This is a genomic window from Pediococcus pentosaceus (assembly GCF_001437285.1).
In the GTDB taxonomy this organism is placed as follows: domain Bacteria; phylum Bacillota; class Bacilli; order Lactobacillales; family Lactobacillaceae; genus Pediococcus; species Pediococcus pentosaceus.
This window is the reverse complement of record NZ_JQBF01000009.1, coordinates 1-50530: the sequence shown is the minus strand read 5'-3', so window position 1 is coordinate 50530 and position 50530 is coordinate 1. Positions and strand designations below refer to the sequence as shown.

The 50530-nt window shown below is 39.5% G+C and carries 44 protein-coding genes, 1 pseudogene and 1 riboswitch; of the genes and pseudogenes, 24 read left to right on the top strand and 21 right to left on the bottom strand.

Going from position 1 to position 50530, the window contains the following annotated elements:
- Window positions 1-167 precede the first annotated feature (167 nt).
- The gene (locus IV86_RS07980; protein WP_371862019.1) at window positions 168-1310 is read right to left on the bottom strand and encodes an ArgE/DapE family deacylase; all 1143 of its coding nucleotides are present in this window, start codon (window positions 1308-1310) and stop codon (window positions 168-170) included.
- Window positions 1311-1498: 188 nt separating this feature from the next.
- On the opposite strand from IV86_RS07980, the gene IV86_RS07975 reads away from it, so the two are divergent.
- The 4 genes from IV86_RS07975 (at window position 1499) to IV86_RS07960 (ending at window position 5005) form a co-directional block, all read left to right on the top strand.
- The gene (locus tag IV86_RS07975) at window positions 1499-2515 is read left to right on the top strand and encodes an aldo/keto reductase (protein ID WP_002834329.1); all 1017 of its coding nucleotides are present in this window, start codon (window positions 1499-1501) and stop codon (window positions 2513-2515) included.
- Window positions 2516-2572: 57 nt separating this feature from the next.
- Window positions 2573-3739, top strand: coding sequence for a galactokinase (locus IV86_RS07970; RefSeq protein ID WP_436430816.1), 1167 nt, complete (start codon window positions 2573-2575; stop codon window positions 3737-3739).
- Between the two features lie 231 nt (window positions 3740-3970).
- Window positions 3971-4552 (top strand): sigma-70 family RNA polymerase sigma factor, encoded by a 582-nt coding sequence (locus tag IV86_RS07965; protein WP_011672849.1) that lies wholly within the window; start codon window positions 3971-3973, stop codon window positions 4550-4552.
- A gap of 234 nt (window positions 4553-4786) precedes the next feature.
- Window positions 4787-5005: a KxYKxGKxW signal peptide domain-containing protein gene (locus IV86_RS07960; RefSeq protein WP_002834326.1), complete on the top strand. Its 219-nt coding sequence runs from the start codon at window positions 4787-4789 to the stop codon at window positions 5003-5005.
- A gap of 1015 nt (window positions 5006-6020) precedes the next feature.
- Here the strand turns inward: IV86_RS07960 and IV86_RS07955 are convergent.
- The 5 genes from IV86_RS07955 to IV86_RS07935 form a co-directional block, all read right to left on the bottom strand.
- A complete protein-coding gene (locus IV86_RS07955) occupies window positions 6021-6749 on the bottom strand; it encodes a helix-turn-helix transcriptional regulator (protein ID WP_002834325.1) in 729 nt (242 codons plus the stop codon).
- Window positions 6750-7757: 1008 nt separating this feature from the next.
- Window positions 7758-8003 carry a hypothetical protein gene (locus IV86_RS07950; protein ID WP_002834324.1) on the bottom strand — a complete coding sequence of 82 codons (246 nt, stop codon included), beginning with the start codon at window positions 8001-8003 and terminating at the stop codon, window positions 7758-7760.
- Between the two features lie 100 nt (window positions 8004-8103).
- The gene (locus IV86_RS07945; RefSeq protein ID WP_002834323.1) at window positions 8104-8835 is read right to left on the bottom strand and encodes a LiaF transmembrane domain-containing protein; all 732 of its coding nucleotides are present in this window, start codon (window positions 8833-8835) and stop codon (window positions 8104-8106) included.
- A 6-nt stretch (window positions 8836-8841) separates the two neighbouring features.
- Window positions 8842-9285 (bottom strand): LytTR family DNA-binding domain-containing protein, encoded by a 444-nt coding sequence (locus tag IV86_RS07940; RefSeq protein WP_002834322.1) that lies wholly within the window; start codon window positions 9283-9285, stop codon window positions 8842-8844.
- 166 nt (window positions 9286-9451) lie between these two features.
- Window positions 9452-11128 carry a mucin-binding protein gene (locus tag IV86_RS07935; RefSeq protein WP_050982493.1) on the bottom strand — a complete coding sequence of 559 codons (1677 nt, stop codon included), beginning with the start codon at window positions 11126-11128 and terminating at the stop codon, window positions 9452-9454.
- A gap of 88 nt (window positions 11129-11216) precedes the next feature.
- Here IV86_RS07935 and IV86_RS07930 point away from each other — a divergent pair, with 88 nt between their 5' ends.
- From IV86_RS07930 to IV86_RS07915, 5 genes are all read left to right on the top strand, one after another.
- The gene (locus IV86_RS07930) at window positions 11217-12662 is read left to right on the top strand and encodes a hypothetical protein (RefSeq protein ID WP_029257639.1); all 1446 of its coding nucleotides are present in this window, start codon (window positions 11217-11219) and stop codon (window positions 12660-12662) included.
- Between the two features lie 336 nt (window positions 12663-12998).
- Window positions 12999-14072, top strand: coding sequence for a serine hydrolase domain-containing protein (locus tag IV86_RS07925; protein WP_232625448.1), 1074 nt, complete (start codon window positions 12999-13001; stop codon window positions 14070-14072).
- A 22-nt stretch (window positions 14073-14094) separates the two neighbouring features.
- The gene (locus IV86_RS07920) at window positions 14095-15114 is read left to right on the top strand and encodes a glycosyltransferase family 2 protein (protein ID WP_002834318.1); all 1020 of its coding nucleotides are present in this window, start codon (window positions 14095-14097) and stop codon (window positions 15112-15114) included.
- Window positions 15115-15371: 257 nt separating this feature from the next.
- Entirely contained in the window at window positions 15372-15596 is a 225-nt protein-coding gene (locus IV86_RS08850) for a hypothetical protein (RefSeq protein ID WP_232625447.1), read from the top strand.
- A 5-nt stretch (window positions 15597-15601) separates the two neighbouring features.
- Window positions 15602-16339 (top strand): collagen binding domain-containing protein, encoded by a 738-nt coding sequence (locus tag IV86_RS07915; RefSeq protein WP_236699171.1) that lies wholly within the window; start codon window positions 15602-15604, stop codon window positions 16337-16339.
- A gap of 104 nt (window positions 16340-16443) precedes the next feature.
- Here IV86_RS07915 and IV86_RS07910 read toward each other — a convergent pair whose 3' ends face one another.
- The 8 genes from IV86_RS07910 to lysA form a co-directional block, all read right to left on the bottom strand.
- On the bottom strand, window positions 16444-17880 hold the full coding sequence (locus IV86_RS07910) for an MFS transporter (RefSeq protein WP_029257641.1): 1437 nt from the start codon (window positions 17878-17880) through the stop codon (window positions 16444-16446).
- A gap of 233 nt (window positions 17881-18113) precedes the next feature.
- Entirely contained in the window at window positions 18114-19160 is a 1047-nt protein-coding gene (locus IV86_RS07905) for an aspartate-semialdehyde dehydrogenase (protein WP_002834313.1), read from the bottom strand.
- A gap of 1 nt (window position 19161) precedes the next feature.
- Window positions 19162-20343 (bottom strand): aminotransferase class I/II-fold pyridoxal phosphate-dependent enzyme, encoded by a 1182-nt coding sequence (locus IV86_RS07900; protein ID WP_002834312.1) that lies wholly within the window; start codon window positions 20341-20343, stop codon window positions 19162-19164.
- A 12-nt stretch (window positions 20344-20355) separates the two neighbouring features.
- Complete coding sequence (dapB, locus tag IV86_RS07895; protein WP_002834311.1) at window positions 20356-21120, bottom strand: 4-hydroxy-tetrahydrodipicolinate reductase; 765 nt, start codon at window positions 21118-21120, stop codon at window positions 20356-20358.
- The gene (gene dapA / locus IV86_RS07890) at window positions 21117-22037 is read right to left on the bottom strand and encodes a 4-hydroxy-tetrahydrodipicolinate synthase (protein WP_002834310.1); all 921 of its coding nucleotides are present in this window, start codon (window positions 22035-22037) and stop codon (window positions 21117-21119) included. Before dapA ends, dapB begins: the two co-directional genes overlap by 4 nt.
- A gap of 2 nt (window positions 22038-22039) precedes the next feature.
- Window positions 22040-23194 (bottom strand): N-acetyldiaminopimelate deacetylase, encoded by a 1155-nt coding sequence (locus IV86_RS07885; RefSeq protein WP_029257642.1) that lies wholly within the window; start codon window positions 23192-23194, stop codon window positions 22040-22042.
- A gap of 13 nt (window positions 23195-23207) precedes the next feature.
- The gene (dapD, locus tag IV86_RS07880) at window positions 23208-23918 is read right to left on the bottom strand and encodes a 2,3,4,5-tetrahydropyridine-2,6-dicarboxylate N-acetyltransferase (RefSeq protein ID WP_011672866.1); all 711 of its coding nucleotides are present in this window, start codon (window positions 23916-23918) and stop codon (window positions 23208-23210) included.
- A 20-nt stretch (window positions 23919-23938) separates the two neighbouring features.
- Window positions 23939-25231 (bottom strand): diaminopimelate decarboxylase, encoded by a 1293-nt coding sequence (gene lysA, locus IV86_RS07875; protein ID WP_056979527.1) that lies wholly within the window; start codon window positions 25229-25231, stop codon window positions 23939-23941.
- Window positions 25232-25399: 168 nt separating this feature from the next.
- A riboswitch (Lysine riboswitch) is annotated at window positions 25400-25580 on the top strand.
- A gap of 115 nt (window positions 25581-25695) precedes the next feature.
- Here lysA and IV86_RS07870 point away from each other — a divergent pair.
- The 3 genes from IV86_RS07870 to IV86_RS07860 all read left to right on the top strand — a co-directional run bounded on the left by IV86_RS07870 (window position 25696) and on the right by IV86_RS07860 (window position 29412).
- On the top strand, window positions 25696-27075 hold the full coding sequence (locus IV86_RS07870; protein WP_036676020.1) for an aspartate kinase: 1380 nt from the start codon (window positions 25696-25698) through the stop codon (window positions 27073-27075).
- The gene (dapF, locus tag IV86_RS07865) at window positions 27075-28064 is read left to right on the top strand and encodes a diaminopimelate epimerase (RefSeq protein WP_056979526.1); all 990 of its coding nucleotides are present in this window, start codon (window positions 27075-27077) and stop codon (window positions 28062-28064) included. The genes IV86_RS07870 and dapF overlap by 1 nt, the downstream gene beginning before the upstream one ends.
- Before the next feature lie 145 nt (window positions 28065-28209).
- Complete coding sequence (locus IV86_RS07860) at window positions 28210-29412, top strand: MFS transporter (RefSeq protein WP_056979525.1); 1203 nt, start codon at window positions 28210-28212, stop codon at window positions 29410-29412.
- Between the two features lie 38 nt (window positions 29413-29450).
- Here IV86_RS07860 and IV86_RS07855 read toward each other — a convergent pair whose 3' ends face one another.
- Window positions 29451-30197: a MurR/RpiR family transcriptional regulator gene (locus IV86_RS07855; RefSeq protein ID WP_002834301.1), complete on the bottom strand. Its 747-nt coding sequence runs from the start codon at window positions 30195-30197 to the stop codon at window positions 29451-29453.
- A 116-nt stretch (window positions 30198-30313) separates the two neighbouring features.
- Between IV86_RS07855 and pfkB the strand changes: the two genes are divergently transcribed.
- The 4 genes from pfkB to IV86_RS07835 all read left to right on the top strand — a co-directional run bounded on the left by pfkB (window position 30314) and on the right by IV86_RS07835 (window position 36333).
- Window positions 30314-31249 (top strand): 1-phosphofructokinase, encoded by a 936-nt coding sequence (pfkB, locus tag IV86_RS07850; protein ID WP_056979524.1) that lies wholly within the window; start codon window positions 30314-30316, stop codon window positions 31247-31249.
- Window positions 31246-33138 carry a fructose-specific PTS transporter subunit EIIC gene (locus tag IV86_RS07845; protein WP_029257646.1) on the top strand — a complete coding sequence of 631 codons (1893 nt, stop codon included), beginning with the start codon at window positions 31246-31248 and terminating at the stop codon, window positions 33136-33138. Before pfkB ends, IV86_RS07845 begins: the two co-directional genes overlap by 4 nt.
- A gap of 115 nt (window positions 33139-33253) precedes the next feature.
- Window positions 33254-34246 carry a tagatose-bisphosphate aldolase gene (gene lacD / locus IV86_RS07840; RefSeq protein ID WP_002834297.1) on the top strand — a complete coding sequence of 331 codons (993 nt, stop codon included), beginning with the start codon at window positions 33254-33256 and terminating at the stop codon, window positions 34244-34246.
- 170 nt (window positions 34247-34416) lie between these two features.
- On the top strand, window positions 34417-36333 hold the full coding sequence (locus tag IV86_RS07835) for a fructose-1,6-bisphosphatase (RefSeq protein ID WP_002834296.1): 1917 nt from the start codon (window positions 34417-34419) through the stop codon (window positions 36331-36333).
- On the opposite strand, the gene IV86_RS07830 is transcribed toward IV86_RS07835, so the two are convergent.
- The gene (locus IV86_RS07830; RefSeq protein ID WP_029257647.1) at window positions 36323-37228 is read right to left on the bottom strand and encodes a CorA family divalent cation transporter; all 906 of its coding nucleotides are present in this window, start codon (window positions 37226-37228) and stop codon (window positions 36323-36325) included. The genes IV86_RS07835 and IV86_RS07830 overlap by 11 nt on opposite strands.
- A 109-nt stretch (window positions 37229-37337) precedes the next feature.
- Here IV86_RS07830 and IV86_RS07825 point away from each other — a divergent pair, with 109 nt between their 5' ends.
- Together IV86_RS07825 and IV86_RS08815 are read left to right on the top strand one after the other, a co-directional pair.
- Window positions 37338-38231 (top strand): SDR family oxidoreductase, encoded by an 894-nt coding sequence (locus IV86_RS07825; RefSeq protein ID WP_056979523.1) that lies wholly within the window; start codon window positions 37338-37340, stop codon window positions 38229-38231.
- A 12-nt stretch (window positions 38232-38243) separates the two neighbouring features.
- Window positions 38244-38414, top strand: a pseudogene (locus IV86_RS08815) (DUF2188 domain-containing protein); the annotation flags it as partial.
- A gap of 82 nt (window positions 38415-38496) precedes the next feature.
- Here IV86_RS08815 and IV86_RS07820 read toward each other — a convergent pair.
- Window positions 38497-39627, bottom strand: a complete 1131-nt coding sequence (locus IV86_RS07820; RefSeq protein WP_056979522.1) for a hypothetical protein — start codon at window positions 39625-39627, stop codon at window positions 38497-38499.
- A 101-nt stretch (window positions 39628-39728) separates the two neighbouring features.
- The gene (locus IV86_RS07815) at window positions 39729-40532 is read right to left on the bottom strand and encodes a hypothetical protein (RefSeq protein ID WP_023439845.1); all 804 of its coding nucleotides are present in this window, start codon (window positions 40530-40532) and stop codon (window positions 39729-39731) included.
- A gap of 375 nt (window positions 40533-40907) precedes the next feature.
- Here IV86_RS07815 and IV86_RS07810 point away from each other — a divergent pair, with 375 nt between their 5' ends.
- Window positions 40908-41585, top strand: coding sequence for an MgtC/SapB family protein (locus IV86_RS07810; protein ID WP_004166878.1), 678 nt, complete (start codon window positions 40908-40910; stop codon window positions 41583-41585).
- Window positions 41586-41651: 66 nt separating this feature from the next.
- Here the strand turns inward: IV86_RS07810 and IV86_RS07805 are convergent, their stop codons facing one another.
- Window positions 41652-42464 carry a MurR/RpiR family transcriptional regulator gene (locus IV86_RS07805; protein ID WP_004166877.1) on the bottom strand — a complete coding sequence of 271 codons (813 nt, stop codon included), beginning with the start codon at window positions 42462-42464 and terminating at the stop codon, window positions 41652-41654.
- A 101-nt stretch (window positions 42465-42565) separates the two neighbouring features.
- The gene (locus tag IV86_RS07800) at window positions 42566-43255 is read right to left on the bottom strand and encodes an N-acetylmannosamine-6-phosphate 2-epimerase (RefSeq protein ID WP_023439852.1); all 690 of its coding nucleotides are present in this window, start codon (window positions 43253-43255) and stop codon (window positions 42566-42568) included.
- 308 nt (window positions 43256-43563) lie between these two features.
- Here IV86_RS07800 and IV86_RS07795 point away from each other — a divergent pair, with 308 nt between their 5' ends.
- The 4 genes from IV86_RS07795 to IV86_RS07780 all read left to right on the top strand — a co-directional run bounded on the left by IV86_RS07795 (window position 43564) and on the right by IV86_RS07780 (window position 47859).
- Window positions 43564-44430: an ROK family protein gene (locus IV86_RS07795; RefSeq protein ID WP_036673260.1), complete on the top strand. Its 867-nt coding sequence runs from the start codon at window positions 43564-43566 to the stop codon at window positions 44428-44430.
- A gap of 14 nt (window positions 44431-44444) precedes the next feature.
- Window positions 44445-45173: a sugar phosphate isomerase/epimerase family protein gene (locus tag IV86_RS07790; RefSeq protein ID WP_002834352.1), complete on the top strand. Its 729-nt coding sequence runs from the start codon at window positions 44445-44447 to the stop codon at window positions 45171-45173.
- 198 nt (window positions 45174-45371) lie between these two features.
- Window positions 45372-46886: a sodium:solute symporter family protein gene (locus IV86_RS07785; protein ID WP_002834351.1), complete on the top strand. Its 1515-nt coding sequence runs from the start codon at window positions 45372-45374 to the stop codon at window positions 46884-46886.
- 55 nt (window positions 46887-46941) lie between these two features.
- Window positions 46942-47859, top strand: a complete 918-nt coding sequence (locus IV86_RS07780) for a dihydrodipicolinate synthase family protein (protein ID WP_002834350.1) — start codon at window positions 46942-46944, stop codon at window positions 47857-47859.
- Between the two features lie 44 nt (window positions 47860-47903).
- On the opposite strand, the gene IV86_RS07775 is transcribed toward IV86_RS07780, so the two are convergent.
- Window positions 47904-49238 carry a dihydrolipoyl dehydrogenase family protein gene (locus IV86_RS07775; RefSeq protein WP_055125923.1) on the bottom strand — a complete coding sequence of 445 codons (1335 nt, stop codon included), beginning with the start codon at window positions 49236-49238 and terminating at the stop codon, window positions 47904-47906.
- Window positions 49239-49510: 272 nt separating this feature from the next.
- Here IV86_RS07775 and IV86_RS07770 point away from each other — a divergent pair.
- A partial coding sequence (locus IV86_RS07770; protein WP_056979521.1) for a GntR family transcriptional regulator occupies window positions 49511-50530 on the top strand: 1020 nt, incomplete at its 3' end.

Genomic DNA, 50530 nt, shown 5'->3' with positions numbered 1-50530 from the left:
GGACGTTGCCATGCACATCGAAGAATCTTCCATTGGAAGGTTCTTTTTTTGTGTCTAAAATTAGCTCGGTATGAATTAAGTTCAACTTAGATTACGAATAACCTAATGAGAACATATTAAAAGAATCGTCAGCCATTATCGCTAACGATTCTTTTTAGTAGGTAATATTATTTTTCGAGAAATTCAATAAATAATTTTTGATAGATTTCAATGAAGTCTAAATACATCTGTTTAGGTAAACTTTCGTTAACTTGATGTTGGGAACCATCTCCTGGCCCATATACAGCAAAAGGAAAATCGTGCGGCTTATCCTTAGCTAGATTAGAAGCATCGGTAATTCCGGGGCTTGCAGCCACGACAATATCACGTCCTGCATATTCTTTACCTAGTGACTGAATAATTTTAACTAACTGATTGGAAGGACTCGTAGCAATTGGAAATTCATTCATAATTAAGTCTGTATCAATTTGAGCTCCATTTGCATCGTAAGATTTAACGAATGTTTCAATCTGCTTAGCCACTTGGTTATTATCGTATTCTGGAATCGTGCGAACGTTGACCAAAGCGGTAGCTAAATCAGGTAAGGAATTAATCTGACTACCACCATTCAAAACGTCAATGTTGAAACGTACTGGTCCCATCTCTCCGGCTGGAATCGTTTCGAAGTAGGTATTAGCTTCATTCAATAATTGCATCAATGGTACTAGAGCGTTGTAACCTTTTTCAGGAGTAGAGCTATGAACGGAAGTACCTTTAGAAGTAAATTTAATATCGAAAGAACCTTTTTGCTCAGAAGCAGTACCGTAGACGGTAGAAGGCTCCGCAATTAGCAAGCCCGCTGCGTCTTCCATATAATGATCGCGATAAAAGGCGGCGGAACCTTCTTCACCAACCTCTTCTCCGGCAGTTGCTAGCAAACGAATTGTACCTTTTTTGGGTAAGCCTTGTTTTTTCAATTCGATCATGGCAATTACTAAAGCTGCTAAACCAGCCTTCATATCCGTAATTCCGCGACCAAAGAGCTTGCCATCTTTTTCGGTCATGGTAAATGGATCATTATCCCACGCGGCCAAATTTCCGGGATCAACGACATCCATGTGTCCGGAAACAGCTAAGACAGGAGTGCCTTCCCCAATTTCGGCAACTAGATTAGCCCGCTGACCCTCAAGTGGGAGAATTTTTGCCTCAATGCCATTTTCTTGGAATAAATCCTGCAAATATTCTGCAACTTCTAATTCGTGATCGTTAACAGATTTGATTTTAATTAAATCAGCTAAAATTTTTAGATATGTTTGCGAATTTGAAACCATAGTATCCATTCCTTCCTTCATCCTTTTTCAATAAAATAGCTTACGCTTTTTTTACTAAAACTGCCACTAAAAACATAAGTTACACATTTCTAAAGATTCAGCCGAAATTAGGGTAATGGTCGCAAATACCTTGATAAAACCCTATGAAAGCGGTATCTTTAAATGACTAAACTCGAGGAGATGTGTTTATGTATCAAGCAAATAAACAACGTTATGACCAAATGCTTTATAACCGAATTGGAAATAGTGGATTAAAACTATCCGCAATTGGATTAGGACTTTGGAACAACTTTGGAAGTGTGGATCCGTTAGAAAACCAAAAAGAAATCATCCACCAAGCTTTCGACTTGGGAATTACGTATTTTGACTTGGCTAATAACTATGGTCCCGAACCCGGTAGTGCGGAAGAAAACTTCGGTCGGATTATGAAGTCTGACATGCACGCTTATCGTGACGAGATGATTATTGCTAGCAAAGCAGGTTACGTGATGTGGCCCGGACCTTATGGTAACTGGGGATCACGAAAGAGCATTATTGCTAGTGCCGATCAGAGTTTGAAACGGACGGGCTTGGACTACTTTGATATCTTCTACAGCCATCGTCCCGATCCAGAAACTAACATTGAAGAAACTGCTTTGGCTTTGGATCAATTAGTGCGAGCAGGCAAGACCTTATATGTCGGACTCTCTAACTACAACGGTGAACAAACCGCAGCAATGGCAGCCATCTTTAAAGAATTGCATACACCATTTGTGATTCACCAACCACGTTACAATATGTTTAATCGACAAGCGGAAACCGACCTTTTCCCAGTGCTAGAAAAGGAACAAAAAGCTGCCGTTGGTTTCAGTTCCTTATCACAGGGATTGCTAACAGATAAGTATCTCGGCGGAATTGCTGATGATTCACGGGCCAAGAAAGCTACGATTCCATTTTTGAGCCCAGTTCAAGTTAAAGAAACCTTAGCAACCGTTGAAAAATTAAACCAAGTCGCTCAACAAAGAGGACAAAGCTTAGCTCAAATGGCGTTAGCTTGGAATCTTCGTGAACCAGCCTTGGCCTGCGCCCTTATCGGAGCTAGCCGCCCTCAACAAGTGATTGATAACGTGCGGGCCCTCGATCATCTTGATTTCTCAGATGAAGAGTTAGCCCAAATTGAACAAATTCTTGGAGAACAAACCCCAATCGACTGGAGCGCTCGTTAATCCACCCGTCGTTCAAAATCTTTCATTCGGAAACTAATTATGGAGGCTGAAATGAACATCGATAAAACTACAATTTCAAATAAGTTTAAAGAAGTTTTTCATGCAGATGTGGACGAAGTCTATTTTTCACCCGGACGCATTAATTTAATTGGGGAACACACCGATTACAATGGAGGTCATGTCTTTCCATGCGCCATCAGTTTAGGGACCTACGGCGGATATCGACGCCGAACGGATGGAATAGTAAGAATGTATTCTGGTAATTTTCCAGAGGTAGGAGTGTTGGAGTTTGACGTAAACCACCTCGATTTTGACCCGCAATACCAATGGAGCAATTATCTTCGAGGAATGATGCGCGAAATTCGGGATTTAGCCCATGCGGACTACGATCATGGGTTTGAACTCTACCTAGAAGGCGATTTGCCAGATGGCGCTGGATTATCGTCATCGGCTTCGATTGAAATGTTGATGGGTACCATTCTTAGTAGCGAATTTAATTTTAAAGTCGACCCCGTAGTCATGGCGAAGGCGGGACAAAGGGTGGAGAACAATTATATTGGGGTAAATTCAGGCATCATGGACCAATTTGCGGTCAAAATGGGGAAACGCAACGAAGCAATCTTCCTAGATGCCAATACCATGGAATACGAGTACTCACCGCTGGACTTAGGAAAGCATATCGTATTAATCATGAATACCAATAAGCCGCATACGTTAGCTAATTCGGAGTACAATACGCGGCGCGCGGAATGTGAACAAGCCTTAGATTGTCTGAAGCGAAAACTCAACATCAGCACGCTAGGAGACCTCTCCAACCCTGCCTTTGACCAATACACCTATCTGATTCGAGACGAAACTTTAATAAAACGGGCTCGGCATGCGGTCTTTGAAAATCAACGTACGATGGATGCCAAAAAAGCATTAGATAACGGCGATTTGAAACTATTTGGTCGTTTAATCAATGCTTCTCATATCTCACTTCAATATGACTATGAAGTGAGTGTTCCAGAACTAGACCTGTTAGTCAGTGAAGCTTGGGAACATGATGGGGTACTCGGCGCGCGGATGATTGGTGGCGGATTTGGTGGCTGTGCGATTGCTTTGGTTGAACAGGATCAAGTAGCCGATTTAATCGAAAAAGTGGGTGCTAAGTACCAAGCTCAATTTGGTTATGCCGCTGACTTCTACGAAGCTAAAGTAGTCGACGGACCGCATAAAATTTAAGTAAAAAACCATGAAATGAGAACCGCAATAACTCATTTCGTGGTTTTTTTACTTTCTATCATCAAACTGCCATGTTCTAACTGAAATATAATAAAAAAGACGAATTACACCTTTTTCGGGATGAACTACACGTTTTGGACCAAAAACTACACCTTAAAAACCGTTTTTGACTTCTGTAGTATTAATAATTGACCAAGGGCCCTTGGATCTACACTTTAGGAGATTCAAGAAATGGAAAATAATGAAAGAACAATTAAACTAGGATTAGAACACTTATTAGAAGACGGTCACGAAAAAATCGTGTACGGCGCATTAAAAAAATTACACATTAACACTCGCTCAGTCGAATTTGACGATTTTTTGCAGGAGGCTCGTTTGGCATACGCTAAAGCATACGTACGCTTCCCACAGGACTTGCAGGAAAACGATCGACAGTTTCACGGCTACGCCTATCAGGCGGTTTACTGGCGGGTGCTGGACATCATTCGTTACCGACAAAAGGAGAAAGACGTGCAAGCTGTAGAACTGGAAGATGATGAGAAACAAGAAGCCCGGTGGGGGCATAAACCATCGTGGGTAGAACGCATAATGTCTGATCAACTTTTCCAAGAGGTTTACAAACTTTGCACGCCAGCTGAAAAACGGTTCTTGAAAGCTTGTTATGTGGAACAACTTTCGGGAGCAGAAATTGCGCGTAAAGAAAAAGTGAGTCGTCAGAGCATTTATAAGTGGCGAAAAGCGGTCGGAAAAAAGGCCTTATATGTTATCGGTAAAGGTGAGGATATGGACTATACCAAAGCACTGAAAAAATAGGACAGGCTAGTAAAAATCACGGGGGTAAATTTTACCCGTGTTTTTTTGGTTAGGTAAAATAAATGACCGATAAATTCCTACGGCAAACGCTTGCAAAATATTGTGAAAAATAATACTATAATACCAGAAGTAAGAACGTGTTTTATAGCAACACTAAGTACGTCCGGGGAAGCGGGCTTACTTCGTTTAGGTTTGGTTGCATATAAATTCAATATAAACGGGGGAATATTTTTAATGGGTAAGGAAAATATTGTGGGTGATTTACACGCTGTAAATCAGAAATCTAGTAATTTAAAAATGTTCAAGGTTGGAAAACAGTGGGTTTTAGCATCGAAAGTTATTACGCTGTTTGGGACAGCGGGCAACTCCGATAGCTTCGAAATGGATGATACCGAACTACAACGATCGCAAAAGATAGATGGGGTAACCAGAATGGCTTCGTACCATTATTAATAAAAAAGCATACTGGCTCCTTTTTTGTGGGTTGCTCAGGTAAATTTCTTTCAAAAAAAGTATTGAAAGTATTAGGCATTTGTAGGCAAGTATGATAAAATATAGAGAACGAGTGAAAGCGGTCTCAACTATAACCAATAAATTTAAACTTTAAAAATAAAGGAACAGTTTTAGGTGGACCAATAACAGCAGTTGTTATTGCACCGACACGGTTTCCGAAAAATGAAAGGATGATTCTTAAAATTTAATATTACAAGTCTCTCATGGAGGTAGGGCCAAGATGTCGTGAGGCATTAAGCACCACCACTGATCTGAGCTTCTTGGGAAAATCTCCTTGAAGTGGTGGTGGATAAACGTTCTTTGAGAACAAGGGGAGGGGCTTGTAAGACTAAATAACCACTAGTGTAAGGCTACTGTACGATTATTGTAGGAATTAATCGGTTAATCACGGAATTGTGCGCAAAAAACGATTTTCGCAATGTGCAATTAGGGGATGTAATTGAGTTGTGAAATGACGCATTTTATGGGTAAGCAGTAACAGGGGAAGTCCGACTTCGTTGAAGGCGGCACGCAATATCGCAACAAAGGGTTTTGAATCAAGCTCCGTAAAAAGTGGTAAGAAAAAAATACTTGAGCAAGTACATCTGTCGGGGAAGCGACAGATCTGGGATGATAATGATTCACTTGGGAAGAAGTGAAGAATGGTAAGAATTAGGGCTACTGGGGGCAGTAGTTATGGGTCGGAATCTAATGGATGATTTTCATAGATTTTAGGTAGGCTAACAATTCCAAAATTAAAGCGCAGTTTAAGTTAAACACTAGTAAATAAGAATCTTCCTTACAAGTAAAGTAATAGTCTAGAAGTTTTGATAATAAAATTTCTGGGCTATTTTCTTTTGTATCGAATGAACATACTAATTATCGAAAATGAAAAATCTCCACTGTTAGATAAAAATCTGACGGTGGAGATTTTTTTGGATAATAAGGAAGTAATTAGGAAGGAAGAAGATGAACGCTATACCAAACGATTTAGTTGACGATATTTATGGGGTGATACCGCATATTCTTTAAAAAATTCTCTTGAAAAATTTGCGGTGTCGTAAAATTTAAGAATCTGAGCTATTTTACCAATCGACATTGAGGTGTTTAATAACAGATTCTTTGCTTCGGTCATTTTAACGTGACGGATATACTGGGTCACGGAAAAGCCTAACTCTGCGCGAAAGCGAGTCAGAGTGTATTTTTTGTCCAGGTTTAAGGTTGCGAAAATCTGATCGATTCGTAAGCGTTCATAACGATGCATATTGATATAGTAAGCGGTCAGGGCGACCTGTTTAGACACTTTAGGAAAATCGACGTTGCGGGTGGGTTCGTCGTTATATGAAAAAAATGTCTGAACAATATCAAACAAAATATCGCGAAAATCTTCAATTTTTAGGTTTTGGGAGCTTAAAAATTTGATGAAGGCGAGCCGGAGTTCTAAGAAATGTGCGATATTGAGATGGGTAAAAAAACTGATATTGGTCAGGCCGCCTACCAAACCAATTAGAGACTGTAGCACCACTTCGGAAGATAAATCTTGAAGTGCGCAGTCTCTAAAAAACTGGTCAATATGTTCGTGGGCATGTTCATAATCTTTATTTTCAAAGAAGTGGAGAAGATCATGTTCAAGCAATGAAAATTTTAAAATAAATGATCGATCTTGAGATGTTAATAAAGAAGGATCCAATTTAACAATTCTCATAATTCCTCCTTCCTAAAGATAATTTCTTCCTTACAAAAATGCATTTTGTCGGATTTTTAAACTTAATTCAAGCAATATGTTTGTAAAGTTTAAGATTGTCTATAAAAAGTACAAAAACACCTAGAATACTACAAATAAGGGTTTTTAAGGAGGCGTATTGTTTGCCAAGACATCAGGATAACCAATATAATACACTTATTAAAAGAAAGTAACCCCTTCAAGATTATTGAAAATAATCTTGAAGTTCCAATGTTAGATTTTTCTAATTTTATGGCTGTTTTTCTAATCTCAGGATATCAAAATTGTCCAAACTGGCCAAACGGATTAAGCGAGAAAGATCTAATGTAGATAATTGAAAGGTCGATTAGCTATTACGATTAAGGGACTAGCAAAGTGGCTAAGCAAGTTCTTTAAACTATAACATTTAATCGAATGAAAATTGTCAAAAGATCATCGGTGAAATTCTCGGCTACGATTTTAATCTGGGGGGTCAAGTGGACAAAACAAACGCGGATGCTTTAAGTAGCAATCCGCGGAGTAAATGAATTAAGACGATTTCACCGAAGGGTAGCAAGGTTGACGATGGCAACTCCACTCTTTTTTACGGTCGCAGGAAGACCGTCTCTCCCAGAGCTGGAGTAGCTGGTAGTGAACTTTGCTATAGAAGATATTGGCGATGAAGCCCGTGACATCGACGATATCTAATCATCTGAATCACAACCAACAGGGGATGGTTCAAACATTATACGACAACTCCCAAAACCGTAAAAAAACTTTACCCTGAGTGGCGAGAAGCAAGATGATTCTCAATGGCGGCGAACCATTGGCAGGGCCATATCACAGGCACATCCTAGGGACCTAATGTACTTAACCTTATATTATTTCCCCTTTGGAAGTCTCCAGTGTTAGGTGAAAATCTAGCACTGGGGATTTTTTGATGGATTAACTAATCTGAAGGTAAATAAAAAAGCCATCCTGCTGAAGGGATGGCGTTTTTATGATAGCTATTTATACTAAGACATGCGAATCAAAGACGTTAAAACGTCGGATGACGTATTGATTGCGATTATTTTTGACCGCCCATACTTCAATAGCTGATCCCATCTTGGCTTGTTGAAAAAAGTTTAGAGCATGGGTATGAATCAGCATGTTGTAGTGCTGATCTTGCATATTCGTCAGGGTAAACCGAAATAAAATGGGAGAGTAACTGATACTTTTAATTTCACTAGTAATAATTCCGCTTAATTTTTCCATATAATCGACCTCTTTTTGATAAGTAAATTATACGAACAAACGTTCGTTTTGTCAATTAGCAAGCGGACTATTTTGGAATCAAAGTGGGCGTTAATTTAAATTAGACGTAGTGCAAAGTAACACCACTCAAGTAAAGTTTGCCTTTAATATAAAGGGTTGGGCCTGTACCAGAATTGCGAATTCCCCGTTCATCAATGCCAGACATTACAGAGTTAATATCAGTCACGATATTCCAATCGTGTGGGAGATATAGTGTGATGTTTCCCAGTTGGCAATTGATGTTGGCAGTGGCAGAATCCTCAAGATGTGCTTGATCAAAATACACCTTAGTAGTTCCCATGTAGTTATTTACATTGATGCTTTTCAAATCTTGAGATTGAATATAATGAATACCACTACTCATGCTAGTTTCAATATTGATTACGTCATCATCAGCGGACTGCGTACTTTCAGTATAATCGTAGTCTGGGTGATGATTAAAACCATGCTGAAAATTCTTCCATAGTGCATGCTTTTGCCAATTTCGGCGGTAAGGATGAAAAATTAGTGATAGACCAATTGTTAGAAGAACGGCCGCTAACAGAATGGTCCATGGCACGAGACTACTGATACCAAGGGGTTTACCATATAGCATTAATAAAAATGCAATTGAGAAGATGGTTCCAGCGATGGACAAGTGGACGAGGTTGACGACCAGTGCAGCAATTAAAAATACAGAAGCGACGACGGAGAACGGATTTAAGGTGAACGCCGTCCAACCCATCTGCGTTGCTACTAAAACAGCCGCAGCTAAAACGAATAATGTGCCCCAAAACCATTGTGATTTTTTCATAATTAATTACCTCAACTTTTTTAAATGTTCTTGTAATGATTTATAGTACCGACGAGATGCATAAACTTGTTTATGCGAGTTTTGAAATTGGACTAAGCAGTTCGACAATGATTTAGTTAACGCTAAGATTTTATTAACATTGACAATACAAGATTTAGAGATACGAATGAACTCAATAGGAAGGTTTTCCTCTAGCTCGTATAGTCGCTGATGCGTCGTATAAAGCTGATTTTCAGTGTGGGCACGGACTTGTCGATCCTCGGTCTCAAAGAATAAAATAACGCCAACTTCTAGGTAAAATTCAGTGGAACCGGAATAAAAGGTCATAACTTTTTGCGTAGCATTTTGTCTTTTTATTAATTCCTGAATTTCTGTAATGTTTTTAGTAAACTCGGGCGCTCGAATAATGACTTCGCCCTCTTTAATATTTGGATCAATTTCAACTCGCATTTTCAATGTCGATCATCCTTTCCTACTAAGTACATCATAAAAAAGAGAGCGGGTAAATGGGTAAGGGATAAGTGGTTGGATTGAGCGACTAGGCGGTCAAAAAAACTGTAAGAAAATGATTGCAGCAGAATCTAGCTGAATTGATCTTCTTACAGTTTTTAAGTGCTTATTTAGAATATTTTTGACCGAGCAGCATGCGACCCGACATGGTCCTTAAAATCAAACCTAGATGGGTACGATGAAGGTCATCGCCAGTTTTACGATATAGCGGTTGAAGTTCTGAATTCCAAAGGGCAAAAGTTGTCGTAAATGTTGGAAATTTCCAATAGCGGTGCCGGTAATTTGGAATCTTAATCCAGCGCTTTTGCGCAACACGAGGTTGATCGACGTATTCAAAATCGATGTGAGCCTGAGACTTTGCCGCAGGTTTCACGGTTTTTTGAGGGCGCGCGGCCGGAACCGCAGTTGGCAAGCGGTGCTGCTGGAGCCTTTTTTGAATTACGACCCGTTTTTCTTCCATGGTCAGTGGCGCTGCCGTGGGCGTGGCGCTCGGTAACTTGGTTACTGTTACTGGGTGCGATTGAATCGGCTTAACCACAGGTGCTGGTTGAGGAATCGGATCGGCCTTTTTAGGTGTCTTGGGCGAACTACTAGGTTTTTGGGGTGCAAGAGGTTGCACGACATCCGACTTAGGTTGAGCTGGTTTTTTAGATCGCAGATGAACATAGTAGGTTACCGAATCACCATTGATCTGATCAAAATCGAGGCCATTTTTAGGGAAGTCATTAGTAGTTAACGTATATCCTTGACTTTCATATTCCTTGATCTTACGGGTTGGATCATACGTATTGGCCTGATTATAGTAGACCGAGACTTCTTTTGAAAGCAGCTCTTGATGAGTGCGATCATCAATGAATTTTACCGTAGCTTTTTTATGAGACTGTTCGTATCTAACTGTATAGTGCAAATCGGAACTATTAGCATCGATGGTTTGTTGATCAACCTGTTGATGGCTAGAACGGGGCGCATTATTAGAAGCTACGTGATAACCCTTGATAGCTGGATTAGGGATGGCAGCTAAAGTAGCTTGATTGCCCCTAGTCCAATTCTGCTGGTCTACGGGTCGGCCTTGTTGATCGAGCGTTAAAGTTGTTTTAGTTCTTGAAAAATAAGTAACGGTCGTGTGATGAAGCGCATCTGCTACCGTCGCAAAGGTGACGGGCTGAGCGCGATATGGATTAGTAAGAGCCTTACCATCTTCATCCACATACTCAACGTATTCGTTGATAGTTTTGGTGGTCAAGTGGTATGCTGGAGCGTATACGTAGGTAACTATACCATTGTCTCCATGATGGCTTAAAATACCAGTGGCAGGAAGGCTACCAGCTCCCATGCGAACAAAGTGATAATTATTAATATTTTGAGGATGGGTAGTGTAGGGCCGGCCTACAAAAGGGCCGAATGGATAATCGGCAGTCCCGGTAGCTAAGAGTTTCCCCGTCTGATCCACATACCGTACGGTAACCGTAGCGTGATGGTGGTGATGATGATGGTGATATGGTGCTGTAGATGGCGGATTAGTAGCCGTCGCACTGGAACTTTGAGTAGCGGATGAAGACGCCGTGGTTGTACTGCTAGAACTCGTAGCCACGGTCGTTGAATTAGCGTCCGCCTGATAGGATTCAGCATTAGATGGGGAGGTTGGTTTTGGAGTAGGTGTTTTAGCCGCCCAAGCGGTGGTCGAAACTAAAAATGTATTGGTAACGATAACGATACTTAACACAACGGTAATTAGCCATTTTCTACTCTTGTTGTATAATTTGGTGTAGTGCTTTGTTCCCAAGATGATTTACCCCCAGACATATTTTTAGAGTCTATATTTTGATGCCTTTAAAAATATTGTTAACAAATCACCTTAAGGAGTTAATAATATGATCGAGAAGTTTAACCGATTATTGGACGATGAGCAGCAGTTGGTCCTCCAACTAGCCGAACTGTATATCCATGATTCTGAGAAGAGGCTTTCGATAGGCTATGTTCAAGATGAGCTGGGAGTTAGTAGACATCAGGTGCTGGGCGCGTTTGATTTACTAAAATCAACGATTACTGCACTTCGTATTGAAAACATTGATTTGGAATACGATGGCAAGGGAGTCCTGTCAATCTATGGTCTAACAACAACTTCAATGAAAACCATTCTGGAAAACATGGCGACCAGGTCAATTCGTTTGAATATTTTTATAAATTCTCAATTGGGAATTTACGGCACCCAAGCTCAATTCCTAAAGCAATTCGGAATCAGTCGAGCAACCTATTATCGCAATATTATTTATATTAGGCAAATTCTGTCGGAAGAATTCTTCAACAAGACCCATCGCAATGAAGAAAGTGTGCGACAGACTATTTTTAGCGTGATTCATCATTTTTTCAATGGAATTGATGCGATGCCGATTGAGCTGGGAGAGCCGGTGGACACTTTAATCACCGAGTTGAGTGAGCTAAAATCCATGCATTTAAGCTACACAGAACGGCAACGCTTGACGAATTTTTTGTTTGTCCAAACTAAGCGTATTCGTCAGGGAAATGTGGTTAAAAAGATTGTCGATAAGGATTGCGCTAAGGAAAAGTTGGATTTTCTAGAGCCACTGAGAGATTTATGGGGGTTAGAAGAGCCTGATTTAATCCAAGAAGCTTGGTATCTGAACATTTATTTTATGGTCAACGAACTAGCGCCATTTGAAATCGAAAAGTGTGGGAATCAGCCGCCGTTAAAAGTAATTCAAACTTTGGTAGAAAAACAGCTCGATTTTTTGCACCAAATTTTTGAAGGGTTAGAAGTGGATGATCAACTAGCAGAGATTCGACAGGAACTACTAGAAACCAATCTCAAAGTATTTTCGCCATTTTATTTCAGTGAGACGTTTGTAGATCCAACTAAGGTGCCCTTTTTCAGTGAAACTTATCCCGAAATTGACGAGATGGTGAAACAAATTTTGGCGTATGTAGGCGAGCAACGTAAATTAAGGCTTGATAAAGATACGTTAACCCAGCTATATTATACTTACATGTTAATTTTGCTGGAACATCTACCGGTTCAGTTGGTAAGTAGTGTCGTGAAGATTACGGTCGATTTTTCTAATGGAAAAGTTTTTACCAAGTACATCACGTCTCAGCTACAACAATTTGCGCCCCTTAATATCGAAATTTCTAAACGTCTGGAAGATGATACGGATATATTTCTATCGGATCAACGTTTTTATGATGTCGATTGTGAGCAAATGATCTGGGAGTCACCACCTTTAGCTGAGGATTGGGAACAACTAGGTGATTTAATCGTAAAAATTAAACAAAATGATAAAAAAATAATTAATAGCTAACCAAAGACTTTTTAACGGCGTCCGCTCGGGACTTACTGTTAAAAAGTCTTTTTGAATTTTAAGGTGCATTCTCACGATTTTAAAATTAGATGAAAAACGTGAAACATAGAACCCCTTTACGATAAGAGACACGGATTATATTATAAAAACGTGCTAGTCCTTGATTAGCACACGGGGGGATCATTCTAATATCCTTTTTGTAGGATAAGGAACGACGGGAAGCTGTGAAGAAAGGTCAAACGTACGATTTTTGAGGAATGTTCGTGCGCAGCCCGATGAATCACAGCTTCTTTTTATCACGATGGTAGATGAATGAGTTATTGATGGAAGGCAGAAATGGGCGCAAAGAAAAAGATTTGGTTTTGGGTGATAGTAACCTTGCAGGTAATATTTGTTTTAAAAATGGTACATGATACGTACTTCAATGATCGTTGGGCAACGAGGTACAACGTCCGTTCCAGAGAGACGGTAGTTAAAAATATCAATTACGCCTTAAAAAGCAATGATTTTAGTGGCACCGCCTTGGTGATTCGGAATCATAAAGTTTTGTTGCATAAAGGCTATGGGCAACAAAATGCTTCACGAAAAAATGGTGTGGATACTTTGTATAACATCGCCTCGATTGAAAAAAGTATGACTTCCGTGATGGTAGCGAAGTTAATTCAAGAGGGGAAATTGGATTATGCTACAAAACTGGCTGAATTTTATCCGTCCATTCCTAACGCTAAAAATATCACGATTCGCAATATGTTGACCATGACCTCGGGGTTAGAAGCAGCGAGTGATCCAGAAAAAACACTGAGTGAAAAAGCATTGGCCAACTATTACGCTAAGCATGTGGTGGTCGATCCGCGTAAGGGATGGGATTATGATGCGATTAATTTTCATCTATTGGCGGGAATTATTACGCAACTAACGCATCAAAGTTACAGTGCTAGTTTTAATACGTTAGTCAATCTAAAAAATCAGGTAAATGTGATGGTGATGCCGGATTTTTCGAATCCCCAAGTAGCCGTAAGCTACCACAAAAATGGGCAACCGTTCGCCAATCCTCGCTACGTCTATCGTAATGAGATTGGTACCGGGAGTTTTTTTATGACCGCCGGCGACCTTTACCGTTACTTTTCGGCCTTGGTCAATGGCGAAATTTTACCAATGAAGACCGTCAAGGAGTTGTTTAAAACTGTCCCACATAGTGTTTATGCCGGTGGAGTCTACCACAATAAGCTTTATTACCGCGGGCACGGCATCTTGCAGGGATATGAACCTTCAATCATTTTCAACAAAAAGGCCGGCAATGCCGTCGTTTTGTTGGGAAATCGCAGAGGTAAAACAACGACGATGAAGCTGACCAATAGTATTTATTCATTGGTCAATCAAACTCCATATTTAGGTGGAAACACGTATTAATTAAGGAGAAGGTAAGTTAAACATGGATGTCACGGCAATCGTACCTGCCCATAATGAAGGTGCAAATATTGAAGCAACGATTAAAGCGTTAAAGCAACAAGTTCGAAAAGTGATTGTGGCGTGTGATCACTGTACAGATGATACTTATCAAAAAGCAATTCAGGCAGGAGCGGTGGCTTTTGAAACGGTTGATAATCAGCATCGTAAAGCAGGAGCATTAAATCAAGCCTTAGAAAATTACGTTGATTGGCAATTACCCGACCAATATATTTTCATTTGTGATGCTGACACGGTGATTGCGGATGATTGGATTGAACGGGCCCAGATAGCGATTGATGCTGGTGGTTATGATGCGGTCGGTTCGGTGTTTTTCGGGGATGCGGATCGAAGTTCGATGATTGAATTTTGTCAGCAATTGGAGTGGTACCGCTACACCAATCAGATTAAGCGGAGCAAAAAAGTTTTTGTTTTAACCGGGACCGCTTCGATGGTAAGTGCCGAGATGTTTCAGAAAGTTAAAGCTCGCAAAGGTAGTTTTTACGACGAAGACTCGATTACCGAGGACTTTGCGTTGACGATTGATTTAAAAGAGGCGGGGGCCAGAATAATTTCCCCAATCTCTTGTTACTGCACGACGGAAATTATGCCCAACTGGCGACTACTATTTTTACAACGGCGACGCTGGTATTTAGGAGCGCTCCAACAAATGGTGCGCCGAAAATGGGATCGCGTTTTATTTCCATATGTTTTTCAACAGTTAATGTTACTTATTTCAGTCCTAGCATTTATGGGACTGATTGTTTTCACCGGTTACTTAATGGTGCAAGACTTGATTATTTTTAGTTTCTTTTGGTTTTTAATTGGAGTGATTTTTGCAGTCGAGCGGGTGATTACGATTTGGAACCAAGACCGGCAGGCAAAGATATTTGCATTAATGATTTTTCCAGAATTAATTTATAGTTTATTTTTACAAATTGCGTACCTTGGGGCGCTGGTTCAGCTGTTAAGCGGGTCGGCGGGTACGTGGAATCATCTAGATTAATGATTTAATTCAATAGGGGACGAAAAAGTTATGTATTCAAATATTCAAAGAAGTGGTGTAGCTTTTGTAAGCTTAAGTTGGGGGTTCATGTATCACCTATTAGCAACGCTCTCGATTTTTTTCGCAATTCTTGCTGTGGGGACGATTATTAGATGCATTTGGTCTGAAAAGCACCAAGATCCAAATTGGCAATAAAAGATTCCTTTTAACATTTATAAATCATAAATAGAATGGAAGCGAGATTTGGAGAGGTTTTCATGAATAAAAAAGGGCTTCTGATATTGGTGATGGCTGTGCTATGGTTTTGGGGCATCAATCGTAAACCACTCAGTGTTCGAGCAGCAACCGATTGGGGCGAACAGTTTATTACTAATGTTGAGTTGAGAAATAGCAAAGATCAAGCGCAAACTACTTTTGGACTTTACGATAACATGAAGATTCATTGGAATTTTAATATTCCAGTTTCGTGGAGCATTATGTAGGTGGAGTGAAAGGTGCTCTTAGTGTCCGAACGCAATGGAATTATTCTAAGGTCGATCAAAACCAAGTGCAACTTTTAAATTGGGGAGCTGGGCGTGTAGCTCAAATTAAGATAAAACCCAATGGCGGTCCGAATCCGAATGAGACTTTATACCAGTGGTCTTGGTACGATGTGAAGGACCCCACGTTGATACATTGGCGAGTGCGTGTGAATTATGCTAAGCAAAATCTCAATCAGGTCGATTGTACCGAACTAATCGGAGACCATCAAAAACTTTTAACGGGTTCCATCGAAGTCATGGGAGTAGCCTTTGATGACCAAGGTAAAGATTTTGAGGTAACGGCAACCTGTCCTAAAGTGAAAATCATGACGAATGGGACGAAGGGTTTTACGGTTGGATTAGGAAAGATTAAGCAGACCTACATAATCGACTACCAAACGCGAATTTCCTCCGTAGATCAACATCGGCATTATCACAGTCAAGGGGATTTAACGGCGACCAACCTGACTTCCCAAAGGATTAATACATATGTTCCAGAAAGTAAGGGCGTTGGAACGGGACAGGGGTGGCAAAACAGCACGGAGAAGTTAAGTAACACGCAGTCAATTAAAACGGGATATATCCAAAAGGATCGCCCAGTTTTCTTAGCCGAAGAAAAACAGGCCATCATTAAAAACTTTTTAATGGTCGGAGCGAGCCTATTGGCCCTGATTGGGTGGTTCATTTATCGTCGCCGGAAATGATGTCAGAAAGAACTTCGGAAAAGAGTAACATCTAATACAAAAAAAGACGTCCACTGTGAGACGTCTTTTTTGATATAGCATATAAAATATTTTACATAGAGTAATTAATTTTTATGTTTCTTTTTGGAAACGAACCAGCGTTGAATCACAATCAAATCGGCAATGACAAGTAAAGCTGCGGAAATCATGAAAGCAACATGCATTCCGAAGATAAACAGTTGATCGTTGCCGGTTGGATAAGTAGTAATACTACGACCGAGTTTGGCACCCATTACTAAGAAAAGCGATGATGTAGAGATACTAACGCCTAAAATCATACCTAGGTTTCGAGCTAACGCATTAACACTGCCAGCGATTCCTAGTCGATTACTTGGAACGGCGGACATTACAGATGCGTTATTCGGCGATTGAAACATACCAATCCCAATTCCGGTAACAATTGAAGTAAAAATAAAGTACCAGAACGGAGTATCCAACTGAAAGCCCATAATCAAAAATTGGGCTAACAATACTAGCGTAACACCGATAATGGTAATTTTAGTTGAATTAAATTTGTCAGCTAAGACGCCACCAATCGGTCCAAAAATTACCATAGTAAGTGGAATGATTGAAAGTAGGACTCCTGAAAGTCCAGAGGATAAACCACGAGCATTAACTAGATAGTAAGGCATCAAAACGTTATAAAAGAAACCATTGATGAAAACGAGTAATGCTGCAATCAAACCGAAGGTGAAATCCGAATACTTAAAAATTGAAAAATCGAGTAAAGGATGCTTAAGTTGTTTCTCGGTACGAATAAATAGGATAATTGAAACCACGGCAATCAACAGTGCTCCAAGGATGATTGGATGGGTATACCCAATTGCTTGCCCTCGTAAAATAGCAAAGAAGAAAGTTACAATAAAAACAACAAATTCTAGTGTGCCTAACCAGTCGAGGGGCGCGTTGGCCGAAACAGGAACATCTTTTGGCAAACTTTTAAGTCCCAATAAAATAGCAATTATTCCAATCGGAACATTAATCCAGAAAATATAATTCCAAGGTAAGTAGTTGAGAATTAAACCTCCAACGGCGGGTCCAGCAACTGATCCTAGAGCAACGAAAGTTCCGATGAAGCCCATCGCCCGCCCACGCTGATTGATTGGAAAAGAACTAGTGGTGATTCCAAAGCTATTTGACATAGTCATCGCTGCTCCAACCGCCTGAACACCGCGAGCAAATAGCAAAAATGGTAACCCAAGATTGATTCCAGCGATTAATGAACCAATAATAAAAATTGCCGTGCCAATTTTAAAAATGCGGGTCTTACCGACCACATCTCCTAGGCGACCAAAAAACATGAGTAAAGAACTAATTATAATCAGGTAGATGGATACGACCCATTCAATCTGACTTGCTGTAACAGATAACTCCTTAGACATAATGGGCATCGCAATGTTAACGATTGACCCATCTAATGTTGACATAAACGTGAACATCCCCAGCGCAATTAGGATTAAGGTTTTGTTAACCGTTAATCCTTTGGATACATTATTTTGCATATCCGTCCCCCCAATTCATCTCTTAAAAATTAATACATTTAACATTGTGGTGCTTTAATGCAAAAAGTCAATTATTTTTAATTGGGATGGACCGTAGAAGGACGAGGAAATTTTGTGTGGGTTAAATAAGGACTTTCACTTTTAAGCAAAGTTGGTTTGATCAGTGGCACGACAAAAAGTAGCAACGTCTTGTAAATTAAGTCGGATGCTACTTTTTTGTTACGTAAGGGTATTTACAGTAATTCTCTTTGAACTAAAGTTTCGGCGATTTGGACTGCATTCCAAGCCGCTCCTTTAAGTAAATTATCAGAAACAACCCAGAGATTATAACCTCCTGGATTTTCAGCGTCAGCTCGGATTCGTCCGACGAAAGTGGATTGGTGTCCTTCAGCGGTGATGGGTTGAGGATAAAGCTGAGTGCGGGGATCATCTTGCAAAACGATGCCATCAGCTTGGTCCAAAACGGTCTGAATTTCTGGCACCGATGGATTTTGTTCTAATTCAAAGTATACGGATTCGCCATGCCCGACGGGGACAGGAACCCGAACACAGGTCGCCGTTACTTTTAAATCTGAATTATTCAAGTCGTGGCGTAAAATCTTTTTAGATTCATGAATCATTTTCCACTCTTCATGGGTATAACCGTCATCTTCAAAAACATCGATTTGAGGAAGTAAATTAAATGCTAAAGGATAATGATGAGATGCGCCACTAACTGGCAAAATTTTAGCTATTTCAGCCTGCCCATCAAGATGTTGGCGAGCTTCCTCTAATAGTTCATTCCAAGCCGATTGACCAGCTCCAGAAGCAGCCTGATAGGTTGAAACAATAATTCGATTTAGACCGTATTTTCGATCAAGCGGGGCGAGTGCTACCAACATTTGGATGGTACTACAGTTAGGATTAGCAATTATCCCGTGATGCCAATCAAGATCATCAGAATTGACCTCGGGAATAACCAGAGGGACTTCTGGATCCATACGAAAGGCACTAGTGTTGTCGATACAGACCGCGCCGTTTTTTACAGCGTGGGGAATTAATTTTTTAGAAACTGAGCCACCAGCTGAGGATAAAACTAAGTCCACCCCGATAAATGAATCAGGAGTCGCGACGGATACTTCATATTCTTGACCGCGAAAAGTTTGAACTTTGCCGACGGAACGGGGCGACGCGAGTAGTCTTAAATCACGAACTTCAATATTAGACTGTTCAAGTTGCTCAATCATTCTGGTTCCAACGGCGCCAGTGGCTCCTAGGATGGCAACGGTGATTGCTGACATATTATTTTTCCTCCTGAACAAATTTTGTAAGCCGTCGAACGGCTTCGTGTAAGTTGGACATGGATGCTGCATACGAGAAACGTAAATAACCTTCACCACCAGCTCCGAAAACTTTGCCAGGAATCACGGCTAATTTAGCTTGATGGGCGATTTGCAAGGCCAACTGGTTCGAATTTTGGATCAAATTGATGGGAATTTTAGCAAAAAGATAAAAAGTCCCAGCGGGCGAGCGAACTTGAAAATTTAATTGATTAAGTTCCTTTACAAGGTAGTCACGGCGTAATCGATACTGTTCGCACATCTTGGCTACATCGTCTTGACCATGTAATAGAGCCTCGATCGCCCCCTCCATAATACTAGTGGGAGCGGTGGTAACCATGAATCCATGTAATTTTAAAATATTACTGGTGAGCGTCGCCGGAGCAGCTAAGAAACCAATCCGATAGCCAGTCATAGCGTACGATTTAGAAATTCCATTAATAAGAATAGTTCGAGAAGGTAGTAGTTCGGCTATGGAATAGTGCTTATTATCGTAACTGAGTTCACCGTAAATTTCGTCTGCTAGGACGAATAGCTTCGAATTTTGAATCGCCTGGGCGAGTTCTGTTAGCTTGCTTTTAGAGTAAGTTGCGCCGGTCGGATTAGTTGGGTAATTTAGGACTAGCATTTTGGCGTTCGGGTGCGCTTGTAAAGCTTGTTTCAAAGCATCGGCTGTGAGTACAAAATCAGTATCTGAGGTATCGATTTCAATCACCGTGGCATCAATTGCTTTTGCAATTGCCATGTATAAAGGAAAGGTTGGAGTTGGAATAATCACTTCGTCGCCAACACTTAAAATGGTTTGCATGGTAGCAAAAATTGCTTCGGTAGCGCCGATTGTGATCAAGATTTCACTCGCTGGGTTGTACCGAATATTAGTTGAGTTCAGTAGATATTTACTAACAGCTTGGCGCAAACGCAGTAAGCCGGCCGACGGAGCGTAGTGGGAGGCATTATTAGTGATTGCGTTAATTAAAACTTGTTTAACGTGTTCTGGCGTGTTTAAGTCGGGCTCACCCAACGTTAACTTTAAAATTCCCGGGATATCAGACACTTGTTGATCAAATTGGCGGATGGCAGAGCGACTAATTGCTGAGAGTGCCGGCCGAGTTTGGTTTTGTAGAACGGAATCGAGTTCAGGCATTTATAAAGCCCCCTAATCTAAGATATTTTCTAGACCAACCACTAAGGTATTTAAATCGGTCACTTTTTGACAAGCCAGTCGAACTCCAGACATGAAAGATTGGCGGTCAAATGAATCTTGACGAATGGTTAAAGCCTCACCCGGTCCACCGAAGAGAACTTGTTCGTGGGCAACGTAGCCCGGTAAACGAATTGAATGGATTGGAACACCATCAACTTTACCTCCTCGAGCACCAGGGATAGTTTCAATTTCATCATAGTCGTTAGCATGAGTACGAGATGCGCTGATGGCTTTGGCGGTGGCAATAGCGGTTCCAGATGGAGCATCTTGTTTATCTTGATGATGCATTTCAACCACTTCGGCTTCTGGGAAATATTTAGCAGCCTGCTTAGCAAATTGAATTAAAAGGACAGCTGATAATCCAAAATTAGGAGCAATTAATCCTCCCAACTCTTTGGTAGCTGCCAAAGTTTGGAGCTCATGCATTTCGGACGTTGAAAGACCACTAGTTCCAACGACCGGATGATAGCCATGGGTAATTGCATACTTAATATTTTGAAAAACAATGGAGGGGACGGTGAAATCAATCCAAATGTCAGCTTGCGGAAGTTCAGCTAGCTGATTAGTGACCAAATAATCAGATGTTTGGGGGATGGCATGTGGTGCGTAACCACCAACTAACTCGAAACCCGGTAAGTTTTGGATTAACTGAACGGTTTGTTGACCCATAGATCCTGTACAACCAGCAATCACAACAGTTTTAACCTGATTTATCATATAATGGCTCCTTTCCTAGTAATGCAACTCTGCACGTCGGCAAGATGATTAACCCCCAGCTGATGGGCTAAATTGAGCTTTTCTTTTTGATTTAATGGCAAGATAGGAAGTCGTGGACTACCAACGGACCAATTTTGAGCGTTTAGAACGGCTTTAACTGGTGCTGGTGACGGATATAAGAAGAGGGCTTCCATTTTGGGTGTTAATTCTCGCTGTAATTTTCCGGCTTTTAATAGATCCCCGTGTTTCACAGCATCTAAAAGTGCTCGTATCTGATAGCCATATATGTGGCTTGCAACCGAAGCAACCCCATTTGCGCCTAAAGCGACTGCACCCAGAGTTTCTGGATCATTTCCGGTATATACAGCAAAATCATTGGGGGTATTTTCAACTAAAAAACCAATGTCATTTAAATTTGTACACTGTTTAATTCCAATGATATTTGGTTCTTGAGAAAGCTCAACAATGGTTGCATTTTCCATTTGAACACCGGTTCGTCCGGGAATGTTATACATCATAATCGGAAAGTCAGCTTGGCGCGCGACGGCTTTAAAGTGCGCTACCATCCCGCGTTGATTAGGCTTATTGTAGTAGGGGGTAACGACTAGAGCGGCAATGATCCCGTCAATTTGGCGAACTTCTTTAGTGAAGTCAATGGTAGCTTGGGTATTATTTGATCCGGTTCCAGCAATGATGGGTACTCGTCCAGCAACTATTTCAGCAAAGCGAGTATACAGACCTAATTTTTCAGCGTGAGTTAAGGTAGGTGTTTCACCGGTAGTTCCCCCGATAATAAAACCAGTATTGCCGGTTTCAATGAGATGATTAGTTAAACGTTCTAACGCAGTAAAGTTAATTTTTAACTGATCGTCAAATGGTGTAATAATAGCGGAAATCAAATCAACATTTTCAAGCATATTTAAGCCCCCTTGGACATTCGATTTTGAAGAAATTTAACCACTGCATCGATTCCCAATTGAATGGCACGTTCATCGGGATTAAAGGTGGCAGAGTGAAGTGAACTGGTAGCACCGACGCCCAACCAAAACATGGTGCCTGGAAACTTGCTCAGCAAGAATCCGAAATCTTCGCCGGTCATTGCTGGCGGAGTTTTTTTAAATTTAATGGCCGAATCGCTTTGCATGAATTGAATTAATTCATGAGTTAAGGTTGGATCATTTTCCACTGGTAAATACCCACCTTGATTCATTTTGACCTCGACTTGGCAATTAAAGGCTTGGGCAGTTCCTTCACAAATTTGTTGAACGCGTTGTTGAATTAGAAGAATCATTTTCTGAGTTAATCCGCGAATAGTGCCCTCAATGACGGCTTGATCAGCAATAACATTTCGAACATTTCCAGCAGACACTTTTCCAAGGGTTAAAACCCCGCCTTCGATGGGGTTGACATTACGAGCAACAATGGTTTGAAGCTGAGTAATTAAATAAGCTTGAGCAACAACCATATCATTTGCGTCTTGTGGATAGGCTGCATGTCCTCCTTTGCCGGTTAATTTAAGATTAACTTCTGTAGTTCCAGCAAACAGGGTTCCCATGCGGCAACCAATTACACCGGCTGGCAACGTCGGCGTGCTATGGAGCCCGTAAAATTCGTCTGGTCTAAACTGATTGGTAAAAATATTTGCATTAAAAGCTCGAACCGATCCACTATGGCTCTCTTCTGCTGGCTGGAAAAAGAAGATTAGATTATCTTGCGGTTGATGGTTAGCAAAATATTCTAAGATGCCCAAGGCAACCGTCATGTGAATATCATGACCACAGGCGTGCATAATACCTGGAGTTTTGGAAGCGAAGTCAAGGTCAGTCTTTTCGTTGACAGGAAGTGCATCGATATCTGCTCGATATCCAATTGTTCGATGAGGATGCGAACCAGCAACTCGAACTAGTAAAGCGGTTGGTAGTTCGGGAATGGTTTTAATTTCAAGCAAGTTTTGCGGTAGCGAGCGGATGACGCTTAAAAGTAGGGCGTGGGTCTGGAATTCTTTTAGGGCTAATTCCGGTGATTCGTGAAACCGTCGCCTTATTCGAACTAAATTTAATGGTTCAATGGTCATTTTAAACACTTCCTTATAGGTTACGTAGTCCGTCTTCAAGCGCTGTTTTCTGGGAAGTTGTATTATCAACCCGTTTAATAATTTGAGCTGGTACCCCAGCAACTACTGTATGTGCAGGAACGTCTTTGGTAACTACTGCTCCAGCAGCAACAACAGCACCGGTTCCAACATGAACGCCTTCAACCACAACGGCATTGGCTCCAATCAAAACATGATCATCAATTTGAACGGGTTGAGCGGAAGCTGGTTCAATTACGCCAGCTAAGACAGCACCTGCACCAATATGACAATGTCGACCAACTAGAGCCCGCCCACCAAGGACGACGCCCATATCGATCATTGTTTCGGCTCCAATCTCGGCGCCGATATTAATAATAGCGCCCATCATGATAACTGCATTATTGCCAATTAAAACTTGATCACGGATGATAGCACCTGGCTCAATTCGGGCATTGACTTCCTTTTTGTCCAGAAGAGGAACTGCAGAATTTCGACTATCGTTTTCGACTCGATAGTGTGTGATTTGAGAAGATGATTCTAATAGTGCTTTAACGTATTTCCATTCACCAAAAAGAGTTCCAGAAGTTGGTGAAATAAAAGCTTCAATTTCATTCGGTATTTGTAATTGATATAGTTTTTCTCCGGCAATAAACACTCGAACGGGGGTCTGCTTTTTGGAGTTTGAAATGGTGTTAATAATGGATTGGGTGTCAAGATTACTCATAGTAATTCCCCTTTCAATTTTCAATAATCTAAATCATTTTGTATCATATCTGCGTATGTTTCTCTTTGAATAACTAATTGAGCTTGGCTATTTTCAGCAAAGACAACTGCTGGACGAGGATTACGGTTATAGTTACTAGCCATTGAATACCCGTAAGCACCTGTTGCCAACATAACGAGTACATCACCGGTCTTAGTAGTAGGTAATGGAAGGTGGTTGATTAAGATGTCACCAGATTCACAGAATTTACCAGCTAAACGAACGGTTTCAATCGGAGGCTGATTTGGATTTTCTGCAAGGACCGCCTCATAGTCAGCCTGGTAAAGTGCGGGCCGAATATTATCACCCATTCCGCCGTCAACAGCAACGTAAGGGGATAAACCAGGGACATCTTTTCGTGAACCGATTGTGTAAAGTGAAAAACCGGCTGAACCAACAATGGAACGACCTGGCTCTATCCAAATGGTGGGAATGGGTTGTCCAAGCTTAGAGTACTGGACTTGAAGTTCATCTAAAATTTCACCGAGAAGAAGCTCGGGGGCAAGAGGATCATCCGCATGGGTATACTTAATTCCAAATCCACCACCGATATTTAAAATATCGGCTGTAAATTGGTATTTTTGAGACCAATTTGTTAATAAATTGACTAACTTTTTAACCTCTAATTTAAAACCTGTTACTTCAAAAATTTGTGAACCAATGTGGGCATGAATTCCTCGTAGATGGATTCGAGGGTTGTTTTGGGACAAGCGCATGGCTTTTAATGCTTGTCCTGAATCAATATCAAATCCAAATTTACTGTCAGTTTGACCGGTTTGAATATAGCTGTGAGTATGAGCAGAAACACCTGGTGTAACACGGAGCAATACATCGATTTGAGTATTATTTTCGTTCAAAACTTGATCGAGCAATTCTAATTCATGAAAATTATCTAAAATGATAGTTCCCACTCCTTTTTGGACGGCAAAATTCAACTCGGCGAGTGATTTATTATTGCCATGGAAGCTAAGACTAGTAGAGGGAAAACCAGCGGCCAAAGCTGTAGCAATCTCACCTCCAGAAACGACATCGGAATGGGCATGTTCTTGCTTAACAACTTGATAAATGGCTTTGCAACTAAAAGCCTTGGAAGCATAGCTGACGATGCCGCGCATACCACGGTCTTCAAATTCTTTTTGAAAGGCTTGAATTTGATTACGAATCATGGTGACGTCAAAAACTTGGAGTGGGGTCCCATATTGACGGGCAAGTTGAGTAGCACTTAGGCCGCCTATGGTAACCTGATTAACGTTATTTACGGTGTATAAAGACATTCGTTTACCCCCTTTTCTAATTTAATTTTCACAAATTTATAATACTAAATGAATTTCGTCAAGCATAAAGTAAGAGGGTATATGTCATAAATTGTTGCTCTAAGTAGAAGTGATTTATGAAAAATTTATTTTTTTGCATTCTAGTACAGAATGAGTATAATAGGCTTAAATTAAAAAAGAGGTTGCGGAGATTAAAAGTATCTGAGGATAGAATGAAGGATTCGATATGCCCCAGCGAAAGGATGATCCGCCGAAATGAACATTGACCTTTCTCAATGTTTGTTGGGTCTTGAGATAACATCTCAAGGACTGTCGCTATCATGACTGATAGCGGGGTGCTTTTCAAATCAGACTAATGATTTAGCGATGTTAGTTAATTACTAGCGCCCATTTTCGTTTTTTTACGAATGGGCGTTTTTATTTTGGTTAGTTGGAAAGCTAGAACCTCGCAAAAGGAGACTAGTATGGTAAAAGTTGTTAAGTTTGGTGGTAGCTCTCTAGCTAACGCAGCGCAATATCAAAAAGTAATTGAAATCTTAAGAGCAGATCCCGAACGTCGAATTGTGGTCGTTTCAGCACCGGGGAAGCGTTTCAAAGATGATGTTAAGGTGACGGATCTATTAATCAAATATGCCAACGCATCTGGGGAGAACGTCAAAGTAGCACGTCAAGCAGTGCTAGACCGATATCAAGAAATTGCAGATGCATACCACGTTTCTGATTCGGATTTTGAACAAATCAATGTACATCTAATTGATTTAGCAAATTTGCACCACGCAAATAAAGCATGCCGTCTTGCTCATTTTAAGGCGGCAGGGGAGCGGTTAAACGCAATTTTAATGGCATTAGTTTTAAAAAAATTCAATGTTACTGCGCGGTTTGTTGATCCGAAACAATTGGGCATAAAGGCGCATGGTGACTATAATAACGCGATCTTAGACCAGCATTCATATGCTCAAATTGAGGCAGTTTGTTCAAATTTGCTGGATGAGGCGGAGTATCTTGTAGTTCCTGGTTTTTATGCATATAACCAAAATGGTGAGGTATGCACTTTCTCGCGGGGAGGGTCAGACATCACGGGGGCCATTCTCGCACGTGGTTTCCAAGCTCAACTTTATGAAAATTTTACGGATGTGGACTCCATTTATTCGGCTGACCCTAAGATCATTACCCAGCCACATCCAATTCGAGAGATGACTTACCGTGAGATGCGGGAACTTGCATATGCTGGATTTTCCGTTTTTCACGATGAAGCCATCATCCCAGCAATTGAAGCTCAAGTTCCAATTGTGATTAAAAATACGGATCATCCCAATTTACCAGGAACCGTAATTGAACCCGAACAAAATTATGCTTCTGATTTAGAAATCACAGGAGTGGCGAGCTCAAGTCGGTTTGCGGCTTTGTATATACACAAATATCTGTTGAATCGTGAAGTCGGTTTTACCTTGAAATTATTAAAAATTTTATATCGTTACGATATTAGTTACGAACATATGCCTTCTGGAATTGATGATTTAACAATTATTTTCAACCAGAATCAAATAACGGACGAAATTTTACCCAGTTTGTTATCCGATATTCGGGAAGAATTGCACACTGACCAGTTAGAATGGATTGATGATTATGCAATCTTAATGGTGGTTGGAGAGGGAATGCGTGACAAGGTCGGCGTTGTAGATCGAATTGTGAATGCTCTAGCACGAAAACAAATTGGAATTCAGATGATTAACCAAGGGGCTTCTAGAATCTCAACGATGCTCGGAGTTCATCAAAACCAAGTAAATCAAGCTGTTCGTGAAATTTACAGAGAATTTTTTAAAAACAAAGGTAGGGCAGACTGATGATTAAATTATTACGAGTACACGGTTCAGAAAATTCATTTATATTACTTGATCAAGAACAACTCGAAATACCAATGAATCCAGACCAGTTAATTCAATTAGCAATTCAAGTTACTAATAATCAAACAGGGTTGTTAGGTGGGGCTGACGGACTTCTTGTAGTTAGTTCAAGTGACCATGCTGGCGTTCGGGGACGAATGCAGGTTATTAATAACGACGGTAGCTTCGCTAGCATGTGTGGAAATGGGCTGCGAACGGTGGCTCGTTATTTAGCCGAAAAATATGAAGAAAATGATTTTTTGGTCCAAACAGATCAAGCCGATTTGCATGTAGGACGGGTAGCAACGATTGGAAATGGGTTACCCACATATCAGGTGGAAATTTCACCGGTTAGTTTTAATGCTAAAAACCTACCAATGCAAATTGAAAATCAGGATAAATTGTTTAATGCGCCAGTTCGAGATTTTGATGATCAGCTTCTTTTTTCGGCCGTGGCGGTACCTAATCCACATTTAATAGCAATTGATAATAATAACCGGCTTTCAACTAAAAAGTTAGCGGAATTGGGTCATAGGTTAAATGCTTCCAATCCTTGGTTCCCAAAGGGAGTTAACGTGAGCTTTGGACGAGTCATTGGTCAGAATCAATTGTTCGTCCAAACTTATGAACGGGGGGTTGGTTTTACTAATGCCTGTGGGACAGGGATGTCAGCGACAAGTTTAGTTTGGAGCTTGTTAAATGATGGTCAAACTAGATTGGGTGAAGTAAATGATATCTTTAATCCAGGTGGGATGGTCAAGACTCGGGTGAATCAAATTCATGGTGCATATACGATTGATTTAATTGGGAATGCGACTTTTACCCACCAAATCTGGATTGATGAGGATCAGTTGCGACAAAATAATTTGGAACAGGTTCAAATTGAATCAACTGGGGAAGAATTACATTACCAAGAGTTTATTCTACAACTACCTCGCTATCGCTTTTAGTGAAATAACTACTATATAATATAAAGATTTTCAGTTAACCTAATTTTCAGTAAAACTGAAACCTAAGCAGATTAATTTAGGACTCTTTGGCTTTTTTACACTCTGATATAATAGTCATCGACTAATGAATTATAAGGAGAATGTTTTGAACTGGAAAAAAGGAACTTTAGGCGCGAGCGGAATGCTCGTCCTCGTTATTTTAATCGGATTGATGTTACGAACACCAATCACCACGCTACCTCTGATGCTAGGAGATTTGGCTAACAAACTGGAGGTCTCGAAGAGTAGTTTGGGGATCTTAACGACTTTGCCACTCATAATGTTTATGTTATTTTCGAGTGTCGCCTCGACCATTTTAAAAAAGTGGGGTTTTAAAAAGTCACTCCTAGGTACCTTAGCCATCCTATTAGTGGGTTCATTATTACGACTCATCGTTACAATGCCGACGATGATCATCGGAACCAGTTTGATTGGAATGGGAATTGCTTATTTAAACGTTTATATGCCATCATTTGTTACAGCATATTTCCCTAGCAATATTGGACTTTATACCTCGGTTTATACCTTTTCGATGATGTTTGGAGTGGCACTTTTCAACGTTATCACGGCGCCCATCATGGTGTTGGCCGGATGGTGGAGCATGCTAATAGTATTAGCGATTACCCCTCTGTTGGCATTAATAATCTGGTTGTTTTTGATGCCTCATCTATCAGAAGAAATCCATGAACCGCAAGTTGAAGTTAAAAAAGAAGCTATGTCCAACGATCAAATCTGGGTGAATAAAAAAGCATGGGCTTTTCTAATCATGTTTGGGAGCCAATCGATTCTAAATTACACATTCACTGCATGGATGCCATCCTTGATGGCGTATCGCCAAGTCGGATCAGGCGTAATTGGAATTATCATGGCGGCTTTTTCGTTGATTGGCTTGCCGATTACCGTGCTTTTGCCCCAATTATTAGTTAAGTGGGGACGGTTGGGCAAGTTGTTCTTAGTAGGATCTGCTGGAGTGACCGGCTTAATTGCCTCAGGAATGTTATTTTTCCAAAACACTTCGTCCACGATATTTTGGATGATTGAAAGTTTGCTATTAGGTTATGCGATTGGCCTTTTCTTCATGTTCGTAGTAACCATGTTTGCGATTAAGACCAGTAATCCTTATCGTACGGCTCAGCTTTCAGGGATGGCCCAAGCGGGTGGTTATTTCATTGCCGCTCTGGGACCAGTGACTTATGGCTGGGCCTTTGGTCTGAACCCAACCGGAAATCTACAAAATGTAGCCTTTGTGGTGGCCATTACCTTAGCAACCATCATGGGAGTAATCATTGTTAAAACCAAGAAAATTTAAAGAAAACCTCCGAATTTCGTTTTGAAGTTCGGAGGTTTTTATTTTTGGGTACGAATTACATAAGAATCCAATAATACACGAGATATAACTTGTAGGGGGAGCCTAGAGTGAACTTCAAAGGCTGGAAAATAAGTTGTTTCGGATTTGAAACCACATAATTCAATTGTAGAGTATTTACCGATTGTACTATCAGCATTAGTAGTTATTAATATAATGGGAATTTTATTTTTTGATGTTTTCTTTGCAGATTCGATTAATTCAGGGGTTTCACCGTTTAGAGAAATAATAATAACCAAATTGCCAGGTCTAATATCTGCTGATAAAGTGCGGATAATATTTGGATCATCACTTAGTTGGCAATTTTTATTCAAGAGTTGCAGTTTTACTAATAATTCTTTTGCAATTAATTCAGAAAAACCACGGGCAAAAATGTAAATGGTTTTGGCATGCTTGATTCTTTGCACAGACTGTTCAATATCTGGAATATTAATCATTTTGATGGTGTTAGTAACTTCATGTTCGTTTTTTAGGATGGCACTTTTAATATCACTATCGGCACGCTCTAAATTGGTAAAATCCTTTGAACTATTATTCTTTGCTACTCCATGCTTAAAATCACTGAAACCTGTAAAACCTTTTTTTCTTAGCGCACGGATAATAGTGGCCGTAGAAACGTTAGCTCGTTCACTCAACTCAACAATAGATAAAAAAGGAACCAATTCTAGGTTGTCTTGAATGAATTTCCATACAAATTGTTCTGTCGAACTCAAATTATCATTTGCCAAACCAATCCCTCCGATTGTAAATTCTTTTTCAACAATAACATAAATAACAAAGTTTTTGAAAACATTTACATTATGGATGAGGCTAGAATTAGGAGTATAAGAAAGAGGTGCTTGAAATGATTTATACGTGCACATTAAATCCAGCAATTGATTTATTTATTGAAACACAACAGTTGAAACCAAGAGTGGTTAATCGGACGAATAACTATGATATTCAGGCTAATGGAAAAGGAGTGAATGTTTCATTTATTTTAAAAATGTTAGGAATTGATAATACAGCGCTTGGTGTGGGCGGCGGTTTCACGAATTCTTTCATTGAGGATACTTTAACAAAGAGGGGGATCCCCAATAAATTTATTCATACCGACCAGCCTACTAGAATTAACGTTTTTACAAGAGTCATAGAGGAGGACACGGAATATAAAGAAGTAAATAGTGGCCCCCATGTTACGAAGCAACAAGTTGCCGAACTGATGAGGATGATTGAGAAGCTGACAAGTAAAGATATATTAATAATTTCGGGTAGCTTTTCTGAAGGTATCAATCCTAATATTTTAGTTGAGATTGCAAAGTTATCTAAAGTTAAAAGATTCAAATTAATTATTGATACGAATTATAAAGAAGTTTTAGATACGTTAGCATTTGGTCCGGAATTACTTAAGCCAAATGTCGAAGAATTAGAAAAATGGTTTGGCTCGAAAATATTGAGTCAGCAAGACTTAATCAAATATTGTGAAAAATTAATAGATTGTGGAGCAAAAAATATCCTGTTATCAATGGGAAGCGAAGGGGCCTTATTCGTTAATAAAGATACAGTTTTACGTGGAGAAGCGCCTAAGGGAGTAGTAGTGAATACAGCATGTTCTGGTGACACTATGCTAGGAACTTTCGTAGCAGGAATGTGCCAACAAAAGAGCTTAGCAGAAAATTTGAAATTTAGTATCGCTGCTGGAAGCTCAACTGCATTTAAAGCAGGATTAACTGATTTTTCAGACGTTGAGGAGTTAAACGAGCAAATTAAGATTGAAACTGTTAGGAGGGATAGTAAATGACAAAATATACAATTATTGCAGCTACTGGCTGTCCAACTGGAATTGCCCACACCTATATGGCCCAAGAAGCGTTAGAAGAGGCCGCCAAGAAACGAGGAGTTTCAATTAAAGTAGAAACACATGGACAAGGCGGTACAGAAAATCAATTTACGCCTGAAGAAATTAGCAACGCTAAAGGAGTCATTATAGCAGCTGATAAAGACGTTGATATTGAAAGATTTGATGGAAAAAGATTAATTAATGTTTCAGTAACTAAAGGAATGAAAGAACCGGATGAATTAGTTAGTAAGATATTGGACGATGATGTGCCGATATACCACAGTAATGGCCAATATAATAAAGAAGATCAAATCAGTACAACTAATGGAACTTTCTGGCACAGTATCTATGTAGACTTAATGAACGGTGTTTCGCATATGCTTCCTTTGGTTGTTGCTGGAGGGGTATTAACAGCTATTTCCTTTTTCTGGGGTATCAATTCTGCCGACCCGAATAGCGCTCAATTTAATTCATTTGCTCAACTGCTAAATACGATTGGCGGATTTGCAATGAATTTGATGGTACCCGTTTTATGTGCCTATATTGCTGAAGCAATTGGAAAAAGATCTGGTTTAGTAGTTGGTTTTGCAACGGGAATGATTGCTTATACCAATGGTACTGGATTCTTAGGAGGAATTGTCGGAGGATTTCTTGCAGGATACACAGTGGTTTTATTACAGCATTTATTTAAAAAATTGCCTAAATCTTTAGATGGTTTAAAACAAATTTTTCTATTTCCGGTTATTGGAGTTTTTATTTCCGGTGCGATTATGTGGTATATGTCGGTACCGATGAAAGATATTAATACCGGCATGATGGCGTTTTTAAAAGGAATGGAAAATTCTAGTCCATTAGTTTTGGGATTAATTATTGGAATTATGTGTGCTTCTGATATGGGTGGTCCAATCAATAAAGCTGCATACCTAACTGGTACAGCTTTGCTTGCACAAGGAAATTACTTTTTCATGGCTGGAGTATCTGCGGCCTGCATAGCTCCGCCATTAGCTACAGGCTTTTCAGTACTTTTTAACCGTAAAGCATACTCTGAAAATGAGCGAAGTGCTGGTTATGTTAACTTCTTATTAGGATCAACGCATATTACGGAAGGAGCAATACCTTTTGCGGCTAAAAATCCGTTAATTAATATTCCAATTTTTATGGTTGGATCTTCCATCGCAGCAATTTTAACTTATACAACTAGAATTAGCGTTCCAGCACCACATGGTGGTTTTATCGTTCTACCTTTGGTTAATAAACCATTTTTATGGGTTTTGTTTATTGTAATTGGAGCAATTGTTTCGGGGCTATTACTTTCATTAGCTGATGGTCATAAAGCTCACGTTGGAGAAAAAACATTAGAAGATAAAAGAGAAGTATCAAATGAGCGTAAAGTGAATGACGAAAGTTTAGATAGTATCCTCACTGTAGATAATATTAAAGTTAATGTTGATGTTGAATCTAGAGATGAACTATTACGGTATCTATCAAACTTATCTGTAAGTAACGGATATAGTTCAGATGCAAATGCGGTATACAATAAATATTTAGCACGTGAGTCAGCAGGATCTACCGGGATGGAAAAAGGCATCGCTATTCCACATGCTCAAGATAATACAATTAATACGTCTGCAATGTTAGTGCTGAAATTAAAACAACCGATTGAATGGAAAACTTTTGATAACCAACCCGTTGATACGGTAATTTCGTTTTTAATTCCTGAACGTGACCAAGGTGGTAATCATTTACGATATCTTTCATCGGTTTCTAAGTTACTAATGCATGAAAGTTTTGTTCAAGAACTAAAAAATGCTAAATCGGTTGAAGAAATAGCGGCACTATTCAAAAAATAAAAATTAAGGCTACTTCAGTTTAAAATGAAAGCGTTTGACAAAGTGGTACCAACCAGTTAAAATAGGTTTTGTTGAATGGTACCAACCAGTACAGATGAGAAGGGGAGTATTTCAAATGGAAAATGGTAAATTACGTGGAATTAAAGCATTGTCAGATAAAAATGGTGTGATTAGCGCCCTTGCAATCGACCAACGAGGATCGTTGAAAAAAATGATTGGCGCAGCCAGTGGACATGAAGCTACTCAAAAAGAAATCGAAGATTTTAAAGTGGCGATTTCTTCAGAATTAACCCCATACGCTAGTGGGATCCTATTAGACCCAGAATATGGAATACCAGCAGCCCGAGTTCGTGATGAAAATGCAGGTTTATTGGTTGCTTATGAAAAGACAGGTTACGATGCAACCGAACCTGGACGTTTTCCAGACATTTTGGATCAATGGTCAGTTCGAAAATTAAAAGAATTGGGTGCGGATGCGGTTAAATTCCTTCTATATTATGATGTTGATGAAGGCGATGCCGTAAACGAACGTAAGCACGCATTTATCGAACGTTTAGGGGATGAATGTAAGGCCGAAGACATGCCATTCTTCCTTGAATTGGTTTCATACGACGCTGAAAACGACGATGTGAAGGGCAAGGAATATGCTGCAGTAAAACCCCACAAGGTAATTGAAATGACGAAAGAATTTTCAAAACCTGAATATGGAGTGGATGTACTGAAGCTGGAAGTTCCAGTTAACCAAGCTTACGTTGAAGGTTTCGCTGAAAACGATGATGACGTAGTTTATAGTAAGGAAGAAGCAGCTAAGTTCTACAAGGAACAAAGTGATGCAACCAATCTACCATTTATCTTCCTCAGTGCTGGGGTTTCAGCTGAACTATTCCAAGAAGAATTGAAATTTGCCCACGAAGCAGGTTCAAAATTCAATGGAGTCCTTTGCGGCCGAGCAACTTGGCGTAACGCCATCGAACCATTTGCGGGAGAGAGCGAAGCAGTTGGCCGTCAATGGCTTCAAACCCAAGGTAAAAAGAACATTGAAGATTTAAATGAAGTTTTAGCGGTTACAGCAACTTCAGTTGAAGAAAAATTATCAAAAATGATGTAAATAAAAAGGATGCTTCGTAGCGAATTCGTTATGAAGCATTTTTATTTTTAAATATTGAACCCTAGACCAAAAATACAAGTTCGGTTAAGTTTGGTTTGTAAGCGGTTTTATTTATGTTATCATCTAAGGTATTAATTCCAAATAAAAAACAAAAAAGGATATATATACCAATGTATAAAGAAAAATATTTTGAAGAATTGAAAAAGGAATTTAATAGCGAAGATGAAATTGTAACGGAAATCGTCAACTTAGAAGCTATTTTAAATTTACCAAAAGGTACAGAATATTTTATCAGCGATATTCACGGTGAATACGATGGCTTAAATCACATTTTAAAAACGGGTGCGGGGATTATCCGAGAAAAGATCAACGATTGTTTTCCAGAAATGAATGAGACAGAGAAAAACGAATTGAATTTTACTGTAGCTTATCCGAAGTATGCTTTAGAAAAAAGGCAACTGGAACAAGATGCAGAAGAACTAACGCAGTGGTATTTTGGGATGATTACGCGCATGATTGGGCTCACTCAATTCTGTGCTAGTAAGTATTCTCGTTCAAAAGTACGGAAAAGTTTACCACCCAAGTATGCGTATATTATTGAAGAACTTTTATATGTAGAAGGTAGTCCAAAAAACAAGCAAAAGTATTATGAACAGATTATTAGTAAAATAATCGAGCTAGACCGAGCCCAAGATTTGATTCAGAGCTTGGCTGGAACGATTCAAAAAATGGTGATTGATCATATTCACATTGTGGGGGACGTCTTTGATCGAGGCCGCAAATCCAACCAAGTGTTAGAGCTTTTAGAGCACGCCCACTCGTTAGATTTTCAATGGGGAAATCACGATGTGCTCTGGCTCGGAGGCTATGCAGGATCACAAGCTTGCATTGCCACGTTATTTAGAATTGCCACGCGCTACGGTTATATTTATGATTTGGAACGGGAATATGGTATTAATTTGCGAGCATTATTTACTTTCGCCACGCAACATTATCAAGCTAACCCCGCCTTTTATCCAAAGGCGGGTGACTTTGACCAAAACAACTTGGATTTATTATCCCAAGTTCATCAGGCGCTAACCATTATCCAATTTAAGTTAGAAGGACAAGTTATTAAACGACAACCTGAATTTCAAATGGATGATCGGCTCTTTTTAGATGAAGTTCAGCAAGGAAAAATTCAGTTGGGAGATCAGGAATATCCGCTAGAAAATGGGTGTTTCCAAATGGTTGATGCGGATCATCCTTATGAACTCACTAAGGAAGAACAAGAAGTCATTGACAGTTTGAGTTACTCCTTTAGACATTCACCTAAAATCAAGGTGCATGTGAACTTCATTTTAGAAAAAGGAAGCATGTATTTAATTTACAATAATAATTTGTTGTACCATGGCTGTATTCCTCTAACGGAAGATGGTGATTTTGATCAATTTGAATATCATGGTCAAAAATATGCTGGAAAAGATTTATTAACCTTTTTCGAGCGTCACATTCGAGCTGGAGCAGCCAAGAAAACGAGTGATGAAGATGATGATACCGATTTAATGTGGTATTGCTGGATTGGAAAAAAATCGCCCCTCTTTGGTAGAACGGCGATGACCACTTTTGAACGATATTTTATTGCTGATTCGGCGACTCACAAGGAAGGCGACAACCCCTATTTTAAATTAAGAGATCGCCTTTCCACTGCGCATTATATTTTACGAAAATTTGGATTAGATGAACGTAATAGTTACATTATTAATGGGCACACTCCAGTCAAAGTCAGCGAAGGAGAGTCGCCGATCAAAGGTGGAGGTCAAATTATCGTAATCGATGGTGGACTATCCAAAGCTTATCAAAAATCGACTGGGATTGCGGGATATACATTAATTAATAACTCGTACGGGTTCCAGATTGTAACGCACATGCCATTCCAAGGTATTGATGACTTGTATGAATCGCAAACGCAATCGACTAGTTTGAAACGAATTATTGATCGTGATTTACCGCGACGCAACATTGCCGATACCACGATTGGGACCGAATTGAAGCGTCAAGTCGATGATTTAAAATACCTCTTGGAAACGGATGAAATTAGTCATTAAATTTTTTGAATCGTAAGATAATCCAAGTAATGAAGGCCAATAGACCACTAACGGCAACCATGGACCAAAAGCCAACGCTCGTGTGTCGACCGGGCAAGCCGCCGGTGTTCATGCCCCAGAGGCCCGCGATAAGGGAAGGTACGGAAATAATAAGCGCTGCTGAATCAAGATATTTCATTAAATGATTCAAATGGTTACTCATAATATCGGAAAAAAGACCGCTGATTGCGTCAATCAAATCACGATAAACTTCAACTAGTTTAGTGATCTGACGTTCGGCGGTTTTTATATTATAAATCACCGTTTCATCTTGGAGGTTATTGGAAAATTCATCCAGTTTGAAAAGGTGTTCTAAAGCCTGATGTTGCGTCTCTAAGGTATGTTCCAAAAGAACGGTATCCTTCTTAACATTTTTAAGCTGAATTAATTCTTGATTCTGGGTAGTTTGGGTTGATTGCTGTTCGAGATACTCTAGTTGAAGCTTGATATGAGACAATTTAGTTCGATAGTTATCATAAATATGCAATAGAAAATGGGCAATAATTGCTTCAGCCGAACTAGGTTGGATAGCCTGCGTTAGACGATGGAGCTCAGCTTCCGTATTAGAGTTTTCCCGAACAAAAAAATTCAGTTGATTAGGACTCGAAACAATAATTAAAGGGTCTAGGACAATTTCGTAGTCAGATTTTTGATTGGTCATCACTAAATTACAGAGACCTACAAAGTAGGTGATTTTACCGCTGTCATCCTTAATCGTGGAAGTATGTGGGAAAACCTCCGGAGTCTTGATCCCAGCTGCAATGTTGGACGGAAATCGATTCTTTTCAATTAGATTTTGAAGATCATTAAAGTCTTTGAATTTGGTAATTTCGAATTGATTCGAATTGGTTGACATATAGAGCTAATCCTCCTTTCGTAAAACGGTTACATCGTTGAAGCATATTACTTTATAAAGCAATTCTATTCGATTAGAATTTGAATTACAAAAGAAAGGGAGTGAATTAATGAGTAAACCAGATTTAAAGGATCCACGAAAGTTGTATCATACAGAAGAATTTCCAAAACAACAACAGGATACACCAGCACTACAGAGTGAGATGCGACCTAAACCAGACTGTGGTGAAGAAACTTACGAAGGTCACGGACTATTGCTAGATCGTAAAGCGTTAGTAACCGGTGGTGATTCAGGAATCGGTCGAGCGGCTGCAATTGCCTTCGCTCGCGAAGGAGCAGACGTTGCCATCCAGTATTTCCCTGGAGAAGATTCAGATGCGAAGGAAGTCGCGGAATACATCGAAAAAGCGGGCCGAAAGGCAGTTTTATTGCCATACGATTTCCGAGACGAAAAGGCCCCTCAAGAAGTGGTTGATCGCGTGGTTGAAGAGTTGGGCGGTTTAGACACGATGGTGTTGAATGCCGGCCAACAAATTGCCCATAAAAAGATTGATGACCTCCCCGTGCAACAAATTAGAGACAGTTTCGAAGTGAACGTGGTGGCAATGTTGGTCCTAGTGAAGGCGGCTAAACCACACATTCCAGCGGGAGGCGCCATCGTTACTACGACTTCGGTCCAAGCCTTTAATCCAAGTAGCCAATTGTTGGACTATGCGGCAACGAAGGCAGCAATCGCTAATTTTACCATCAACTTAGCTCAGCAGTTAATCGAAGACGGAATTCGGGTAAATGGTGTCGCACCAGGCCCAATTTGGACACCAATTCAGTTAGATCACGGACAGCCGGAGGAAGCTATCCCAGAATTTGGACAAAAATCATTAATGGGTCGGGCAGGTCAACCGGCTGAACTAGCTCCAACGTATGTCTTATTGGCTTCTAACTTAGCAAGTTATACTACTGCCCAAATATATGGTGTTACTGGTGGAGAACACATCAACTTATAAGGGGAAAGTCATATGCCATGGACGAAAAAAGATTATCCAGAGTCGATGAAAAACTTGTCAGAAACCGTGCGGAATAAAGCAATTGAAATTGCTAACGCACTTTTAGATGAAGGCTATGATGAAGACCGTGCGATTCCAATTGGGATCAGTCAGGCCGAAAAATGGGCTGAAAATCACGATAAATAGCAAATAAAAAAGAGCTGTAATCAAGCGGACGTGGGAGTCGATAATTCGACGAGCGACCTTTGGTTATAGCTCTTTTAAATTAGTAACTGGTATTTGAAGTGTTAGTTTGAGAATCGGTGCCGCTGATACTAAAGTTGTAATATGCCTGAGTATTATTAGTGGTACCTGCATCGTTAGTGCTGTCAGATGCATCGGTACTTGTCTGGGCGTTAGCATTAGCTTGGGCTTCAGCGGCAGCTTCAGCTTCTGACTCGGATTTAGCTTCGGCTTCAGAAGATGCTTTAGCTGCACTAGAAGATTCAGATTCAGCCTTGGAAGCGGCCTTCGAAGTTGATTCAGATTCAGCCCGTGAAGATTCAGCGGCCGCTCTTTCGGCAGCTGCAATAGCTTCTGCCCGTGCAGCGGCTTCCGCAGCCGCTTTGGCGGCCTTAGCAGCTTGTTTATCTTCCTTATTAATGACCGTCTTCAAACTAATTAACTTAGTTTGTTGATCAACTGTTTTCTGTGATTTTTGGTTTTTACTCATGTCCTTAATCAATTTTTCTACTGTAGTCACGTCAACGGAAAGATTGTTTTTACGAGCTTTCATAATAACTTTATAACGTTTGCTAAGTTTATCCGCCATAACGACAATCTTGCGGACGTCTTTTAACTGTTTAGTATAGTTAGTTCTAAATTGAGCGGGTACCTTTTTTTGCTTTAAGTTTTTCAACTGATGGTCAACCTTTTTAGTTGTCACGTTTAAAGCAACGCGAGTTTGTTTATTGAAAAGATGACTGTAATCAGCGCGAACATCATAAGCATTTTGTGCAGCTACTTGTTTGGCACGCAAGGAATCGATGTTCTTATAATGTTTTAAACTGTCAACATCAGACTTGAGCTTATCTAGCTTAGTTTGAGTTACCGAATCTTTTAAATCAGCGTGACGATTATCAGTATATAACTGACCAATTTCTTCATTTAGACGGGCGGCTCGGTGGGATGAACTAAAATGTGAAATCCCTCGATAAATGCCAAAGATTAATAAGAAAGCGACAATTAAACCAGCGACCCAGGTGCTTAAACGTTTAATACTTCTTCTGCGAGCACGACGTTTGCGACTTCGACTTCCCAAATAGAGTTCGTCATCGACAAAAGGCTGATGGTCCTCTTGTTGCGGATGGAATCGCTCCTTAAGTTGTTCGATCCATTTTAGTACTGTATTCTTCATAAACAAAAATCCCCCAGAGACTAGTTACTTAATAACTCATAATATATGTATAATTATAGTTTATTATACTGGTTTTGGGTTAGATTTGGATGAAATTTATTCTATAAACGCCATAAATCGTACGCAGGGTCCATTAATAGTTTTTTAGCAGCTTTAGTAGAAATAACTGGGCCATCTAATAGAATCTCGCTGGCGATGGTAAATAGGTGAGCAGCTAGGTCAATCAGGGTTTCATCAATTGGTAATAGTTCGGGATGTTCCTTAGTTTGAATTCGGCGATCAATCTGGCAAGACACCTCATTTTTAGGTTTAAGAACGGTCATACCGAAGATATCAGCAAATCCCTGCATTAGATCATAAGTTAATTCTGAAATATGTTGTGCTTTAGTTAATTTACTGCAAATCATAGATTCAGTGAATGGAACGTGAACCTGAAGGCTTTTCTTACCGTCATCAAAATTAAGAAAGGAAAAGCGACTATCTTCGGGATCTGCATAGAGATCTCTTAGTCGATGTGCAAACACCCAATCGGCAGAACCACGGGTTGTTCCGTTCAAAGGAACCACACGAAAAGTGCCAAAAACAATGGGGCGTGCTTGCGTGATATTGAGATGATCGGTCATCATGCGAATAAAAATATCCCGACAAGGTTGGGAGCGTAAAAAATCTCGGATTAATTTTCTAGTAGACTGATCTGTAGTATGGGGCGGGCGTTCTGTATCAATAATGAGCGTCTCTCCAGGAATGTTCCACGCGCTAATATCATGAAGATACACCGTTGTATCACCACAAATCTTAGCGTTTTTAATCAGCGGTAAGTTCCAATTTTGTGGATTACGATCAGTAAAAATTTGCTTTGAGCTGAGCTGCTGGAATTCATCGTAGTAGTTCAGTTTTAGTTCCATCCGAATATAATGTCCTCCTGAGAATGATTATTTGTAAAAAAAATTAATACGTAAAATAGTACCAGAGAGAAGTATCGTTAACAAGTATGATTTTGCAGGTGACATTTAATAAAAGCGTCTTCTTTGTGGACTCTATAACGTTTGTTTTAAATAAAAAATATTTTTTAGACCGATTGAAAATGATATGGATTTATTATCTAAAAATCGCTACTAAGATAGCAAAAATGAAATCTATACCACTTTACACGCACGGTATCGATAGTGCTGGCTATAAGAATAGTTGAAGTGGGTGACAGGCTAAAAGTTCATTTGGCTTGGAAAGCGGTGTTAGAATGGGCGTGAGATGATATAGAAAAGTGAATGAAGGTGTTGTAAATGGATATGAATGACCTAGAAGGACTCGGTCGGCTAGTAATCGCAGCAATTTGCGGGGCGTTTATCGGTTATGAACGTTCGGCCAGATTAAAAAACGCCGGGATTCGAACGCATATTATCGTGGCGCTGGGAGCGGCGTTAACCATGCTAATTTCAAAATATGGGTTTTATGATTTGTTGCAAAGTCGCGGCATCGGACTGGATCCCTCACGAATTGCGGCGCAAATTATTAGTGGAATTAGTTTCATTGGCGCTGGAACAATCTTGGTGCGTGGTGAAGGAGTGAACGGATTGACCACTGCTGCGGGAGTCTGGGCGACGGCGGCGGTAGGAATGGCGATTGGTTCAGGTTTGTATTTTATCGGTTTCACGGCTGCTGTTTTGATTGTGGCTTCACAGTATCTCTTTCGCGATAACATCATGTTGAAATACTTGCTGAAGCGCAAGCATTTTCATTGCCAAATCATCATGAAAAATGACTCGACTTCACTGAAGACCATTCAAAAAATGTTCAATGAGGGGGGCTTTAGAAAAAATACTTTTTCGATTAGTAATATCAATGACAATCGGATTACAGTCGAGTTGGAAGGGGTCTTATCAGCTGAAAATAATATTGACTCAGTATTAATGCGGATAGCTGAAAATACGGCGGTGGTTGAGGTCCGGCGAGAAGATTGAAAATAAATATAAATGAAAAGATTTCAGCGAAGGTGAGTTATTTACCCTGCTGAAATCTTTTTTAATTTATTTCATTTTCCGATTTAAAATCGCCGCAACAGTTTGTTGATAGCGAGCTTTATAAGTTTCATTTTGCAATAGCATGGTTGAAAGGATATCGATGATATAAACCACACCCAGTTGGGAGTTGATAAATTGAGTATTATCAACAAATTCGCTGTATTGAACGGACAATTGGTAATCACTCATTTCGGCTAAGGGACTATCATCAAAAGCAGTGATGGAGACGACCTTTAGCTGGTGTTGTTTAGCAACAGCAACGGCTTCATTGACTTCGTTCGATTTGCCAGAAACAGATAGAACGATTAGGAGGTCATCTTTTTGCATAATGCTACTACTGATATACATGGTGTGACTATCAGAAGGAGCGAAAGCATTAATCCCCATCCGCATTAGCCGTTGAGATAATTCTTGCGCATTGTAACCCGAGCTACCTAAACCAAAAATAAAGACGCGGGGAGCATTTTTAATAAGCATCGCCACTTGATTTAAAGTTTTTTGATTGATACGTTTCCAAGTTCCAGTAATCATTTGATTGTAAAAATCTGTGACCTGATCTGGAAGAGGTGCATTATCAACATTTTCGGTAATATTTGAAGTTGCTTCAGCCAAACCTAACTTAAATTGACTGAAGTCGGGATATCCCATCTTTTTAACAAAGCGCGTTACGGTGGCGGTACTAACTTCGGCCTTTTTCGATAAAGTATTGATATTCATCTTTTTGACATCGGCGGGATGCTGGATGACTTTTAGAGCGATTTTGCGTTCTTGACGCGATAAAGATGGGTATTTTTGCTCCACAACGTCAATGATGTTCATAAAAAATCCTCCTAGATTAGGTTTGATTAGTATTAATTATACGCTGAAAATAAAAAAGACTGGAACTTTTTTCAAGTATTCCAGTCTTTAATACAGGGGTCCTATTTAATGGCCTCAATAAAACGAGTGGCAATTTCCAAGGGACGAGTAATCGCGCCACCAACAACGACCGCGTGGCAGCCTAATTCTAAACAACGTTTTAGTTTTTCGGGAGTATCAATTTTTCCTTCAGCAATAATTGGTCGCGTAACTTGGGAACGTAATTCCTTCAAATATTCAAAATCATGATCAGCAATATTCATACCTTGGGTGGCCGGCGTGTAACCACGCATCGTGGTTCCAATCATATCAAATCCCAAGCGGTCTGCCTCAAGTGCATTTTCAATGGTATCAGTGTCAGCCATCAATAATGTATTAGGAAATTCTGTCCGGAATTGTTGAACGATTTCCGCAAGTTTTTCATCATGGGGTCGGCGTTGACCAGTTACTTGGCAAGCGACAACTTCGACACCAGTAGCTGCCACAGCCCGCATTTCCTTTAAAGTGGGGGTAATAAAAACATCGGAATCAGGATAATCTGTTTTTGCGATTCCGATCATCGGTAATCCGGCTTCATCTTGAATTGCTTGAATATCCACAACAGAGTTCGCACGAATACCAGCCGCCCCGGCCATTTTAGCTGCCCTTGCCATACGAGCCATAATAAAAGAACTATGCAATGGCTCATTAGGCAAAGCCTGACATGAAATAATTAACTTACCTTTAACCGCCTCAAAAAAATTATTTTTCATAATACTGACACTTCTCTTTTATCAAATTTAGGTGAAATATAGCAATATTAAATATGTGATTTGAAATAGTGATTTAATCAAAGTTAGTTTTGTAATAGTTAACGTTTAATTCAATCATCGCAGTAAATATACAACGAGTTAAAAAATATTGCAATGGTATAAAATGATAATAATTTTCATTAGGTGGGTTAATCATCTACGGCAGTAAGTGTAAAAATATTTTTCACTTTTTTTAATTGTGAAAAATAAAAACAAATGTTAATATGAAAGCGCTATTAACGATGCGCCATAGAACGGAGGAATTCGGAATGGAAAGAAATTATCTTGCATTCGATGTCGGTGGAACGACTATTAAGTATAGTGTGATTAATGAGGATTTGGAAATATTACGATATGGCAAGTTTGACACTAAAAAGAATATCGACAATCATATCTTAAAAACTTTGGAAGAAGTAACCATGTCGATACAAAAGGAAATAGAATTATGTGGGATTGGAGTTAGTACGGCAGGAATAGTTGGTAAAGACGGCAGTATTCAATATGCTGGACCAACGATTCCAAATTATATTAATACGCCAATAAAATCCGCTCTATCAAGCCGAAGTAAAACACCAGTTAGTGTAATCAATGATGTTGATGCCGCATTATTAGGTGAAGTTTATGCTAGAAATTTAGATCAGGAGGACGTCTATTGTATTGCATTGGGAACCGGAATTGGAGGTGCGCATTACCGTCATGGCGAATTGATAGGTGGAGCACATGGTAAGAGTAACTCAATTGGTTATTCCTTGTTTGATATTAAAACAGGGACAAATTATGAACAGCGAGCATCAACACTAACTTTGGAAGCTCGCCTTGCGGAATATAATACTACGGTGGTTGAAGCTTTCGAAAAAGCAAAACAAAATCAGATGCCATTTATTGACATTATTAAAGCTTGGGTAAAGGAAGTAGCAAGAGGTTTAGCTGAAATCATTGTACTATTTGATCCAAATTACATTGTTATTGGAGGCGCTGTTTCTGCTCAGGGAGATTACCTATTAGGTCTTTTGAATGAGACACTAACAAATTTATTACCACTTAATTTCAACCAGACTAAATTAAGTACGGCTAAACAGGGAAATAATGCCCAGTTGATTGGGGCAATTGTACCTTTATTGAATAATAAAGCTTAGAGGGGAAAATTACTATGCAAGTATCAATTAATACAGCAGTTTTTTTAAATCAAATTCAACAAGGTGCTAGTCAATACCAATGTTTGAAACAATTAGTTGGAGAACCTTTAGCAAATGTTGAAGTTCGCGGAGAATTATTTCAAGGCGACACTCGTGAGGTTGAACTAGATAAAATTGATCAATTATGTCAAAAACAAAGTTGGGACTTTTATTTTTCAATTCCAGAAGAATTATTTACTAATGGCAGACTTAACCAAACTATTTTTGATTACTTAAAACTTTCTGAACGGCATCACATTCGAGGTTTAAAGATTAGCTTAGGTTCATTTGAAAATCTAGACGAAAATTCTTTAATGAAGTTGCGAACTGCTTTGCGAGACAGTGAAGTAAAAGTAACCGTTGAAAATCAACCCAATATTAATGGAACTATTAATGTATTTAAAAATAATTTGATAACTTTGTTAAACAAAGTACCAGAACTAGGATACACATTTGATTCAGGAAATTGGTACTGGGTGAATGAACGTCCTGAAGAAGCCTTTTTAGCTTTAAAAAAGTACATAACTGTATTCCATTTAAAAGATATTAGGGAAAAAGCTACGGTAATGCTAGATGACGGAGATACAGCGTGGAAATCATTAGTAAAAAATTTAGATAGAACAATACCTATTTTTTTAGAATATGATATCGTTCCTGATCAGTTGGAACTTGAAATGAAAAAAGTTAACGACGAAATAAATTAAAAAAATAGTTTACATTTAAAATGTAATCGGTTACAATGATCTTGTAATAGTTAACGAAATTCAATTGTCACAAAAGTTGCATGCTACTAAGAGCGGTGCAAGTTTTTGTGGCATTTTTTATTTGCATTTGAGTATTTAAAAATGCTGTTTAAGACGAAGCACAATCAATTACATTTCGTAGAATACGGAGGCTTCTAGATGGTTAAACAAGGTTTTGGAGCTTTAAATTGGCTAGTTTTGATTGCATATTTAATTATTATGTTGCTAATCGGACTGAGTTTTAGTAAGAAGAGTTCCAAAAATTCAGAAGAATTTTTTAAAGCTAGTACTAGTAATGTGCCAGCTTGGGCAGTTGGATTCAGTATTTTTGCCACAACATTGAGCGCAATCACTTATATGTCCACTCCAGAAAAATCATTTTTGACTAATTGGGCATATGCTTTTGGAAATTTAGCAATTTTTCTAATTACTCCAATTTTAATTAAGTACTACATACCTTTCTTTTCTAAATTAAAGGTTACAACGGCCTATGAATACTTAGAATTTCGATTCAACCCTTTCTTACGTGTATTTAGCAGCATTTTGTTCATTTTATTTCACATAGGTCGAATCGCGATTGTGATTTATTTACCAACTGTAGCTTTGCAGTCAATTATTAACATTAATCCTTATTTAATCGCATCCTTAATTACAATTCTTTGTATTATTTACACCTATCATGGTGGGATGGAAGGTGTAATTTGGAGTGATGTTATTCAAGGGATTTTACTCTTAGTTGGTGCAGTATTAATAATTTTCTTTGCCGTACATGGTACACATGGCGGTTTTGCTACTGTAGCAAATGATATTGCAAATAAAGGTAAAATTCTGACTAAAGCTGACTTTGTTTGGAGTGTAACTAAGTCAACTGTACCAATCATTCTTTTGGGACAAATTTTTAATACTTTGTATCAATACACTGCCAGTCAAGATGTGGTTCAACGTTATACCACATCAACGGATAACAAGCATATTGCTAAATCAATTTGGACTAACGCATTACTTTCTTTAATAACAATCCCTCTTTTTTACGGTATGGGAACTGTAATCTATAGTTTTTATACACATGGAGGAAGCTTACCGCAGGGATTTAATACGTCGGCTTTAGTGCCTTACTTTGTTTTAACAGAAATTCCAGCCGGAATAGCTGGCTTAATCATTGCTGCAATTTTTGCTGCCTCCCAAGCAACCATTGCATCTAGTTTAAATAGTACCGCTGCTTGTCTAGTGACAGATATTCAGAAAAGATTTATGAAAGATAAGAGCGATGCAATGAGTATGAAATTGACCCGTTTAAGTATTTTAATTTGTGGCTTTTTAGGCCTACTAGTTACATTAGTGCTTATTAAACTCCACAGTTCCGATATGATCGATACTTATTTATCACTCTTTGGGTTATTTGGGGTACCGATTGCCGGAATCTTTGCTTTGGGGATTTTAAGTCAGCGTGCTAATGGATTTGGAGCTACGGTAGGAATGATTGTTACAACAGTTATTTGTTATTTCATCCAAACACATGGTGTTAATGCTCTATTTGTGAGTGTGGTCGGATTTTTGGGAGCGATGATTTTAGGGTATATATTTAGCTTGTTAAAACCTGGTCACAAACAAGACATTACTGGCCTGACATTCAGGACAATTAATAAAGATGTCAAAATTAAAGTGAAAGATTGATTAATTAAATTTGTTTATAACTTTTAAAAAATTTTATTTGAAGGAGAACTATATAATGATTAGAGATTTAGAAAAATACAAAGGTATTATCCCCGCATTTTATGCTTGTTATGATGATGAAGGAAATATTAGTCCAGAACGGGTTCAAAAATTAGCTAAGTATTATTTAGAAAAAGGGGTTAAGGGGCTCTATGTAGGAGGTTCATCAGGTGAATGTATCTATCAAACAGTTGCGGAACGCAAACTAGTTTTAGAAAATGTGATGGAAGCTGTGGGTGGTAAGATGACTATTATTGCTCATGTTGCCGCTCCTTCAACGCGTGACAGCATCGAGTTAGCAAAGCATGCTGAAAGTATTGGAGTGGATGCCCTTGCTGCAATCCCACCAATTTACTTTGGATTACCTGAACACGCAATTGAAGCATATTGGACAAGCATGATGGAAGTAACTAATTTAGATTTCATTATATATAATATTCCGCAAACAACCGGTTATGCACTATCAGAAAACTTATTTAAACGTATGATGGCAAAAGAACAAGTTATTGGGGTTAAGAATTCATCTATGCCAGTAATGGATATCAATATGTGGAAATTACGTGCTGGTAAAGACAATATTGTTTTCAACGGGCCAGATGAACAATTTGTAGGTGGACGCGTAATGGGGGCCGATGCAGGTATAGGTGGAACTTACGGTGTTTATCCAGAATTGTTAATGGAAGCGGATCGGTGCGTTCGTGAAGGTGAACTTGAAAAAGCTCTTCAAATTCAACTTAAAATTAATGATTTAATTTCAGAATTGACATCATTTAAAGGTAATTTATATGATGTGATGAAGTTAATCTTAGCTAAACGTGGGGTAAGTGTAGGACGAGCACGTAATCCTTTACCACATGTAGAAGATGATGAAATGGATCATGTTGAGGTAGTACGGCAACATATTGATGATGCAATTGCTGAATTTACTAAATAATAAAAAAACGCCGAGTCTCCTTAAAAGAGGCTCAGCGTTTTTTTTTAAATCTGTGACCAGACGTCCGCTCCCAAAGTAGGGAAGAGCGGTACGATGCGGCCTAGTTGTTCAGCTGTATATTGGAACTCAATTGCTGGTAATAAAACATTAATTGCATCGGCAGCATGTTCACTAACTTCAGCTGCTCCTACAAGATGATGGTCTTGATCGTAAATCAAGGTGTTATCACCAATTGTTTCCTTATCAACTTGGCGGAACCATCCGTCAGGAAGATGATTAGTTTTAATGGTGTAATCAGGATTTTGCTGAGCTTCTTCGACGCTCATACCAACCTGTGCGATTTGTGGTGAGGTAAAGACAATGGTTGGGATGGCCGGATAATTGATTGCGTCAGTAGTCTTTCCTGTGAAAAGTTGGGTTAAATAACTAGATTCAAAGATCGCAGTCGGGGTGAGCTTAGGCTGTTCTTTATCAAGCACATCACCAGAAGCATAGATGTTATCAATGTTAGTTTGGAGATGATCGTTAACTTCGATCCCGTTAGCATTGTAACTAACGCCTACTTCGTCTAATCCGATGTTTTCGATATTAGGAATTCGTCCGGTAGCATCCAAAATCCAGTCGGTGGTGAGGGTTTCGTGATCGTTATAAGACACGGTAAAATGAGAACCGTCTTCCTCAAAACGATCCACCTGAGCGTTGTAAATGAACTTCACCCCTCGTTTTTCGAGGTCGGCAATGACTTGTTTTACGTAATCTTGATTAAACTTGCGCAACGCCCGATTATGGCGTAAAAGTACAGTGACGTTCGCGCCGGCAGCATTGGCAATCGTGGCAAATTCCATGCCAATATAGCCCGCGCCAATAATTACGATATTTTCAGGAAGATGCTTGAGGTTCATAAAATCAGTACTGTCATGCGTAAGTTCTGATCCCATAACATCTAGATGGTGGGGACGTAGCCCCGTTGCAATCACGATTTTGTCAGCGGTGTAGCGCTGTTGATCCACTTCGATGGTGTGAGCATCAACAAATTTTCCACGACCGTGAATAATTTCGATGTCAACAGAGTCGAGTAGACCAGTAATCATGTCCGGCAAGCCGTCGATGACTTCGTGTTCATGTTCTACATTGGCAGTCCAATCCAGTTTTAAGTCACCATTTACAATGCCATCAAGGCGTTCTTGGTGGCGTAAAAGTTGAACCGGGTTGTCCAGCGTAATTTTCGCGTTGCATCCACGGTTTGGACAAGTTCCTCCGATTTTGTCCGCTTCGACGATGGCGACTTTTTTACCACTATTAGCTAGTGGAACCGCCCCGTCGAAGGCACCATGCCCCGCGCCTAAGTACAAAACATCAAATTGATAACTTTCAGTCATTTAATTACCTCCATCCTAAATTTAGGTGAATAAACAATTACCATTGTTGGCACGAGCATAGCAGAGGATAGGGTCGAGTTGCAAGCGATTGCAACTGGGAAAAAGGCAAAAAATATGGTTGTGTAGTAAGCTTGGGGACTAAAACATGTACTCTTAAAAATTGTCCGGACAAATTTATTTGGTAATCTTAAAAGTTATACCTAATATACGATAAAATCTTGGTGAAATGTTACTATAGATAGGGGAAGTATTTTAACAGAGTAGGTATAGATATGGAAAATAAATACGACGTTGTAAAACGAGATATTAAAGAAAAAATATTATCTGGATATTATTCTATTAATGACAGGTTGCCAACCGAAGCCAGTTTAATGGAACAGTATGGCGTTAGCAGATATACAATCAGACGAGCGATTGGTGATCTTGAAACGGATCATTACGTTTACCGTATTCAAGGCGGTGGAATGTTTGTAGATGATTGGCAAAAATATATAAATAAACCCATCGAAGGAAAAATGATTGGGGTAATTTCAACGCATATAGCAGATTATATTTTTCCAAACATTATTACGGGGATTGACCGCTACGTTTCTGCTGAAGGATATTCGATTTTGATTAGTAACACCCAAAACGATCCTCAGAAAGAACGTAAAGGAATTAAAAAAATGATGGAAATTGGCCTATCAGGCTTGATTATTGAACCAACACAAAGTGCTCTTGGAAATCCTAATCGAGACTTATACGATAAGCTCAAAGAGACAGGATTACCCACGGTATTCATTAATGCGCACTATCCCGAGTTAGATTTCCCGTACTTGGAAGTTAACGATTATGAGGCGGAACGCCAAGTTACCAACAAGTTAATTGGGATGGGTCACGAAAAGATACTGGGAATTTTTAAAATTGATGATACACAGGGTGTCCATCGAATGAAGGGTTACATTAGTGCATACCAGGAACATCGAGATTTAGTGATGTTAAGTGAAATGGTGATGTACCAATCATCTGATAACATGCACAATGTATTTACTCGAATCGAAAGCATTTTAGCGCGTCCAGATCGGCCAACAGCGATTATCTGTTATCATGATCAAATTGCCATTCGGGTGATAGATTTAGTCCGCTCCATGGGATTAAAGATTCCAGAAGATATTTCAATTTTTGGGTTTGATAATTATAAATTGGCTAAATATATTTCTCCCAAACTAAGTACAGTTGAACATCCGAAGGAAACAATGGGTAGAGACGCTGCCAAGACGATTTTTGATATCATCGAAGGTCGTCCCTATGAA

What these genes read in the sequence shown, in the direction of transcription:
- lysA (WP_056979527.1), bottom strand. Translation starts at nt 25,231, where the DNA reads ATGTCTTTATACACCGTAAATAACGTTAATCAGGTTACCATAGGCGGC.
- IV86_RS07955 (WP_002834325.1), bottom strand. Translation starts at nt 6,749, where the DNA reads ATGAGAATTGTTAAATTGGATCCTTCTTTATTAACATCTCAAGATCGA.
- lacD (WP_002834297.1), top strand. Translation starts at nt 33,254, where the DNA reads ATGGAAAATGGTAAATTACGTGGAATTAAAGCATTGTCAGATAAAAAT.
- IV86_RS07975 (WP_002834329.1), top strand. Translation starts at nt 1,499, where the DNA reads ATGTATCAAGCAAATAAACAACGTTATGACCAAATGCTTTATAACCGA.
- IV86_RS07920 (WP_002834318.1), top strand. Translation starts at nt 14,095, where the DNA reads ATGGATGTCACGGCAATCGTACCTGCCCATAATGAAGGTGCAAATATT.
- IV86_RS07900 (WP_002834312.1), bottom strand. Translation starts at nt 20,343, where the DNA reads ATGCCTGAACTCGATTCCGTTCTACAAAACCAAACTCGGCCGGCACTC.
- IV86_RS07905 (WP_002834313.1), bottom strand. Translation starts at nt 19,160, where the DNA reads ATGTCAGCAATCACCGTTGCCATCCTAGGAGCCACTGGCGCCGTTGGA.
- IV86_RS07950 (WP_002834324.1), bottom strand. Translation starts at nt 8,003, where the DNA reads ATGGAAAAATTAAGCGGAATTATTACTAGTGAAATTAAAAGTATCAGT.
- IV86_RS07980 (WP_371862019.1), bottom strand. Translation starts at nt 1,310, where the DNA reads ATGGTTTCAAATTCGCAAACATATCTAAAAATTTTAGCTGATTTAATT.
- IV86_RS07835 (WP_002834296.1), top strand. Translation starts at nt 34,417, where the DNA reads ATGTATAAAGAAAAATATTTTGAAGAATTGAAAAAGGAATTTAATAGC.
- IV86_RS07910 (WP_029257641.1), bottom strand. Translation starts at nt 17,880, where the DNA reads ATGCAAAATAATGTATCCAAAGGATTAACGGTTAACAAAACCTTAATC.
- IV86_RS07825 (WP_056979523.1), top strand. Translation starts at nt 37,338, where the DNA reads ATGAGTAAACCAGATTTAAAGGATCCACGAAAGTTGTATCATACAGAA.
- IV86_RS07815 (WP_023439845.1), bottom strand. Translation starts at nt 40,532, where the DNA reads ATGGAACTAAAACTGAACTACTACGATGAATTCCAGCAGCTCAGCTCA.
- IV86_RS07885 (WP_029257642.1), bottom strand. Translation starts at nt 23,194, where the DNA reads ATGACCATTGAACCATTAAATTTAGTTCGAATAAGGCGACGGTTTCAC.
- IV86_RS07965 (WP_011672849.1), top strand. Translation starts at nt 3,971, where the DNA reads ATGGAAAATAATGAAAGAACAATTAAACTAGGATTAGAACACTTATTA.
- IV86_RS07790 (WP_002834352.1), top strand. Translation starts at nt 44,445, where the DNA reads ATGCAAGTATCAATTAATACAGCAGTTTTTTTAAATCAAATTCAACAA.
- IV86_RS07960 (WP_002834326.1), top strand. Translation starts at nt 4,787, where the DNA reads ATGGGTAAGGAAAATATTGTGGGTGATTTACACGCTGTAAATCAGAAA.
- IV86_RS07945 (WP_002834323.1), bottom strand. Translation starts at nt 8,835, where the DNA reads ATGAAAAAATCACAATGGTTTTGGGGCACATTATTCGTTTTAGCTGCG.
- IV86_RS07800 (WP_023439852.1), bottom strand. Translation starts at nt 43,255, where the DNA reads ATGAAAAATAATTTTTTTGAGGCGGTTAAAGGTAAGTTAATTATTTCA.
- IV86_RS07805 (WP_004166877.1), bottom strand. Translation starts at nt 42,464, where the DNA reads ATGAACATCATTGACGTTGTGGAGCAAAAATACCCATCTTTATCGCGT.
- dapD (WP_011672866.1), bottom strand. Translation starts at nt 23,918, where the DNA reads ATGAGTAATCTTGACACCCAATCCATTATTAACACCATTTCAAACTCC.
- IV86_RS07830 (WP_029257647.1), bottom strand. Translation starts at nt 37,228, where the DNA reads ATGTCAACCAATTCGAATCAATTCGAAATTACCAAATTCAAAGACTTT.
- dapF (WP_056979526.1), top strand. Translation starts at nt 27,075, where the DNA reads ATGATTAAATTATTACGAGTACACGGTTCAGAAAATTCATTTATATTA.
- dapB (WP_002834311.1), bottom strand. Translation starts at nt 21,120, where the DNA reads ATGATAAATCAGGTTAAAACTGTTGTGATTGCTGGTTGTACAGGATCT.
- IV86_RS07845 (WP_029257646.1), top strand. Translation starts at nt 31,246, where the DNA reads ATGACAAAATATACAATTATTGCAGCTACTGGCTGTCCAACTGGAATT.
- IV86_RS08850 (WP_232625447.1), top strand. Translation starts at nt 15,372, where the DNA reads ATGAATAAAAAAGGGCTTCTGATATTGGTGATGGCTGTGCTATGGTTT.
- dapA (WP_002834310.1), bottom strand. Translation starts at nt 22,037, where the DNA reads ATGCTTGAAAATGTTGATTTGATTTCCGCTATTATTACACCATTTGAC.
- IV86_RS07810 (WP_004166878.1), top strand. Translation starts at nt 40,908, where the DNA reads ATGGATATGAATGACCTAGAAGGACTCGGTCGGCTAGTAATCGCAGCA.
- IV86_RS07775 (WP_055125923.1), bottom strand. Translation starts at nt 49,238, where the DNA reads ATGACTGAAAGTTATCAATTTGATGTTTTGTACTTAGGCGCGGGGCAT.
- IV86_RS07785 (WP_002834351.1), top strand. Translation starts at nt 45,372, where the DNA reads ATGGTTAAACAAGGTTTTGGAGCTTTAAATTGGCTAGTTTTGATTGCA.
- IV86_RS07870 (WP_036676020.1), top strand. Translation starts at nt 25,696, where the DNA reads ATGGTAAAAGTTGTTAAGTTTGGTGGTAGCTCTCTAGCTAACGCAGCG.
- IV86_RS07940 (WP_002834322.1), bottom strand. Translation starts at nt 9,285, where the DNA reads ATGCGAGTTGAAATTGATCCAAATATTAAAGAGGGCGAAGTCATTATT.
- IV86_RS07930 (WP_029257639.1), top strand. Translation starts at nt 11,217, where the DNA reads ATGATCGAGAAGTTTAACCGATTATTGGACGATGAGCAGCAGTTGGTC.
- IV86_RS07820 (WP_056979522.1), bottom strand. Translation starts at nt 39,627, where the DNA reads ATGAAGAATACAGTACTAAAATGGATCGAACAACTTAAGGAGCGATTC.
- pfkB (WP_056979524.1), top strand. Translation starts at nt 30,314, where the DNA reads ATGATTTATACGTGCACATTAAATCCAGCAATTGATTTATTTATTGAA.
- IV86_RS07795 (WP_036673260.1), top strand. Translation starts at nt 43,564, where the DNA reads ATGGAAAGAAATTATCTTGCATTCGATGTCGGTGGAACGACTATTAAG.
- IV86_RS07780 (WP_002834350.1), top strand. Translation starts at nt 46,942, where the DNA reads ATGATTAGAGATTTAGAAAAATACAAAGGTATTATCCCCGCATTTTAT.
- IV86_RS07925 (WP_232625448.1), top strand. Translation starts at nt 12,999, where the DNA reads ATGGGCGCAAAGAAAAAGATTTGGTTTTGGGTGATAGTAACCTTGCAG.